46 protein-coding genes (2 of these 46 running past the window's edge) are annotated in these 57671 nt (G+C 70.8%); 30 read left to right on the top strand and 16 right to left on the bottom strand.

What is annotated here, in order from left to right; all coding sequences use genetic code 11:
• The 11 genes from ACFC06_RS27420 to ftsZ form a co-directional block, all read left to right on the top strand.
• On the top strand, positions 1-270 hold the 3' end of the coding sequence (locus ACFC06_RS27420) for a hypothetical protein (protein WP_375937753.1). Its footprint begins 669 nt before the window's first position; the window shows 270 of its 939 coding nt (coding positions 670-939); its start codon lies beyond the left edge, outside the window; the stop codon is at positions 268-270.
• On the top strand, positions 267-2150 hold the full coding sequence (locus ACFC06_RS27425) for a peptidoglycan D,D-transpeptidase FtsI family protein (protein WP_375937756.1): 1884 nt from the start codon (positions 267-269) through the stop codon (positions 2148-2150). Before ACFC06_RS27420 ends, ACFC06_RS27425 begins: the two co-directional genes overlap by 4 nt.
• 104 nt (positions 2151-2254) lie before the next feature.
• Positions 2255-3829, top strand: a complete 1575-nt coding sequence (locus ACFC06_RS27430; protein ID WP_375937759.1) for a UDP-N-acetylmuramoyl-L-alanyl-D-glutamate--2,6-diaminopimelate ligase — start codon at positions 2255-2257, stop codon at positions 3827-3829.
• Positions 3826-5319: a UDP-N-acetylmuramoyl-tripeptide--D-alanyl-D-alanine ligase gene (gene murF / locus ACFC06_RS27435; RefSeq protein ID WP_375937762.1), complete on the top strand. Its 1494-nt coding sequence runs from the start codon at positions 3826-3828 to the stop codon at positions 5317-5319. The genes ACFC06_RS27430 and murF overlap by 4 nt, the downstream gene beginning before the upstream one ends.
• Before the next feature lie 52 nt (positions 5320-5371).
• Positions 5372-6448 (top strand): phospho-N-acetylmuramoyl-pentapeptide-transferase, encoded by a 1077-nt coding sequence (gene mraY / locus ACFC06_RS27440; protein ID WP_336085999.1) that lies wholly within the window; start codon positions 5372-5374, stop codon positions 6446-6448.
• A gap of 50 nt (positions 6449-6498) precedes the next feature.
• Positions 6499-7935 carry a UDP-N-acetylmuramoyl-L-alanine--D-glutamate ligase gene (gene murD, locus ACFC06_RS27445; protein WP_375937963.1) on the top strand — a complete coding sequence of 479 codons (1437 nt, stop codon included), beginning with the start codon at positions 6499-6501 and terminating at the stop codon, positions 7933-7935.
• 43 nt (positions 7936-7978) lie between these two features.
• Complete coding sequence (ftsW, locus tag ACFC06_RS27450) at positions 7979-9433, top strand: putative lipid II flippase FtsW (protein ID WP_375937766.1); 1455 nt, start codon at positions 7979-7981, stop codon at positions 9431-9433.
• 55 nt (positions 9434-9488) lie between these two features.
• Complete coding sequence (murG, locus tag ACFC06_RS27455) at positions 9489-10604, top strand: undecaprenyldiphospho-muramoylpentapeptide beta-N-acetylglucosaminyltransferase (RefSeq protein WP_375937769.1); 1116 nt, start codon at positions 9489-9491, stop codon at positions 10602-10604.
• Positions 10601-12112 (top strand): UDP-N-acetylmuramate--L-alanine ligase, encoded by a 1512-nt coding sequence (gene murC / locus ACFC06_RS27460; RefSeq protein ID WP_375937772.1) that lies wholly within the window; start codon positions 10601-10603, stop codon positions 12110-12112. Before murG ends, murC begins: the two co-directional genes overlap by 4 nt.
• 8 nt (positions 12113-12120) lie before the next feature.
• Positions 12121-12798 carry a cell division protein FtsQ/DivIB gene (locus ACFC06_RS27465; protein WP_375937775.1) on the top strand — a complete coding sequence of 226 codons (678 nt, stop codon included), beginning with the start codon at positions 12121-12123 and terminating at the stop codon, positions 12796-12798.
• A 132-nt stretch (positions 12799-12930) separates the two neighbouring features.
• Positions 12931-14193: a cell division protein FtsZ gene (gene ftsZ / locus ACFC06_RS27470; RefSeq protein ID WP_375937778.1), complete on the top strand. Its 1263-nt coding sequence runs from the start codon at positions 12931-12933 to the stop codon at positions 14191-14193.
• Positions 14194-14262: 69 nt separating this feature from the next.
• Here ftsZ and ACFC06_RS27475 read toward each other — a convergent pair whose 3' ends face one another.
• A complete protein-coding gene (locus ACFC06_RS27475; protein ID WP_375937781.1) occupies positions 14263-14808 on the bottom strand; it encodes a hypothetical protein in 546 nt (181 codons plus the stop codon).
• 167 nt (positions 14809-14975) lie between these two features.
• Here ACFC06_RS27475 and ACFC06_RS27480 point away from each other — a divergent pair, with 167 nt between their 5' ends.
• The 9 genes from ACFC06_RS27480 (at position 14976) to ACFC06_RS27520 (ending at position 26560) form a co-directional block, all read left to right on the top strand.
• Positions 14976-18302: an AAA family ATPase gene (locus ACFC06_RS27480; protein ID WP_375937784.1), complete on the top strand. Its 3327-nt coding sequence runs from the start codon at positions 14976-14978 to the stop codon at positions 18300-18302.
• A 119-nt stretch (positions 18303-18421) separates the two neighbouring features.
• A complete protein-coding gene (pgeF, locus tag ACFC06_RS27485; RefSeq protein ID WP_375937787.1) occupies positions 18422-19153 on the top strand; it encodes a peptidoglycan editing factor PgeF in 732 nt (243 codons plus the stop codon).
• Complete coding sequence (locus tag ACFC06_RS27490) at positions 19150-19884, top strand: YggS family pyridoxal phosphate-dependent enzyme (protein ID WP_375937790.1); 735 nt, start codon at positions 19150-19152, stop codon at positions 19882-19884. The genes pgeF and ACFC06_RS27490 overlap by 4 nt, the downstream gene beginning before the upstream one ends.
• Before the next feature lie 107 nt (positions 19885-19991).
• Positions 19992-20747: a cell division protein SepF gene (locus ACFC06_RS27495; protein ID WP_375937793.1), complete on the top strand. Its 756-nt coding sequence runs from the start codon at positions 19992-19994 to the stop codon at positions 20745-20747.
• 89 nt (positions 20748-20836) lie between these two features.
• Positions 20837-21139, top strand: a complete 303-nt coding sequence (locus ACFC06_RS27500; RefSeq protein WP_278265563.1) for a YggT family protein — start codon at positions 20837-20839, stop codon at positions 21137-21139.
• 60 nt (positions 21140-21199) lie between these two features.
• Positions 21200-22054 (top strand): DivIVA domain-containing protein, encoded by an 855-nt coding sequence (locus ACFC06_RS27505; protein WP_375937796.1) that lies wholly within the window; start codon positions 21200-21202, stop codon positions 22052-22054.
• Positions 22055-22142: 88 nt separating this feature from the next.
• Entirely contained in the window at positions 22143-22343 is a 201-nt protein-coding gene (locus ACFC06_RS27510) for a hypothetical protein (protein ID WP_375937799.1), read from the top strand.
• Positions 22344-22615: 272 nt separating this feature from the next.
• The gene (ileS, locus tag ACFC06_RS27515) at positions 22616-25768 is read left to right on the top strand and encodes an isoleucine--tRNA ligase (protein WP_375937802.1); all 3153 of its coding nucleotides are present in this window, start codon (positions 22616-22618) and stop codon (positions 25766-25768) included.
• 276 nt (positions 25769-26044) lie between these two features.
• A complete protein-coding gene (locus tag ACFC06_RS27520; protein ID WP_375937805.1) occupies positions 26045-26560 on the top strand; it encodes an NlpC/P60 family protein in 516 nt (171 codons plus the stop codon).
• 47 nt (positions 26561-26607) lie between these two features.
• On the opposite strand, the gene ACFC06_RS27525 is transcribed toward ACFC06_RS27520, so the two are convergent.
• The gene (locus tag ACFC06_RS27525) at positions 26608-27483 is read right to left on the bottom strand and encodes a UTP--glucose-1-phosphate uridylyltransferase (protein ID WP_375937808.1); all 876 of its coding nucleotides are present in this window, start codon (positions 27481-27483) and stop codon (positions 26608-26610) included.
• Between the two features lie 158 nt (positions 27484-27641).
• On the opposite strand from ACFC06_RS27525, the gene ACFC06_RS27530 reads away from it, so the two are divergent.
• From ACFC06_RS27530 to ACFC06_RS27540, 3 genes are all read left to right on the top strand, one after another.
• A complete protein-coding gene (locus ACFC06_RS27530) occupies positions 27642-28940 on the top strand; it encodes a DNA polymerase IV (protein WP_375937966.1) in 1299 nt (432 codons plus the stop codon).
• A gap of 59 nt (positions 28941-28999) precedes the next feature.
• Positions 29000-29500: a hypothetical protein gene (locus tag ACFC06_RS27535; protein ID WP_375937811.1), complete on the top strand. Its 501-nt coding sequence runs from the start codon at positions 29000-29002 to the stop codon at positions 29498-29500.
• Positions 29501-29911: 411 nt separating this feature from the next.
• A complete protein-coding gene (locus ACFC06_RS27540) occupies positions 29912-33148 on the top strand; it encodes an arabinosyltransferase domain-containing protein (RefSeq protein WP_375937814.1) in 3237 nt (1078 codons plus the stop codon).
• Between the two features lie 16 nt (positions 33149-33164).
• Here ACFC06_RS27540 and ACFC06_RS27545 read toward each other — a convergent pair whose 3' ends face one another.
• Positions 33165-34085, bottom strand: coding sequence for an ADP-ribosylglycohydrolase family protein (locus ACFC06_RS27545; RefSeq protein ID WP_375937817.1), 921 nt, complete (start codon positions 34083-34085; stop codon positions 33165-33167).
• 63 nt (positions 34086-34148) lie between these two features.
• Between ACFC06_RS27545 and ACFC06_RS27550 the strand changes: the two genes are divergently transcribed.
• The gene (locus ACFC06_RS27550) at positions 34149-35549 is read left to right on the top strand and encodes an SMI1/KNR4 family protein (protein WP_375937820.1); all 1401 of its coding nucleotides are present in this window, start codon (positions 34149-34151) and stop codon (positions 35547-35549) included.
• 69 nt (positions 35550-35618) lie between these two features.
• Here the strand turns inward: ACFC06_RS27550 and rarD are convergent, their stop codons facing one another.
• Positions 35619-36539, bottom strand: a complete 921-nt coding sequence (rarD, locus tag ACFC06_RS27555; RefSeq protein WP_375937823.1) for an EamA family transporter RarD — start codon at positions 36537-36539, stop codon at positions 35619-35621.
• Between the two features lie 35 nt (positions 36540-36574).
• Here rarD and ACFC06_RS27560 point away from each other — a divergent pair, with 35 nt between their 5' ends.
• Together ACFC06_RS27560 and ACFC06_RS27565 are read left to right on the top strand one after the other, a co-directional pair.
• Positions 36575-38998 carry an HAD-IC family P-type ATPase gene (locus ACFC06_RS27560; protein ID WP_375937826.1) on the top strand — a complete coding sequence of 808 codons (2424 nt, stop codon included), beginning with the start codon at positions 36575-36577 and terminating at the stop codon, positions 38996-38998.
• A gap of 80 nt (positions 38999-39078) precedes the next feature.
• A complete protein-coding gene (locus ACFC06_RS27565; RefSeq protein ID WP_375937829.1) occupies positions 39079-39897 on the top strand; it encodes a PhzF family phenazine biosynthesis protein in 819 nt (272 codons plus the stop codon).
• 32 nt (positions 39898-39929) lie between these two features.
• Here the strand turns inward: ACFC06_RS27565 and ACFC06_RS27570 are convergent, their stop codons facing one another.
• From ACFC06_RS27570 to lspA, 3 genes are read right to left on the bottom strand one after another with little or no spacing between them, the layout of a single operon-like run.
• Positions 39930-40670 (bottom strand): hypothetical protein, encoded by a 741-nt coding sequence (locus ACFC06_RS27570; RefSeq protein ID WP_375937832.1) that lies wholly within the window; start codon positions 40668-40670, stop codon positions 39930-39932.
• Complete coding sequence (locus ACFC06_RS27575; RefSeq protein WP_375937835.1) at positions 40663-41589, bottom strand: RluA family pseudouridine synthase; 927 nt, start codon at positions 41587-41589, stop codon at positions 40663-40665. The genes ACFC06_RS27570 and ACFC06_RS27575 overlap by 8 nt, the downstream gene beginning before the upstream one ends.
• The gene (gene lspA, locus ACFC06_RS27580; RefSeq protein ID WP_375937838.1) at positions 41586-42209 is read right to left on the bottom strand and encodes a signal peptidase II; all 624 of its coding nucleotides are present in this window, start codon (positions 42207-42209) and stop codon (positions 41586-41588) included. The genes ACFC06_RS27575 and lspA overlap by 4 nt, the downstream gene beginning before the upstream one ends.
• 87 nt (positions 42210-42296) lie before the next feature.
• Here lspA and ACFC06_RS27585 point away from each other — a divergent pair, with 87 nt between their 5' ends.
• Together ACFC06_RS27585 and ACFC06_RS27590 are read left to right on the top strand one after the other, a co-directional pair.
• The gene (locus ACFC06_RS27585) at positions 42297-43253 is read left to right on the top strand and encodes a hypothetical protein (RefSeq protein ID WP_375937841.1); all 957 of its coding nucleotides are present in this window, start codon (positions 42297-42299) and stop codon (positions 43251-43253) included.
• A complete protein-coding gene (locus ACFC06_RS27590; RefSeq protein WP_375937844.1) occupies positions 43250-43951 on the top strand; it encodes a hypothetical protein in 702 nt (233 codons plus the stop codon). Before ACFC06_RS27585 ends, ACFC06_RS27590 begins: the two co-directional genes overlap by 4 nt.
• A 7-nt stretch (positions 43952-43958) precedes the next feature.
• Here ACFC06_RS27590 and ACFC06_RS27595 read toward each other — a convergent pair whose 3' ends face one another.
• Positions 43959-44813, bottom strand: a complete 855-nt coding sequence (locus ACFC06_RS27595) for a TIGR03619 family F420-dependent LLM class oxidoreductase (RefSeq protein WP_375937847.1) — start codon at positions 44811-44813, stop codon at positions 43959-43961.
• A 151-nt stretch (positions 44814-44964) separates the two neighbouring features.
• Between ACFC06_RS27595 and ACFC06_RS27600 the strand changes: the two genes are divergently transcribed.
• The gene (locus ACFC06_RS27600; protein WP_375937850.1) at positions 44965-45435 is read left to right on the top strand and encodes a VOC family protein; all 471 of its coding nucleotides are present in this window, start codon (positions 44965-44967) and stop codon (positions 45433-45435) included.
• A 3-nt stretch (positions 45436-45438) separates the two neighbouring features.
• Here ACFC06_RS27600 and ACFC06_RS27605 read toward each other — a convergent pair whose 3' ends face one another.
• The 8 genes from ACFC06_RS27605 to ACFC06_RS27640 all read right to left on the bottom strand — a co-directional run bounded on the left by ACFC06_RS27605 (position 45439) and on the right by ACFC06_RS27640 (position 54489).
• On the bottom strand, positions 45439-46065 hold the full coding sequence (locus ACFC06_RS27605; protein ID WP_375937969.1) for an LON peptidase substrate-binding domain-containing protein: 627 nt from the start codon (positions 46063-46065) through the stop codon (positions 45439-45441).
• A 41-nt stretch (positions 46066-46106) separates the two neighbouring features.
• A complete protein-coding gene (gene acs / locus ACFC06_RS27610) occupies positions 46107-48050 on the bottom strand; it encodes an acetate--CoA ligase (RefSeq protein ID WP_375937853.1) in 1944 nt (647 codons plus the stop codon).
• 75 nt (positions 48051-48125) lie between these two features.
• Complete coding sequence (locus ACFC06_RS27615; protein WP_375937856.1) at positions 48126-49760, bottom strand: cation acetate symporter; 1635 nt, start codon at positions 49758-49760, stop codon at positions 48126-48128.
• Complete coding sequence (locus ACFC06_RS27620; protein WP_375937859.1) at positions 49757-50113, bottom strand: DUF485 domain-containing protein; 357 nt, start codon at positions 50111-50113, stop codon at positions 49757-49759. Before ACFC06_RS27620 ends, ACFC06_RS27615 begins: the two co-directional genes overlap by 4 nt.
• A gap of 138 nt (positions 50114-50251) precedes the next feature.
• Positions 50252-51994 (bottom strand): cation acetate symporter, encoded by a 1743-nt coding sequence (locus ACFC06_RS27625; protein ID WP_375937862.1) that lies wholly within the window; start codon positions 51992-51994, stop codon positions 50252-50254.
• A gap of 3 nt (positions 51995-51997) precedes the next feature.
• Positions 51998-52363 (bottom strand): hypothetical protein, encoded by a 366-nt coding sequence (locus ACFC06_RS27630; RefSeq protein ID WP_375937865.1) that lies wholly within the window; start codon positions 52361-52363, stop codon positions 51998-52000.
• Positions 52364-52457: 94 nt separating this feature from the next.
• Positions 52458-53255: a LytR/AlgR family response regulator transcription factor gene (locus ACFC06_RS27635; protein WP_375937868.1), complete on the bottom strand. Its 798-nt coding sequence runs from the start codon at positions 53253-53255 to the stop codon at positions 52458-52460.
• Positions 53256-53307: 52 nt separating this feature from the next.
• A complete protein-coding gene (locus ACFC06_RS27640) occupies positions 53308-54489 on the bottom strand; it encodes a sensor histidine kinase (RefSeq protein WP_375937871.1) in 1182 nt (393 codons plus the stop codon).
• A gap of 256 nt (positions 54490-54745) precedes the next feature.
• Between ACFC06_RS27640 and dnaE the strand changes: the two genes are divergently transcribed.
• A protein-coding gene (dnaE, locus tag ACFC06_RS27645; RefSeq protein WP_375937874.1) for a DNA polymerase III subunit alpha crosses the window boundary here: on the top strand, positions 54746-57671 show its 5' portion. Its footprint extends 665 nt past the window's final position; only the first 2926 of its 3591 coding nucleotides appear in the window; the start codon lies at positions 54746-54748; the stop codon falls past the right edge of the window.

Consider the following 57671-nt stretch of genomic DNA (forward strand, 5'->3'; position numbering starts at 1 on the left):
GTGGGTGTGCCCGCCCCGCAGCCGACGACCCCCGCGGCGCCCGCGCCCGCCGAGGTGCCCGCGCCCGTGGAGGATCAGGCACCCGCCGCGGGCCAGAGCCCCGTCGAGCCCACGCTGGTGCCCGATCGGGTCGAGGTCGCCGTCACCCCCGAGGAATCGCCCCTGGTCCCCGCCGAGACCGCGCCGCCCGCACCGGGTGTCGTGGCCGGTGCGCCCGCCGCGCCGAGTGAGGCGCCGCAGCAGATCGGAACGGAGGGCGGCCCCCGATGAGGCGCAGCGGATCCGCGTCGCAGCCGCGACGCGGGCCGGTCTCGTCGCGGTCGCGCCGCTCCGGGCCGCTCTCGCCGGACCGGCCGGTCCGGCTGCGCCTGGGCATCGGCCGGGTCACCCTGCTGGCCACCCTCGCCGTGGTCGCCCTGCAACTGCTCTACATCCAGAGCCTGGCCGCGCCCGCGCTCTCGGCGCAGGCCGCTTCCCAGCGCACCCACAAGGAGACCGAGGCCGCCGTGCGCGGCCCGATCACCGACCGCCACGGCAACCGGCTCGCCTTCACCATCACGGCCAATGCGCTGACCTTCCAGCCGGTCCGGGTGCGCGAGCAGCTCGCCGACGCCAAGAAGACCAAGCCCAAAGCGCCCGATCCGGACCAGCGGCTGAAGGACATCGCGAAGTTCATCCACGACAAGCTCGGTGACAGCGGTCCCAAGGAAGCCGAGCTGCTCGACAAACTGCGCAGCGACAAGCCCTTCCACTACCTGGCCCGCAATGTCGACCCGCGCGTGGCCACCGAGATCAAGACCAAGTACCCCGAGGTCGGCACCGAACGCCAGGATCTGCGCGAATACCCCGGCGGCGCACTGGCCGCCAATGTGGTCGGCGCGACCGGCTGGGACGGGCACGGGCAGATCGGGCTGGAGTCCGCGCTGGACTCGGTGCTCGCCGGTACCGACGGATCACGCACCTACGACAAGGGTTCCGACGGCGCGGTGATCCCCGGCAGCTATCGCGATCAGCAGCCCGCCGTCAACGGATACGGCGTGGAACTGACTCTCGACGAGGACCTGCAGTACTACGTGCAGCAGCAGGTCCAGCAGGCCAAGCAGCTCTCCGGCGCGGCCTCGGCCTCGGCCGTGGTGCTCGACGCCAAGACCGGCCAGGTGCTGGCCATGGCCAACGACAACACCTTCAATCCCGCGCTGGGACCGCAGCACTGGGCCTCGGCGAACATGAGCAACCCCTCGGTCGCCGAGCCCTTCGAACCCGGTTCGGTGAACAAGATCGTCACCGCCGCCGCGGCCATCGAGTACGGGGTCACCAACCCGGACGAGGTCCTGCAGGTGCCCGGCTCGATCCGGATGTCCGGGGTCACCGTCAACGACGCCTGGCAGCACGATGTGGCGCCCTACACCACCACCGGCGTGTTCGGGAAGTCCTCGAATGTGGGCACTCTCATGCTCGCCCAGCGCGTCGGCGAGGACCGCTTCGCCGACATGCTCGACCGCTTCGGCCTGGGCAAGCGCACCGGCATCGGCCTGCCCGGCGAGAGCCCGGGGCTGCTGCCCGCGCGCGACCAGTGGTCCGGCGGCACCTTCGCCAATCTGCCCATCGGACAGGGCCTGTCGATGACGACCCTGCAGATGACCGGCATGTACCAGGCCATCGCCAACGACGGCCTGCGCATCCCGCCGCGCATCGTCAAGGCCAAGATCGCCCCCGACGGCACCCGCACCGACGAGCTGCAGCCCGACGGCGTGCGGGTGGTGAGCCCGCAGACCGCGCAGACCCTGCGGGAGATGTTCCAGGCGACTGTGCAGAAGGACCCGATGGGCGTGCAGATGGGCACCGGCGGGCAGGCCGCGATCGAGGGCTACCAGGTGGCGGGCAAGACCGGCACCGCGCAGAAGGTCGACCCGGCCTGCCGCTGCTATTCGACCTCGTCGTACTACATCACCTTCGCCGGGATGGCGCCCGCCGACAACCCGCGCTACGTGATCGGCATGATGCTCGACGCGCCGGTCCGCAGCTCCGACGGCAGCGGCGGCGGATCGGCCGCACCGCTGTTCCACAGCATCGCCTCCTGGGCTCTGCAGCGTGACCGGGTGCCGCCGTCGCCGGAGCCCAAGCGCCTCGTCCTGGAGGCCGGGCTCTGACCGCTCGGCTCATGCGCAACCCGCGTTGTCCGTCCGACTCCGCGCGTCGGTAACCTGACTGCTCGTCTCGCCCACGCGCTCGATCACTCTCAGAGAGGAGCCTTGTGCCCGCGCAGTCCAGCCCGCACGCGCTCCGGCCCACCACGCCGCCGTCGACGTCGCTGCAGGCCTTGCTGGACCTCACCGGCGCCACGGTCACCACCCCGGTGGCCGCGGTGACCGTCACCGGTATCGAGCAGCGGTCCAACGCGGTCCGCCCCGGCGACCTGTTCGCCGCCCTACCCGGCGCCAACGCCCACGGTGCCCGCTTCGCCGCCGACGCCGTCGCGCGCGGTGCGGTCGCGGTGTTCACCGATGCCGCCGGAGCCGAACAGCTCGGCGAACTCGGGGTGCCGATCCTGGTGCGCGAACAGCCGCGCGCCGTGCTCGGCGAACTCTCGGCCGAGATCTACGGTCACCCGAGCGATCGCCTGCGCATCATCGGCATCACCGGTACCTCCGGCAAGACCACCACCTCCTACCTGGTCGAGGCGGGTCTGGTCGCGGCCGGGCTGCGGACCGGGCTGATCGGCACCATCGAGACCCGCATCGGCGGGCAGCGGGTGCCCAGCGCGCTCACCACCCCCGAGGCACCCCAGCTGCACGCGATGTTCGCCGCGATGGTCGAGCAGGGCGTGCAGGCGGTCGTGATGGAGGTGTCCAGTCACGCGCTGGCCCTTGGCCGGGTCGACGGCGTGCGTTTCGCCGTGGGCGCCTTCACCAATCTGTCCCAGGACCACCTCGACTTCCACGCCGACTTCGAGGACTACTTCGGCGCCAAGCGCAAACTCTTCGCCGCCGACTCCCCGGTCGCCGCCCGCGTCCCGGTGATCTGCGTCGACGACCAGTGGGGCCGCAGGCTGGCCGGTGAGCTGGCCGCGCCGATCACCGTCTCGACCCGCGAGGCCGCCGACTGGCAGGTCGCGGGCGAGGTGAAGACCGGCGCCGGGGCACAGGAGTTCACCGCGGCGGGTCCGGCGGGCGAGCTGACCGTGCGGCTGCGCCTGCCCGGGCGCTACAACGTCGCCAACGCCCTGCTGGCCGTCGCGACCTGCGCGGCCGCCGGGGTGGACCCGGCCGTGGCCGCCCCCGCGCTGGCCGAGGTGGACGTGCCGGGCCGGATGCAGCGGGTGGACCGCGGCCAGGACTTTCTGGTCGTCGTCGACTACGCGCACAAGCCCGCCGCGGTCGAATCGGTGGTCACCACCCTGCGCGGCCATCTCGCCGAGGCCGGGCACGGCAGGCTGGCCGTGATCGTCGGCGCCGGTGGTGACCGCGATGTGGCCAAGCGCCCGCTGATGGGTGCCGCCGCCGCGCGCGCCGATCTGGTGATCGTCACCGACGACAATCCCCGCTCCGAGGACCCGGCGCTCATCCGCGCCGCGGTGCTCGGGGGCGCCGACGAAATCCCGGCCGCCGAACGCGGCGAGATCCGCGAGATCGGGGACCGGGCGGCGGCCATCGCCGCCGCCGTGGCCTGGGCGCGCCCGGGCGACGTGGTACTCATCGCGGGCAAGGGCCACGAGTCGGGGCAGGAGATCCAGGGCGTCAAATACGAATTCGACGACCGGGTCGTCGTCGCCGAGGCGCTGGACGCGCGGACACCCGGTTCGCACACGGAGGACTCGAGGGTTTCATGATCGAGATGACACTGCGCGAGATCGCGGACGTGGTCGGCGGCGAACTGCACGATGTGCCCGACCCGGACGCCCGGGTGACCGGTTCGGTGGAATTCGATTCGCGCCGCATCGGTTCCGGTGATCTGTTCCTCGCGCTGCCGGGCGCCCACTCCGACGGGCACGACTACGCGGCCGGTGCGGTCGCCGCGGGCGCGGTCGCCGTGCTGGCGGCCCGCCCGGTGGGGGTGCCCGCGATCGTGGTCGCCCCCGAACGCGGGTCGGTGCCGGCGACCTCGGTCGCGCTCAGCCACGACGGCGACGGTTCCGGCGCCGCGGTGCTCGCGGCGCTGGCCGAGCTGGCGCGGGTGAGCACCGAGCGCCTCGCCGAACGCACCGGGCTCACCGTCGTGGGCGTCACCGGGTCCTCCGGCAAGACCTCCACCAAGGACCTGTTGGCCGCCGTGCTGGCCCCGCTGGGCCCGGTCGTCGCGCCGCCCGGCTCGTTCAACAACGAACTCGGCCACCCCTGGACCACCCTGCGCGCCGGGCTCGACACCAAGTTCCTGGCGCTGGAGCTCTCGGCGCGCGGGCGCGGCCACATCGCGGAACTGGCGCGCATCGCGCCGCCGCGCATCGGTGTGGTGCTCAATGTCGGCACCGCCCACCTCGGCGAATTCGGCAGCCGCGAGGCCATCGCCGTCGCCAAGGGCGAGCTGGTCGAGGCACTGCCCGCCGAGGGGCTGGCCGTGCTCAACGCCGACGACCCGCACGTCTCGGCCATGGACTCGCGCACGAAGGCGCGCGTGGTCAAGGTCGGCCTGTCCGGTGACGCCGACATCCGCGCCACCGACGTGCGCACCGACGACCAGGCCAGGGCGAGCTTCGTGCTGCACGCCGGTGGCGAGTCGGTGCCGGTGACCCTGGCCGTGCACGGCGAACACCAGGTCGGCAACGCGCTGGCCGCGGCCGCCGTCGCGCTCGAGTGCGGCGCCGACCTGGCGACCGTCGCCCGGGCGCTGGGCGGGGCCACCGCGGCCTCGGCGCGCCGGATGGACGTGCGGACCACGCCCGAGGGCGTCACCGTCGTCAACGACTCCTACAACGCCAATCCCGACTCGGTCCGGGCCGCGCTCAAGGCGCTGGTCACCCTGGCCAAGGCGGGCGAGACGCCCCGGCGCAGCTGGGCGGTGCTCGGCGAGATGGGCGAGCTCGGCGACGACTCGGTGATCGAACACGACGCGATCGGACGGCTGGCGGTACGCCTGGATGTCGACCGGTTGATCGTGGTCGGCACCGGACGACCCTCCCGGGGCATGCACCAGGGTGCGGTGATGGAAGGCTCATGGGGCGAGGAGTCGGTCCTCGTTCCCGATATCGACGCGGCGATCGCGCTGCTCGACGACGAGATCGCCGCAGGCGATGTGGTACTGGTCAAGGCATCCAAGGCAGTCGGTCTCTGGGCCGTCGCCGAGCACCTGACCAGGGCAGGGGAAGGTAGTACGCAGGCATGAAAACAGCGGCCATCGGCAGCACGCCGGCGCCCGGCGTCAGTGAGGCGCGGGCGTGAGGCAGATTCTCTTCGCGGCGGGGATCGCCCTGGCGGTGTCGATCCTGTTGACGCCGTTGCTGATCCGGGTGTTCGCCAGGCAGGGCTTCGGGCAGGAGATCCGGGTCGACGGCCCGGCCAGCCACCAGGCCAAGCGCGGCACCCCGACCATGGGTGGCGTCGCCATCCTGATCGGCATGTGGGCCGGTTACCTCGGTTCGCACCTCATCGGCATCGGCTACGACGCCGAGGGCCCGACCGCCTCGGGTCTGCTGGTGCTCGGCCTGACCACCGCGCTGGGCGTGGTGGGCTTCCTCGACGACTTCATCAAGCTGCGCAAGCAGCGCAACCTCGGCCTCACCGCCGCGGGCAAGTACATCGGCCAGACGGCCGCCGCGGTCATCTTCGCGGTGCTGGCCCTGCAGTTCCGCAACGCCGACGGCCTGGCCCCGGCCAGCAAGCACCTGTCGTATGTGCGTGACTGGAGCACGGTGTCGATGGGCGCGCTGATCTTCGTGGTCTGGGTGCTGTTCCTGGTGATCGCCTGGTCCAACGCGGTCAACCTCACCGACGGTCTCGACGGCCTGGCCGCCGGGTCGATGAGCCTGCTGCTGGGCGCCTACGTGATCATCACCTTCTGGCAGTACCGCAACGCCTGCTCGACCAACCCGGGCCCCGGCTGCTACGACGTGCGCGACCCGCTGGACCTGGCGCTGGTGTGTGCCGCCGCGGCCGCCGCCTGCATCGGCTTCCTGTGGTGGAACGCGGCGCCGGCCAAGATCTTCATGGGTGACACCGGCTCGCTGGCCCTGGGCGGCCTGATCGCCGGGCTGTCCATCACCACCCGCACCGAACTGCTGATGGCCGTGATCGGCGCGCTGTTCGTCGCCGAGGCCGCCTCGGTGATGTTGCAGGTCGCGGTGTTCCGCACCACCCGCAACCGGTTGTTCAAGATGGCGCCGTTCCACCACCACTTCGAATTGAGCAAGTGGGCCGAGACGACGGTGATCATCCGGTTCTGGATCCTGGCGGGCATCTCCGCCGCCGTGGGTCTCGGGCTGTTCTACAGCGAATATCTGTCACAGGTCGGGTGAGCGCGGACATGGTCGAACACACTCCCCGTGCCCTGCGCTCGCCGGGCCCGATGCTGGAATTCCTGCGTGGCCGTGACGTGCTCGTCGCCGGCTGGGGCGTCTCCGGGCGCTCGCTGATCGAACCGCTGCGCGATATCGGCGCGCACCCCGTGGTCACCGACAACGGCGCCAAGGCGCTGGCCGAGGCCGCCGAACTCGGGCTCGAGGTCGCCACCGGCGTCGAGCTGGAGAACGCGGACCTGAGCCGGTTCGCGCTGGTCATCACCAGCCCCGGCTGGCGGCCGGACTCGCCGGTGCTGGTCTCGGCGGTCACCGAGGGCATCCCGGTCTGGGGTGACGTCGAATTCGCCTGGTGGGTCGACCAGGCCAGGATCTACGGTCCGGTCCGCAAGTGGCTGGTGATCACCGGCACCAACGGCAAGACCACCACCACCAACATGACCCACTCGATCCTGCGCGCCGCGGGCATCGCCAGTGTGGCCTGCGGCAATATCGGCCTGCCGATCCTGGACGCGCTGCGGCGCAACCCCGGCCCGCAGGTGCTGGCGGTCGAGCTGTCCTCGTTCCAGCTGCACTGGGCGCCCTCGGTGCGCCCGGAGGCGGGCGTGGTGCTCAATGTCGCCGAGGACCACCTGGACTGGCACGGCGGCCTGGACGCCTACGCCGCCGCCAAGGCCCGCGCGCTGACCGGCCGGGTCGGCGTAGTCGGCCTCGACGACCCGGTCGCGGGCTCGCTGGCCCGCAAGGCCAAGGCCCGGCGCACGGTCGGCTTCCGCATCGGCGTGCCCGCCGACGGCGAACTGGGCGTGGTCGACGGCAAACTGCTCGACCGCGCCTTCACCAAGGCCGCCATCCTGGCCGAGACCTCCGACATCAGCCCGCAGGGCCCCGCGGGCATCGCCGACGCGCTGGCCGCCTCCGCGCTGACCAGGGCCATCGACGTGGCACCGCAGTTCGTCAAGGAAGGGCTGGCCGAGCACAAGGTGGGCCCGCACCGCACCGCGTTCGTCCGCGAACTCGGTGGGGTGGAGTTCATCGACGACTCCAAGGCCACCAACCCGCACGCCGCGCGCGCCTCGATCCTGGCGCACCCGCAGGTGGTGTGGGTGGCCGGTGGACTGCTCAAGGGCGCCACCGTCGACGACCTCATCGAAGAGGTCGGCGACCGGCTCGTCGGCGCGGTCCTGTTCGGTGCCGACGCGCCGGTGATCGCCGCCGCATTGGCGCGACACGCACCCGAAGTCCCGGTCATCGCACTGGACGCGGGAGACGATGCAGACATGGAGTCGTCGAGAAAGCAGCGCGCCGAGGCGGTCATGGGCCGCGCGGTCCGCGCGGCGGCGGGGCTGGCCAGGGCGGGCGACACCGTCCTGCTCGCACCGGCGGCGGCCTCCCTGGACATGTACGACGACTACACCCACCGCGGACGCTGCTTCGTGGACGCGGTGACGGCTTTGGAAGACGGTGACATCGGGCGGGCGCTGTGACACCGACGCCCCGGCTCGACCGTCAGCGCCACGAGGAGGCAGCGTGCGCAACCAGGTAGGACGCCGGGGCGGTTCGGCCGCAGCGCGGCCGGGCTGGGCGGGGGAGCGTTTCGGCGCGTGGCTGGCCCGCCCGCTGGCCTCGTTCCACCTGGTGGTCACCATCGCCACCCTGCTGACCGTGCTCGGCCTGGTGATGGTGCTCTCGGCGTCGAGCGTGGAGGCCTACGCCGGTGGCGGGTCGGCCTATTCGCTGTTCATCCAGCAGGCCATGTTCGCCGGACTCGGCGCGGTCGCCTTCTACATCGCGCTGCGGCTGCCGCTGCGGCTGGTGCGGCAGTGGTCGTTCCCGATCTTCAGCATCTCGGTGCTCGCGCTGGTGCTGGTGCTCATCCCCGGCATCGGCTCGATCCACGGCGGCGCGCGGCGCTGGTTCGACATCGGCCCGCTGTCGATCCAGCCCTCCGAGGTCGTGAAGGTGACGCTGGTGGTGTGGGGCGCGCATCTGCTCGCCTCGCGGCGCGGCGGCCAGCTCAAGGACATCCTGGTGCCGCTGGTGCCCGCCGGTCTGCTGGTCTGCCTGCTGGTGGTGCTCGAGCCGAACCTGTCGACCACGATCGCGCTGGGCATCGTGCTGATGGCGCTGCTGTGGTTCGGTGGACTGCCGGTGCGGCTGTTCGTCGGGATCATGGTCACCGGCCTGGTCGCGGCCTCGATCCTGGCGCTGTCGGCGGGCTATCGCTCCGACCGGGTGCGCGCGTTCTTCAACCCCGGTGACGACCCGCAGGGCGTGAACTACCAGGCCCGCCAGGCCAAGTACTCGCTGGCCGACGGTGGCATCTGGGGTCGCGGTCTCGGGCAGAGCCGGGCCAAGTGGAGCTACCTGCCCAACTCGCACAACGACTTCATCTTCGCCATCATCGGCGAGGAACTCGGCTTCCTCGGCTGCATGCTGGTGCTGGCGCTGTTCGCGCTGTTCGTCTACGCGGGCATCCGTATCGCGCTGCGCTCGGTGGACCCGTTCCTGCGGTTGCTCACCGCCACCGCCACCACCTGGATCACCGTGCAGGCGCTGATCAACATCGGCTATGTCGTCGGGCTGCTGCCGGTGACCGGTCTGCAGTTGCCGCTGGTCTCGGCCGGTGGCTCCTCGCTGGCGATCACGCTGTTCATGTTCGGCATCATCGCCAGCGCCGCCCGGCACGAACCCGAGGCGGTCTCGGCGCTGCAGAACGGTCAGGACGGGCGCGTCAGCAGGCTGCTGCGGCTGCCGATTCCGGAGGTGTACTCCCCGGCCAGGGCCGACGCGCCACGCAAGCCCGCGCGCCCCAAGGCCGAACGCCCACGTCAGACCCCGCGCCGCCCGGCGCCCACCGAACGACGGCGACGTGCACCCGAGAGCCGCGGCACGAGTTCGCTACGGTCGACCAGAGCGTGGGAACCGACCTATCCGATGCCGCACCGCCCGGTGAAGCGGCGGACCGGCGGCGGCGGAGGGTGATCACGCGGTCTCGCCTGCCGGGCGAGTCGATACAGGAAGAACGAGGGAGATCCAGGTGAGTGACCCGCGACCCGGGTTGTCGGTGATCGTCGCAGGCGGCGGCACCGCAGGCCACATCGAACCCGCGCTGGCCGTGGCCGACGCGCTGCGCAGGCTCGACGAGGGGATCCGGGTGACCGCGCTGGGCACCGAGCGTGGCCTCGAGACCAAGCTGGTGCCCGACCGGGGCTACCCCCTCGAGCTGATCCCGCCGGTGCCGTTGCCGCGCAAACCCTCCGCCGACCTGCTGCGCCTGCCCGGGCGCATCCGGGCCTCGGTGCGGGCGACCAGGGCCGTCATCGACGACGTGCAGGCCGATGTGATCATCGGTTTCGGTGGCTACGTCTCGCTGCCCGCCTATCTCGCCGCGCGCGGCGGGCTGTTCGGGCGCAAGCGCAAGGTGCCGGTGATCGTGCACGAGGCCAACGCCAAGGCGGGCCTGGCCAACAAGGTGGGTGCCCGGGTGGCCGCCAAGGTGCTCGCCGCCGTACCCGATTCGGGACTGGCCGACGCCGAAGTCGTCGGAATCCCGGTGCGTGCCGCCATCACCGACCTCGACCGCGCCGCGCTGCGCGCACGGGCCCGCGAGAGCTTCGGGCTGCCCGCCGAGGGCCCGGTGCTGCTGGTGTTCGGTGGTTCCCAGGGCGCGCGCAGCCTCAACGACGCCGTCGCCGGTGCCGCGCCGCAGCTGGCCGCCGCCGGGATCTCGGTGCTGCACGCGCACGGACCCAAGAACAGTCTCGAGGTGAACACCGGCGAGACCACCGCGCCGTATGTCGCCGTGCCGTACCTGTCCCGGATGGACCTGGCCTACGCCGCCGCCGACGCGGTGGTGTGCCGCTCGGGCGCGATGACCGTGGCCGAGGTGTCGGCCGTCGGCCTGCCCGCGTTCTACGTGCCGCTGCCGCACGGCAACGGCGAACAGGAGTTCAACGCCCGCCCGGTTGTCGCTCAGGGTGGTGGCAGAATTGTCCCCGACGCCGAGCTGACCCCGAAATACGTGATCGATGAGGTGATTCCGCTGCTGCTCGACCCCGCTCGACTCGCCGAGATGAGCCGCGCCGCCGCCGGTGCGGGCCATCGCGACGCTGCCGACACGGTGGCCAGGATCGTCGTCGAGGTCGCCCGATGAGCGGCCCGGCCGAGATCGGCGAATCCACCGGCACGGCACTGCCCGCCGAGCTCGAGCGCGTGCACATGGTCGGCATCGGCGGTGCCGGGATGTCGGGCATCGCGCGCATCCTGCTCGCGCGCGGCGGCGCCGTCTCGGGCAGCGACGCCAAGGAGAGCCGCGGCGTGCTGTCGCTGCGGGCCCGCGGCGCGCAGGTGCGCATCGGCCACGACGCCGACGCCCTCGACCTGCTGCCCGGTGGCCCGACCGTCGTGGTCACCACCTACGCGGCCATCCCGAAGACCAATCCCGAACTGGTCGAGGCCAACCGGCGCAAGATCCCGGTGCTGCTGCGCCCGACCGTGCTCGCCGCGCTGATGCGCGGGCACAAGACCCTGCTGGTCTCGGGCACCCACGGCAAGACCTCCACCACCTCGATGCTCATCGTCTCGCTGCAGCACTGCGGCGCCGATCCGTCCTTCGCGGTCGGCGGCGAGCTCAACGAGGCGGGCACCAACGCCCACCACGGCAGCGGCGACATCTTCGTGGCCGAGGCCGACGAGTCCGACGGCTCACTGCTGCAATACGACCCGGACGTCGCGGTGGTGACCAACATCGAGTCCGACCACCTGGACTTCTTCGGCACCGACGAGGCCTACATCCAGGTCTTCGACGATTTCGCCGACCGGCTCGCCCCCGGCGGCCTGCTCGTGGTGTGCCTGGACGACCCCGGTTCGCTGGCCCTGGCCCACCGGGTCGCCCCCCGGCTGCGCGAGCGCGGCGTGGAGGTACTCGGCTACGGCTCCGGCGATCTGAGCGCGGCACCGGTGCCCGTCGGCGCGCGCCTGCTGGACTGGCAGCCGCGCGATGTCGGCGGCATCGTGGAATTCGAGCTGGCGGGGGAGAGCACCCCGCGCACCGTGCGCCTGGCGGTGCCGGGCAGGCACATGGCGCTCAACGCGCTGGCCGCGCTGCTGGCCGCCCGGGCCACCGGCGCCGACACCGACGAGATCGTGCAGGGCCTGGAGGGATTCGGCGGTGTGCACCGCCGGTTCCAGTTCACCGGCCGGGAGAACGGCGTGCGCGTCTTCGACGACTACGCCCACCATCCCACCGAGGTGCGCGCCGTGCTCGAGGCCGCGGCCCAGCTGGTCGCCCAGGAGGCCCGCGACGGCGCCCGCACCCGGCGCGGGCAGGTGATCGTGGTCTTCCAGCCGCATCTCTACAGCCGCACCGCCACCTTCGCCGCCGAGTTCGGCACCGCGCTGAGCCTGGCCGACGAGGTGGTCGTGCTCGATGTCTACGGTGCCAGGGAGGAACCGCTGCCCGGCGTCAACGGGGCACTGGTGGCCCAGTCGGTGACCAAACCCGTGCACTACCAGCCGGATATGTCCAAGGTGGGCAAGCAGGTGGCCGGGCTGGCCCAGCCCGGTGACGTGGTGATCACCATGGGCGCCGGCGATGTCACCATGCTCGGCGTGCAGATCCTCGACGCCCTGCGGGCCCGGCCGCAGCAGGGCGGCCGGTGAGATTGCCGATGCCCGCCGCGCGCGGGTGGCGCGGCTACCGGCTCTGGACCGCGCTCGGGCTGGTCGCGGTGACGGTGCTGGCGCTGCTCGCGTGGTTCACTCCGGCGCTGTCGGTGCGAACCGTGCGGATCGACGGTTTGTCCGCGGTAACCCAGGACGAAGTCCGTTCCCGGCTTGAAATCCCCGACGGGCGTTCGATGTTGCGCATCGATACCAATGCCATCGCCCAGCGGGTCGCGGCCATCCCGAAGGTGCGCTCGGTGCGGGTGCAGCGCAAGTTCCCGTCCACCGTGCTGGTCACGGTGGTGGAGCGAACCCCGGTGGTGTACGTGGAATCTCCGGACGGCGCGCACCTGATCGACGCCGAGAGCGTCGAATTCGCGATCGAACCGGCGACGCCGATCGGCGTGCCCAAGCTGCTCACCGAGGGATCCTTCACGGGTCCCGCGGCGACCAGGGCGGCGGTGGATGTGCTGGTCACGCTGCCGCCCGCGCTGTCGGTGCAGGTGGGTGAGGTTGTCGCACGGTCGATTTCGGATGTCTCGCTGAACCTGCGCGACGGGAGGAAGGTAGTGTGGGGCGGCACGGGCGACGGCGAGCGCAAAGCTGCCGTCGTGATGCCGCTGCTGACCCGTGAGGGGACCGTGTTCGACGTGTCGAGTCCGAATCTGGTCACGGTAAAGTGAGCGAAACGTCGGCGCGCCTGCGCCGGGATCGCAGTTGCTGCGAATAGCGTTCCGCAGCAGTCGGATACTTGACATAACGCCAACCCTATGGTTGAGGTTGAGGGTTTTAAGATCGAAGGAAGGCGAGAGCCCATGACGCCCCCGCACAACTACCTTGCCGTGATCAAGGTCGTCGGTATCGGCGGCGGCGGCGTGAACGCCGTCAACCGAATGATCGAACAGGGACTCAAGGGAGTCGAGTTCATCGCGGTCAACACCGACGCCCAAGCCCTGCTCATGAGTGATGCCGACGTCAAACTCGATGTCGGCCGCGAGCTCACCCGAGGACTCGGCGCCGGCGCCGATCCGGAAGTGGGCCGCAAGGCCGCCGAAGACCACAAGGACGAGATCGAAGAGGTGCTCAAGGGCGCCGACATGGTCTTCGTGACCGCGGGCGAGGGCGGTGGCACCGGCACCGGTGGCGCCCCCGTCGTCGCCAGCATCGCCCGGAAGCTGGGCGCGCTCACCATCGGTGTGGTCACCCGGCCGTTCTCCTTCGAGGGCAAGCGCCGTGGCAACCAGGCCGAGGTCGGCATCAACCTGCTGCGCGAGTCCTGCGACACCCTCATCGTCATCCCCAACGACCGGCTGCTGCAGCTCGGCGACGCGGCGGTGAGCCTGATGGACGCCTTCCGCTCCGCGGACGAGGTGCTGCTCAACGGTGTTCAGGGCATCACCGACCTGATCACCACCCCGGGCCTGATCAACGTCGACTTCGCCGACGTGAAATCCGTGATGTCGGGCGCCGGTTCGGCGCTCATGGGCATCGGCTCGGCGCGCGGCGAGGGCCGCTCGGTCAAGGCCGCCGAGACCGCGATCAACTCGCCGCTGCTCGAGGCGTCGATGGACGGCGCGCACGGCGTGCTGCTCTCGATCGCGGGCGGCTCGGATCTGGGCCTGTTCGAGATCAACGAGGCCGCCTCGCTGGTACAGGAAGCGGCGCACATCGAGGCCAACATCATCTTCGGTACCGTCATCGACGATTCGCTGGGCGACGAGGTGCGCGTCACCGTCATCGCCGCGGGCTTCGACGGCGGCGGACCGGCGCGGCGCAGCTTCGAGAACACCACCACCTCGTCCTCGCGCACCGGCACCAACCCGATCGGCTCCGGCCGCGCGGGCGAGATCGGGCAGAGCCGTCCCACCGAGGCGCCGGTGCGGCCCACCGAGCCCGCGACCGCCGGGGTCTCCGGTGGCCGGGCGGCCGCGCCGAACTACCGCGACACCGAGCGCTACCGAGAGTCCGAGCGTCAGCGGGTCACCGAGGCCGCGATGAACCGGGTCAACAACCCCGATCAGCGCGACGACGGCGACGATGACGACGACATCGAGGTGCCGATCTTCATGCGCCGGTAGTCGTACCCGCAACAACCGGAAGGGCCCGAACTCCCTGGAGTTCGGGCCCTTCCGCGTCTCGCGAGGGGCTCAGGCCGCGACCGGGCCCAGACAGTAGGTGGTCTTCGGCTCGTTGACGACCAGCACCTGATCGGCCTCCTCGGTGCACAGGGTCTCGTCGACCTGGCCGTCGATGCGGCTGACCACCTTGAAGTCGGCGTCGGCGGCGGTGCACGGCACGTACTTGTAGCCGGTCATCATGCCCTCGTTGTAACAGCTGCCCTCTTTGAAGTTCGGGGCCAGGCACAGGAAGGCCAGGGTGCCGCCGCTGCCGTAGGTCTCCTCGTAGGAGGTGTAGTCCTCGTGGCACTCGACCTTCTGGTCGTGCACCTGCACCACCTGGTAGACCGCGTTGTCGGCCGAGCAGGCCACCGGCTCGGTCTCGGAGTCGACCACCGACGCCGAGATGACGTTGATGCAGTCACCGACCTTCGCGCGGGCGGTGTCGGACTTGCCCGCGTCCTTGGCCACCTCGGTGACCTTGTCCACCGCCTCGCAACCGGTGACACCGAGTGCCGTGACCGCGAGCAGTGCGAGCGAGAACCGCGAAACCATTCCCTTGCCGGTGAACGTCATGCGAACCTTCTTTCTGGAATACCTCACCGCGCCTCGGCGGCGATCGGCCCCGATCACCCAACCGCACCCTCCGCGAGCGAGCATCCGGGAAACCACGGGATTCACAGACCTGCGGTCCGGGTTAGGCTCTGATCCGCCGGGACAGCGGCGCGGATGACGGAGGCACCATGATCGAGCGCGATTTCGTGGGCCGCGTCCCCGAACTCGCCGCGCTCGAATCCACCTTCACCGCCCCCGACGCCCCCTGGTTACTGCTGGTCGAGGGCCCCGCGGGCATCGGCAAGTCCCGCCTGCTCGCCCACTTCGCCCACACCGCCCCCTGCCGCGTCCTCGTGGTCACCGGCACCGAGGACGCCCACACCCACTCCCGCTACCTGGCCGACGACATCACCGACCAGCTCGGTCGGGTCACCGCACCGGATGGACCGGCTCTCGCTGCCGGTGGGATCGTCGTCGGTGGCGCGGGCCGGATCGCCGCACCCGGTGGGCCGCCCACCGACCCCGTGCGGTGGATGCGATGGGCGTTGGGTGCGGTCGAGACCTTGCTCGTGGTCGATGACGTGCAGTGGGCGGATTCCGAATCGCTGCGGGTGCTGGCCGCGCTGATCCGCAACCGGCCGCGGGGTTTGCGGGTGTTGCTAGCGTGCCGGAGCGGGAGCTGTCCGGCGCCGATCTCGCGGCTGTGGCGGGCGCCGCATGTGCGGGCGGTGCATGTCCCGGTGCCGCCGTTCACCGAAGCCGATGTCGCCGGGCTGCTGCCGGAACAGGATGCGCGCAGGCGGGAGCGGTTGCTGGCCGCCTCGCGCGGGAATCCGCTGTACCTGTCGCTGCTGGCAGGGCTGCCCGAGCGGGAGCTGGAACGCGCGTTGAGCGGGGGAGACCCCGATCCGTCCTCGGGCGACTACGCGGCGCTGGACCGGACGATCCGCGCCGAGCTGGCCGAGCTGCCCGCCGTCGAACGGCTGGTCGCCCAGGCCGTCGCGGTGTGCGGCGTGCCACCCGATCTCGAACTGGTGTGCGCGACCGCCGATCTGGCCACCGAGATGGTCGTCGCGGGTCTGGACGGCCTGGTCACCCGGGGCGTGGCCGGGATGACCGACGGCGCGGTCGCCTTCACCCACCCGCTGATCCGGACCGCCGCCTACCGCCTGGCCCCACCCGCCTGGCGGGCCACGGCCCACCGCCGCGCCGCACTCACCCTGCGCACACGCGAGGCCCCGATGCCCGCCCGGGCCCGGCACCTCGAACACGCGCTGCTCGGCCCCGACGACCTCGCGGGCACGGAACTACGGCTGGCCGCCGACCAGGTGCTCGCCGACGCCCCCGAGGCGAGCGCCCGCTGGCTCGCCCTCGCCCAGCGCATCGCCCCCGACGTCACCGACCCGCTCGCCGACGCGCTGGCCCTGGGCTGGGCCCTGCTGCTGTCGGGCGCGGCCGCACGGGCGGGCGAGGAACTCGCACCGGTCGCGGGCGCACCGGGCCCACACCAACTCGAAGCCCTCCTGCTGTCGGCCCGATGCGCGCGCATGCTGGGCCGCGTCGAGCAGGCCCGAGCACTGCTCGCCACCGCCGCGACTCTGCCACGCCGCCCCGGCGACGGCCCGATCCAGCTCGAACTCGCAATCCTCGAAATGCAGGACCACCAGGACACCGACGGCCGAGCCAGACTGTCCACCCTGTTCGCCACGCCCCTCAACCCGGACCCGCCCGTCGCCGCCGCAGCCATGATCAGGGCTCCGGCTGTCGCCGCCGCGACCGGGAACCCGGACCGGGCCGTTGTCGCGGCGGCAACCGCGCTGCGCTGTCTGAGCCTGCTCGCCGAGGCCCGCTTCGCCGAGGCCGCGGTCCACTACGACGGGTGCGCTGCGGCCTTCGCGACGCTGGACGACGCGGAGCTGCGCGAAATCGTCCACGCCGTGCCCGCCTTCGGCTGGTGTGCCTACTTCCTCGACCGCGATGTGGCCGGTCTGCACGTCCTCGACCGCGCCATCACCGTGAGCCGCCGCTTCGGCCGCAGCTACGCACTCGCCGAACTGCACACCGTGCGCGCCTACTCGCTGGCCAAACTCGGCCGCCTCACCGAGGCCATCGCCGCCGCCGACGACGCCACGGACTCCGCGACCACCTTCCACTACCCCGACCTGCTCGCCTTCGCCGGCGCGGTCAAACTCCGCACCCTGCAGTTCACCGCGCCCGCCGACCTCGCCACCACCCAGTGGCACACCGTCGCCGCCCTACCCCGCCCCGCCGTCCGCTGGTGGCGCCGCGTAGTCGAGAACATCCTCACCGAAACCGCCCACACCCTGGCCATCCCCACCCCGCCCGCCACCCCCGACGACCACCCCGGCCCCCTCCGCCCCACCCTCCTGGCCCGCGCCGCCCACCTCACCCTCACGACCGGCGACCTCCCCACCGCCGAATCCCTCGTCACCCGCGCCGAACAAGCCGCCGGCCTCACCCCACCCACCCCGGATCGGCCCGCCGCCCCCGCATCGCCGGACGGCCCCAACGTCGACCCCGGCTCTCGTCCGGCGTCGTCGGTCACCGCGAGCTTCGACTCACCCACCGCCCCCGCATCGCCGGACGGCCCCAACGTCGACCTCGATTCCCGCCCGGAGTCGGCCGTCGCCGCCAGCTCCGACCCGCCCAACGTCCCCGCATCGTCGGCCGATGCCAGCGTCGACCCGGACTCCCGCCCAGTGCCGACGATCGCTGCGGGCTTCGGCCCGCACTCCGGTCCGGCGTCGACAGCTGGTGCGGCTGTCGACCCGCCCACCGCCTCCTCACCGGCCGCGAGTCCGGAGATCGAGCCCCACTGCGCGGGTGTGCAGGCAGGCGATCCGAGCATCGCGTCCTGCACGATCCGGGCGTCACCAGCCAATTCGGCGATCGCCGCGAGCTTCGACCCGCACTCCGGTCCGGCATCACCAGCTGATCCGGCAGTCGACCGCACGGTCATCGGCACCTGTTCCAGCAGGCTCGCGCCGGAGAGCCAGGTGGGGGCGGCGCTGCTCGCCAGGGCCGATTACGACGCCGCGGTCGGCGCGTGGGAATCAGCTGCCGTGGCGGCGACGGCTGCGGCTACCGCCTTCGGGAAGGCGGGCATGGTGGTGAATCGGGCGCAGGCCGATCTGCTGGCCGGGATCATCGCCGGGCGTCGGGGTGATTTCGGCGCGGCGACCAGCCATTTCGCCGCCGCCCGCGTGGTATTCGCCGAGGCAGGGGCGCAGCGGCTGCTCACCGAGACGATCACCGCCCAGCGCCGTCTGGCCGGGAGCAGGCGACCGGGTACCGCGTCCACCCTCACCCGCCGTGAACGCGAAGTCGCCGAGCTGGCGGCCCACGGCCACTCCACCAAGGACATCGCCGCCCATCTCTATCTGAGCCCCCGCACCGTCGAGGACCACCTCGGCCGCGTCCTGCGCAAGCTGGGCCTCACCCGTCGAGCAGGCATCGCCCGCAAGCTCGACGAACTCGACTCTCCCATCCCCTGACCCGGCGGTCCCCGACCGCCGCCTGCCGGAACCGGCCGCCTGACCGAGCCCAGCGCTGCCTCCCAGCGCGACCGACCTCACCGGGCGGCACCACCCCCACCCGCACTACCCTCGACCCCATGACTTCCGCGCCTCCCACCGTGACCGTGCGCCGGGTGACGACCACCCGCGCCGGTGGCTTCTCCGTCGCCCCGTACGACTCGTTCAACCTGGGCGATCACGTCGGTGACGATCCGGAAGCCGTGCGCCGCAACCGGGTTCGGCTGGCCGAGGGCATCGGGCTCACCCCGGACCGGCTGGTGTGGATGGAACAGGTGCACGGGCGCGCGGTGGAGATCGTCGACGGGCCGCGCGCCGAGCCGGTGCCGGTGACCGACGCGCTGGTCACCACCGTGCCGAACCTGGCGCTGGTGGTGCTCAGCGCCGACTGCGTGCCGATCCTGCTCTCCGACGACGAGGCCGGGGTGATCGCGGCCGTGCACGCGGGCCGTGTCGGCGCCCGCATCGGGATCGTGCCCCGGGTGCTCGAGGCGATGGTCTCGGTCGGCGCCCGGGTGGACCGGATCGGCGCCTTCCTCGGCCCCGCCGCCTCCGGCCGCCAGTACGAGGTGCCCGCCGCCATGCGCGCCGATGTCGAAGCCCACCTGCCCGGCAGCGCCACCACCACCGTCCGCAAGACCCCCGGCCTCGACCTGCGCGCGGGCATCCGCCGCCAGCTCACCGAGGCGGGCGTCGCCGGTGTGGCGGTGGACCCGCGCTGCACCATCGAGGACAAGACCCTGTTCAGCCACCGCCGCGGTGCCCCGACCGGCCGCATCGCCGGCGTGATCTGGATGGACCCCACGGCATGAGCGGGCAGGGGCACGATCCCGCCCGGGTCACCGAACTCTCGACGGCCCTCAACGGGCTGCTCGCCCGGATCGACACCGCCGTCGCGGTGGCGGGCCGACCGGCCGGTTCGGTCCGCCTGCTCCCGGTGACGAAGTTCTTCCCCGCCACCGACGTCGACATCCTGTATCACCTCGGCCGCCGCGAGTTCGGCGAATCGCGCGAGCAGGAGGCCTCGGCCAAGGTCGCCGACCTCGCCTACACCGACGCCGAATGGCACATGATCGGCCGTCTGCAACGCAACAAGGCGCGCGCGGTGGCCCGCTGGGCGCACACCGTGCACTCGGTCGACAGCGAACGTCTGGCTACCGCCCTGGATCGCGCCGCGCAGGAGGCGCTCGACGCGGGGGAGCGCGCGGAACCCCTGCGTGTGCTGCTGCAGGTGAGCCTGGACGACGACCCCGGACGCGGGGGTGTCGCACCGGCCGATCTGCCCGCCCTGGCCGACCTCGTCGCGAAGGCCCCGGGCCTGCATCTGGCCGGTCTGATGGCGATTCCGCCCCTTGACGCCCCGACTCATGCGTCCTTTGCGAAGCTTGCGACTTTGCACACTTCGCTGCTCATCCAACACGCCGACGCCACCGAACTTTCTGCAGGTATGTCGGGTGATTTGGAGAAAGCGGTCGAACACGGTTCGACGTGTGTGCGTGTCGGAACCGCCTTGATGGGCATACGACCGATAACCTCGGCGTAGCAAAGAAACCTCATCAGTCACATTCGACACATACGATTGGGCCGAAGAGGCGCTGAGCAAGAACTTCAACACCCGGCCGCCACCGGGGCCGAAGGAAGGTCGACCAGATGAGCACGCTGCACAAGTTCAAGGCGTACTTCGGCATGGTTCCGCTCGACGAGTACGAAGACGATTACGTCGACGATCACGCCCCCCGCGGCGCCGAGGAGCGCGCAGGCCGCATCCGCCCGCGCAGCTACGACCGATACGCCGAAGACCGCTACGGCCCCGACCGTTTCGAGGACGAGGCAGACGACTACCCGCAGCCGGCCTACAAGTCGGCCTACCAGGCGCGTCGCGACGACTACGTCGCCGACACCTACGCCGACGATCGCTACGACACGCCACGGCGCCCGACCAGGATCGATGCGGCCCCGTCGTCGGGCCGGTCGTTCCGGGCCGGCGGTGTCGCACCCGGTATGCGCGGCTCCACTCGTGGTGCGCTCGCGGTCGATCCCGACGCCGAGGAGCGCAGGCTGGAGGAGCGCTTGCGCCCCGAGCCCGCGCCCGCGCGGCGGCCTGGGATCTTCGAGGACGGAGGTCCCTTGTCCAAGATCACCACGCTGCGCCCGCGCGATTACAGCGAGGCCAGGATCATCGGTGAGCGTTTCCGCGAGGGCAACCCGGTCATCATGGACCTGGTCGATCTGAGCAACGCCGACGCGAAACGCCTGGTCGATTTCGCCGCGGGCCTGGCCTTCGCGTTGCGCGGGTCGTTCGACAAGGTCGCCACGAAGGTGTTCCTGCTCTCACCGGCCGATGTCGACGTATCGGCGGAAGAACGCCGCCGTATCGCGGAAAACGGCTTCTACAACCAGAAATAGTGAGCGTCCGCGTCACTGGCTGATGGCCGCCCGCGCCCCGCGCGGCGCGGCCATTTTGCACACTGCCGATTTTGCGGCAGAGTGAAGCCGTGGCCCTGTTCGCGGTTCTGTACCTCGTGCTTTTCGTCTTCTGGCTGTTGTTGATCGGCCGGGTGATCGTCGAGTTCATTCGCAGTTTCGCGCGTGACTGGCGCCCGACCGGTGTGGTGGTGATCATCCTGGAGGTCATCTTCACCATCACCGACCCACCGGTGAAACTCCTGAGGCGGTTGATACCTCCTGTGAATCTCGGGGGTATCCGGCTCGATCTGTCGATAATGGTCCTGCTCTTCGTGGTCTTCATCCTGATGTCCATCGTGGGTAGGCTCGGGCAGCCCGTGACCTCCGTGTGACATACTGAATCGAGAAGACCGCTTGCTAGTTCTCCAAAAGACGCGTGAAGGGATCCTTCGATGCCGCTGACTCCCGCCGATGTGCATAACGTCGCGTTCAGCAAACCGCCGATCGGTAAGCGCGGCTACAACGAGGACGAGGTCGATGCCTTCCTGGATCTCGTCGAGCAGGAGCTGTCGCGCCTGATCGAGGAGAACGCCGACCTGCGTCAGCGGGTCGCCGAACTCGACACCGAGCTGGCCGACGCGAAGAAGAACCGGGGCTCGGCCCCGGTCGCCGCCGTGAAGGCCCCGGTCCAACAGGCCCCGCCGCCCGCACCGGAACCCGTTCCGGCGCCCGCGCCGGCTCCGCCGCCCGCGCCGATGCCGGTCGCCGCGCCCGCCGCCGCGGGTCCCGACGCGAACATGCAGGCCGCGAAGGTGCTCACCCTGGCGCAGGAGATGGCCGACCGCCTCACCACCGACGCCAAGACCGAGGCCGAGGGACTGCTCTCGAACGCGCGGGCAAACTCCGAGCGACTCGTCGGCGACGCCCGCACCCGCTCCGAGGCGATGATCTCCGACGCGCGCCAGAAGTCCGACGCGATGCTGACCGACGCGCAGAATCGCTCCGACACCCAGATCCGGCAGGCCAAGGACAAGGCCGAGGCGCTCACCGCCGACGCCGAGCGTCAGCACGCCGAGATCATGGCGACCATCACCCAGCAGCGCACGGTGCTGGAGAGCCGCATCGAACAGCTCAAGACCTTCGAGCGCGAGTACCGCGTGCGCCTGAAGTCCTACCTGGAGTCGCAGCTCGAGGAACTGGAGAACCGTGGTTCGGCCGTCCCGGTCGACGGTGGCGAATTCGCCGGCGAAACCAACGGTTCGGCCAACACCCTCGCTCCGGCCTCCTTCGCCAAGGGCGCCAAGTAAACTGGACCCGGGTCGCGCGGCAGTACACGCCGCGTGACCCGGGAACGCCCAGTTATCGTCGGGCTGCTCGGTTGGCTTGGGAGTCAGCATGCTCGTCTTGACGCTTGTCCTCGCGGCGATCGGTTTCGGACTGCTCGTCGCGGCGCTCGCCACCGGTTCGGTGCTGTGGGCCTGGGGGTGCATTCTGCTCTGCCTCCTGGGTGCCGCGACTTTACTCGTGAGCGCCCTGGCCACCCGCAAACCCGACAGCGACGCGGTCCCACCCGGACGCCACGCCCGGCGTGACTGATCCCGGGGGCGAAATATTCGCTGGACGGGCCCGGTTAGAATCGAACGACACACGGCAGTGATCCGGCCATCACCGGGGAGTCTTCGGAAGAACGGCGCCGACGCGCTCAGTAGAACCGAACGGGCGAGCCCGTCACAGCTCACCACGAGAGGCGCGTTCCCCCGCGGAACGCGCAAGCGGGGTGGTACCGCGGTCTCGGCGCACCGGCGCCGGCGTCGTCCCCGTGCCCACGCACGCGCCGACGGCGCGACGGCACGAGGAGTACTTCCGCGATGGCGGACGAGACAACCACCGGCGGCGCGTACCCCCGGGTCGATTTCGGCGCGAAGTCCGGTGCGACATTCCCGGAACTCGAACAGCAGGTTCTCGCCTACTGGGCCGCCGACGACACCTTCCGCGCCAGCCTGGCCAACCGCGCGGGCGCCGACGAATTCGTCTTCTACGACGGCCCGCCCTTCGCCAACGGCCTGCCGCACTACGGCCACCTGCTCACCGGCTACGTCAAGGACCTGATCCCGCGCTTCCAGACCATGCGCGGCAAGCTGGTCGACCGCCGCTTCGGCTGGGACACCCACGGCCTGCCCGCCGAGATCGAGGCCGAGAAGCAGCTCGGCATCACCGACAAGTCGCAGATCGACGCGATGGGGCTGGCCGAGTTCAACGCCGCCTGTAAGGCCTCGGTGCTGCGCTACACCGGCGAGTGGCGCGACTACGTCACCCGCCAGGCGCGCTGGGTCGACTTCGACAACGACTACAAGACCCTCGACCCCGACTTCATGGAGTCGGTCATGTGGGCCTTCAAGGCGCTCTACGACAAGGGCCTGATCTACCAGGGCTTCCGGGTGCTGCCCTACAGCTGGTACGAGCAGACGCCGCTGTCGAACCAGGAGGCGCGCCTCGACGACGCCTACCGCATGCGCCAGGACCCGGCCGTCACCGTCGACATGGTCCTCGGTGTCGACGCCGAGCACCCGCTCGCCGCGCTCGACGGCGCCAACGCGCTGATCTGGACCACCACCCCGTGGACGCTGCCGTCCAACCTCGCCATCGCGGTGCATCCCGACGTGCGCTACGTGCACCTGCGCGGCGCCGACGGCAAGCGCTACGTGCTCGCCGCCGAGCGGGTCGGGCACTACACCCGTGAGTTCGGCGAGGAGCCGGAGGTGCTCGGCGAGTACGACGGCGCGGCGCTGGCCGGGCTGTCCTACCGGCCGCCGTTCGACTTCTTCCTCGGTCACCCGAACGCGCACCGCGTGCTCACCGCCGACTACGTCACCACCGATTCCGGTACCGGCATCGTCCACCTCGCACCCGCCTTCGGTGAAGAGGACATGGATGTCGCCACGGCCAACGGCATCGAGATCGTGCAGCCGCTGGACCCGGCGGGCAAGTTCACCTCGATGGTGCCGCCGTACGAGGGCCTGATGGTCTTCGACGCCAACCCGGTGATCATCAAGGATCTCAAGGCCGCCGGAAAACTGCTGCGGCACGAGACGATCGAGCACTCCTACCCGCACAGCTGGCGCTCGGGCCAGCCGCTGATCTACATGGCGGTGCCGTCCTGGTTCGTCGCGGTGACCAAGTTCCGCGACCGGATGGTCGAGCTCAACAAGCAGATCACCTGGGAGCCCGAGCACATCCGCGACGGCCAGTTCGGCAAGTGGCTCGAGAACGCGCGCGACTGGAACATCAGCCGCAACCGCTACTGGGGCGCGCCGATCCCGGTGTGGGTCTCCGACGACCCGGCCTACCCGCGCGTGGACGTCTACGGCTCGCTCGACCAGCTCGAGCAGGACTTCGGCGTGCGCCCGGCCGACCTGCACCGCCCGCACATCGACGAGCTGGTGCGCCCGAACCCCGACGACCCCACCGGCAAGTCCATGATGCGCCGGGTTCCCGAGGTGCTGGACTGCTGGTTCGAGTCCGGCTCGATGCCCTACGCCCAGGTGCACTACCCGTTCGAGAACAAGGAGTGGTTCGAGGGCACCGCCGACCAGGCGCCGCACAGCCCCGGCGATTTCATCGTCGAGTACAACGGGCAGACCCGCGGCTGGTTCTACAACCTGCACGTGCTGTCCACCGCGCTGTTCGACCGCCCGGCGTTCAAGTCGGTGATCGCGCACGGCATCGTGCTCGGTGACGACGGCCTGAAGATGAGCAAGTCCAAGGGCAACTACCCCGACGTCAACCAGGTGTTCGACCGCGACGGCTCCGATGCCATGCGGTGGTTCCTGATGGCCTCGCCGGTACTGCGCGGCGGCAATCTCATCGTCACCGAGCGCGGCATCCGCGAAGGTGTCAGCCACGCGCTGCGCCCGCTGTGGAACGCGTGGACCTTCCTGCAGCTCTACGCCTCGAAGCCGGGTGTGTGGCGCACGGATTCGGCGAACGTGCTCGATCGCTACATCCTGGCCAAGCTCGCGGTGACCCGCGACGTGATGACCGAGGCGCTCGAGTCCTACGACATCGCCGGTGCCGCCGAGGAACTGCGTGCCTTCGCCGACGCGCTCACCAACTGGTATGTGCGCCGGTCGCGTTCGCGGTTCTGGTCCGAGGACCGCGACGCGGTGGACACGCTGCACACGGTGCTCGAGGTGGTCACCCGCCTGGCCGCGCCGCTGCTGCCGCTGATCAGCGAGGTCGTCTGGCGCGGGCTCACCGGCGAGCGTTCGGTGCACCTGGCCGACTGGCCCGCCGAGGGCGAACTGCCGCACGACGCCGAGCTCGTCGACGCGATGGACGAGGTGCGCACGGTCTGCTCGACGGTGCTGAGCCTGCGCAAGGCCAAGAACCTGCGGGTGCGGCTGCCACTGGCCGAGACCACCATCGCCGCCTCCGACGCGGCGCGGCTGGCACCGTTCACCGAGCTCATCGCCGACGAGGTGAACGTCAAGAAGGTCGACCTGACCACCGACGTGGACGCGCACGGCCGTTTCGAGCTGGTCGTCAACGCGCGCGCCGCGGGTCCGCGTCTGGGGAAGCAGGTGCAGACGGTGATCAAGGCGGTCAAGGCCGGACAGTGGAGCGAGTCCGCCGACGGTGTGGTCAGCGCGGCCGGGATCACCCTGCTGCCCGAGGAGTACACCCAGCGGCTGGTCGCGGCCGAGCCCGAGTCCACCGCCGCGCTGCCCGGCAATGCCGGTCTGGTGGTGCTGAACTCGGTGGTCACCGAGGAGCTGGAGGCCGAGGGCTGGGCCCGCGACCTCATCCGCGATCTGCAGGAGACCCGCAAGGCCCGCGGCCTCGAGGTCTCCGACCGGATCTCGGTGCTGCTCGAGGTCCCGGCCGAACGCCTGGCCTGGGCACGGACCCACCGCGACCTGATCGCCGGCGAGATCCTGGCCACCAGCCTGGAGTTCGGCCCGGCCTCCGGCGCGGCGGCCGAGCTCACCGGCGGCGTCCGCGCCGACGTCACCAAGGCCTGACCCCGGTCGTCGCACCGATCGCCCCCACGTCGTCCGCGGCGTGGGGGCGTTGTCTTTTCCACCGCGGCTCGCGGAAGGTGCTGGGAGTTTGCTGATGTAGCTGACAGGGGCGGAGTGATCGCGCAGAATCGTCAGCGTTACTGCTGATGCGCATGGAACCCGCTGAGGCGGCAGTGACTGTTCGTGACGATTGTCCTGTGGAAACGGTGCCGCGCCGAGGGTAGCGACACGCTCGGCGCGACACCGGTCCCCGTGGGTAACCGGAAGGGCGCTCCTGTGCGACGAAAAGTATTGCGGCGGTTGGCCTTCGGCTTCGCGGCCACGCTCGTCACCACGCTCGTGCTCGCCGGACCCGCCTGGTCGCAGACCGGCAGCTCCTCGGGCTCGGGCGAATCGGGCTCCTCCACCGGCAGTTCCAGCGGCTCGGGCATGATCCCGTTCCCCAGCGCCACCGGGATCGGCGCGCTCACCGCCGCCGCCACCCAGATCGGCAAACCCTACGAGTGGGGCGCGATGGGCCCGCACGCCTGGGACTGCTCGGCGCTGGTGCAGTGGGCCTTCCGCCAGGTCGGCGTCACCCTGCCGCGCACCACCTGGGAACAGGCCGAGGTCGGGCTGCCGGTGACCTACGGTGGCCTGGCACCCGGTGACGTCGTCATCCTCAACGGCGACGGCTCACACGTCGGCATCTACGCGGGGATGGGCCAGATCCTCGACGCCCACGACTGGGGCGTCCCGGTCGGCCTGCATCCCCTGCGCGAATTCGACATCTTCGCGATCCGGAGATTTTAGAGCGCGGGCGCTCGAGTTCGCGGCCCTGACGGGCCTCCGGTGATCGGTCAGTCGACGAGCTGGCGCAGCAGCGGCCCGTACTCGGGATGGGCCAGCGCCGAGGCGAACTGGGCGACCAGGTAGTCGGCCGGGTTGCCGGTGTCGTACCAGCGACCCTGGATGACCTGCCCGTACACCGCGTGGTTGGCGGCGTAGTTGTTGATCGCGTCGGTCAGGTAGACCTCGCCGCTCTGGTGGGTGTACCAGTTGTCGGTCTGCTGCTGCAGTTCCTCGATGATGCCCGGGGTCACCACGTATCCGCCGATCGCCGCGAACGCCGACGGGGCGTCCTCGGGCTTGGGCTTCTCCATCAGGCCGGAGATGCGCAGCAGGCCGTCGTCGAGGTCCTCGCGGACCACCGGCACGCCGTAGCGCTGCGATTCGCCCGGCTCCATCGGCAGCAGCGCGAGCACCGGGCAGCCGGTGGACTCGTAGGCGGTGATGAGCTGCTGGGCGCGCGGCACCTCGGCGACGAACACGTCGTCGGGCCACAGCACCAGCATCGGCTCGTCGCCGAGATGCCGGGCGGCGTTGAGCACCGGGGTGCCGTTGCCGTAGGGGCCGTGCTGGTCGAGATAGGTGATGTGCCCGGCGCGGGAGAGCTCGCCGACCTCCTCCACCGCGTCGGCGAAGGCGGCCTTGCCGTCGGCGCGTAGCTGTGCGACCAGCGCCGGGTTGGGCCGGAAATGGTCCTGGATCAGCGACTTGCCACCGCTGACCACGATGGTGATGTCGGTGATGCCCGAGGAGACCAGCTCGCGGACCGTGTGCTCGATGACCGGCTTGTCGCCGACCGGCAGCATCTCCTTCGGCGTCGCCTTGGTCAGCGGAAGCAGCCGGGAGCCGATTCCCGCCGCCGGAATGACAGCCTTGCGGATCTTCATCCTCCGATCATCACACACCCACCTGTGTCCTGGCTGTGGCATGGCTGTCAACCGGTCTGGCGTGGCTGTCGGTGCCCCCGCGTAGATTGCGGCTGGTGAGCACCGACACCAGGGCCGACGCCGCGGTCACCGGACGCCGCTGGGTGCTGCACATCGACATGGACGCCTTCTTCGCCTCGGCCGAACAGCTCACCCGCCCGACCCTGCGCGGCAGGCCGGTACTGGTGGGCGGAGTGGGGCAGCGTGGCGTGGTGGCCGGGGCCAGCTACGAGGCCCGCGTCTACGGCGCCCGTTCGGCCATGCCCATGCATCAGGCGCGGCGCCTGATCGGGGCTTCGGCGGTGGTCGTCCCGCCGCGCGGAGCCGTGTACTCGGTCCTGAGCGCCCAGGTGTTCGACACCCTGCGCAGCCGGATCCCGGTGCTGGAGACCCTGTCCTTCGACGAGGCCTTCGGTGAGCCCGCCGAACTGGCCGGTGCCACCGTGGCCGAGGTCGAGCGGTACTGCACGCGGCTGCGCGCGCTGGTGCACGCGCGCACCGGGCTCACCGCCTCGATCGGCGCGGGCACCGGCAAACAGCTGGCCAAGATCGGGTCCGGCCTGGCCAAACCGGACGGACTGCGCGTCATCTCGCCCACCGAACAGGGCGCGCTGCTGGCCGCGCTGCCGGTGCGCAAGCTGTGGGGGATCGGGCCGGTCGCCGAGAGCAGGCTGCGCGGGCTCGGCATCGAGACCGTCGGCGCGTTCGCCGCGCTGCCGGAATCGGAGGCGGCCTCGATCCTGGGCGGCAGCGTCGGCGCCGCCCTGCACCGGCTGGCCCGTGGCATCGACGACCGCCCGGTCACCGAACGCGCCGAGGCCAAACAGATCAGCGCCGAGAACACCTACGAACGCGACATCGTCACCCTGGCCGACCTGCGCGTCGCCGTCACCGCCATGGCCGCCGCCGCGCACCGCAGGCTCGAACGCGACGGACGGGCCGCGCGCACCGTCGTCCTCAAGCTCAAGAAATCCGATATGGGCATCGTGACCAGATCGTTCACCCTGCCCTACGCCACCACCGACCCGGCCACGCTCACCGCCGCCGCGCAACGCTCGGCCATCGACCCGGCCGAGCTGGGGCCGATCCGGCTGGTCGGGGTCGGCTACGGCGGCCTGTCGCTGGTCCGTCAGGAATCGCTGTTCCCCGAACTCGACCAGGCGGTCCCCGACGACGTGGTCACCGTCGACGAACCCGCCCCGGAACCCGATGAACCCCGGAATCCGCCTGCCGGGCAGTGGTTTCCCGGCATGGACGTGCGGCATCCGGAACACGGGCACGGCTGGGTGCAGGGCGCCGGCTACGGGGTGGTGACGGTACGGTTCGAGACGAGCTCGACAGGCCCGGGTCCGGCGCGTACCTTTCCAGCCGACGACACCGGGCTGTGCCGGGCGGATCCGCTCGACAGCCTCGCCTGAGGAGTAGCCTCGGCAACCGCGATGGAATCTCTGCCACCTCGAACGCAAAGGACGAGAAGTTGAAGCTTCGTACGACCGGACGTGTCGCGATCGCCGGCCTGGCGGTGGTCGCCGCCCTGGGGCTGAGCGCGTGCAGCGACGACAAGGGCGACAAGCCCGCCGCCAAGTCCACCACCAGCACCATGACCACCACCGCCAACGCGGCCGCCGACCTCCCGCCGGTACCCACCGTCGAGGAACTCAACGAGCAGCTCAACACGGCGCTGGACCCGTCGATCCCCAACGACCAGAAACTGGACTTCGTCCAGGGCGGCTCCGCCGACCCCGAACTGCCCAACCGCCTCGCCCAGGCCGCGCAGGACGCCGGGGTGCAGGTGCAGGTCACCGAGGTCACCTCCTTCGGTGACAGCGTCAACGCCAAGGCGAACTTCACGGTCAACGGGCAGACCAATGTGGTCGACGTGCCGTTCGTGGCCGAGGACGGGAAGTGGAAGGTGCAGAAGGCCTGGGCGTGCCAGATGCTGACCAACTTCGGCCAGCAGTCCGTCGCCTGTGCTTGATATCTGGAGCGCTGGCGCGCTCGAGTTCGCGGCCTGAGGGGCCGCCGGTCAGGCACCGCGGCTTGCTCCTTCGTCGCGTACGCCGCGGCGCCTGACCGGCGACCCGCCGCGAACCGCCGCTGCGCGGCGGCCCCTCCTCAGGGTCGGGGCGTGCGGGGTCGGTAGTGCGGTCATGGCGGTTTGGCTCCGGCCGGAGCGCCGTGGTCGGCCGGAGCGCGGGGTTGTTGCGGTGGTTCGGCTCCGGCCGGGACCCGTGGTCGGCCGGAGCGCGGGGCGGTCATGCGGTTCGGCTCGGCCTGAATTCCGTGGTCGGCCGGAGTGCAGTGCGGTCGTGGCGGTTCGGCTGCGGCCGGAAGGCCGGTGTTCGGCCGGAGGGGGAGGGAGTTCGGGGCGCGGCTACTATCGGGCCCCGTGGTAGAGACGATCGTGCGGCAGGGGCATCCGCCCAGGGATGCTTCGGCGGCGGACGGCGGGGGAGTTCGCGGGGTATGGGCGCGGATCGTCGCGATCGTCGCGGGGCTGATCGCGGTGCTGGCGGCGGTGGCCATTCCGTTCCTGCCGGTGCGGGTGGACGCGGCGACCGTGTCCTGGCCGCAGCAGGGGGCGGTCGCGGGAGTGGAGGCGCCGCTGGTGGCCTACGCGCCTGCCGCGCTGTCGGCGACCGTGCCGTGTAGCGCGCTGAGTTCGCTGGCCGCCGAGGGCGGTGTCGCCGTCTCCACCGTGCCGCGGCAGTCGGCCGATATGGAACGCTACGGGTTCGTGGTGAAGGTCGTCGCCGACACCGACGAGCGGCCGGGGCGGGTGGATGTGGTCTCGCGCTCGACGCTGCTGTGGACCGCGCCGCTGGCCGAGACCATCGATCGTTCCTGCGCCCTGTCCGTCTCGCTCACACCGGACGAATCCGTGGTCACCACCACCGGTTTCGGCGCGTCCGGTGCGACGGTGCCGGGGGACCGGCGGCCGCAGGTCGTCGGTGTGTTCAGCGAGCTGACCGGTGCCGCTCCGGCCGACCTGGCGGTGCGCGTCGACGTCGACGCCCGCTACACCACCTCGCCCACCTGGCCCAAGCTGGCCGTCATCGCGCTGTGCCTGCTGGCCACGGCGCTGTCGCTCTACGCCCTGCACCGCCTCGACGCGCTCGACGGCCGCTCGGCGCGCCGCTTCCTGCCGCAGCGCTGGTGGCGGCTGCGCCCGGTCGACTGGCTGGTCTTCGCGACCCTGGTCGTCTGGCACTTCATCGGCGCCAACACCTCCGACGACGGCTACATCCTCGGCATGGCCAGGGGCGCGCGCAGTTCGGGCAACATGTCCAACTACTACCGCTGGTTCAGCGTCGACGAGGGACCCTTCTACACCCCCTACACCGACATCATCGGCTGGCTCACCCATATCTCCGCGGTGAGCCCGCTGGTGCGCCTGCCCGCACTCGGCGCGGGCATCCTCACCTGGTGGCTGATCAGCCGCGAGGTGCTGCCCCGCCTCGGGGTGGCGATGCGGCACCGGAAGGTGGTCACCTGGACCGCGGCACTGGTGTTCCTGGCCTTCTGGCTGCCCTACAACAACGGCCTGCGCGCGGAATTCGTGGTCGCGCTGGGTGTCCTGGTCACCTGGGTGTCGGTCGAGCGGGCCATCGCGACCCGGCGGGTGCTGCCGTTCGCGGTCGCGGTGATCGTGGCGGCGTTCACCCTCACCGGCGCGCCCTCGGGCCTGATCTGCCTGGGCGCCCTGGTCGCCGGTGCCCGCGTGGTGACCGCCGTGATCGTGCGCCGCGCGCAGACCGTGGGCTACCTCGCCCAGCTGCTGCCGATCCTGGCCGCGGGCACCATGGTGCTCACCGTCGTGTTCGCCGACCGGACCCTGGCCGGGGTGCGCGAGATGTTCGCCGTGCACAGCGGAATCGGGCCGGGCGAGTCCTGGTTCTTCGAATTCCTGCGCTACCAGTACCTGTTGCAGCTCAATGCCGACGGCTGGCTGACCCGCCGCTTCGGTGTGTTCGTCATGCTGCTGGGTCTGCTGGTCTGCACCGTCACCCTGCTGCGCCGCGGCGGGCGCATCCCCGGCATCGCGGTCGGCCCGACCCGGCGCATGCTCGGCATCACCGTGGCCGCCATGGCGTTGATGATGTTCTCGCCCACCAAGTGGACCCACCAGTTCGGTGTGTTCGCCGGGCTGGCCACCTGTGTCGCCGCGGTGACCGCGGTCGCGGTGAGCTCGGAAGTGCTGCGGCCGCTGCGCAATCGCGCGCTGTTCGCGGCGGCGGTGTTCTTCGCCCTGGCCATGACCTTCGTCGGCGCCAACGGCTACTGGTATGTGTCCTCGTGGGGCATCCCGTGGTGGGACAAGCCGCCGACGGTCGCCGGCTACGGGCTGTCGACCGCGTTCGTCGCGCTGACCGTGCTCGCCCTGGCCGTCGCCGCCTGGTACCACATCCACCCGAACCCCAAGCCGCGCGCGACCCGGCTCGCCGGACTGCCCGTGCTGGCCGTCGCCGCGGCCATGATGGTGCTGTTCGAACTGGCCTCCTTCGCGAAAGCGAGTGTCGCGCAGTATCCGGCGTATTCGCTGGCGAGCTCCAACTTCCGGGCCGCCTTCGCCGGCGGCTGCGGAATGGCCGACGAGGTGCTGGTCGAAACCGACCCGAACGCCTCGATGCTCTCGCCGCTGCGCGGTGACGTCACCACCGCGCTCACCGGTGAGTCGACCGGTTTCCGCGCCGACGGCGTCGCCCCGGTGCTCACCTCCGACGAGGTGGAATCGACCACCGGCCAAGCCAATTCGGTCTCCGACGACCCCGATACCCTGCGCGACGCCTCCACCTCGGCGGGCTCGGAATCGCGTCAGGGCTCGCTGCAGCTCCCGTTCGGTCTCGACCCGGCGAGCACCCCGGTGCTCGGCAGCTACCGGGCCGGCGACCAGGAACCCGCGTCGCTGACCACCGGCTGGTTCCGCCTGCCCGAGGGCCCGCGCGGGCCGTTGCTGGCGATCGCGGTGGCGGGCCGGATCCGCTCGGTCGACGCCGACGGCATCGTCCATCCCGGCCAGGACCTGGCCGTCGAATACGGCACCGCCGGACCCGGCGACGAGGTCACCGTGGCGGGCCGGGTCGACCCGATCGACATCGGCCCCGCGCCCATCTGGCGCAATCTGCGCGTGCCGCTCGACCAGCTCCCCCCCGACGCGAACGTGGTGCGCCTGGTCGCCGCCGACAAGGACCTCGGCGCCGACCAGTGGCTGGCGGTGACCCCGCCGCGCATGCCGCGGACCACGACGCTCAACGCCCTCGTCGGCCGCGAGTCCCCGGTCCTGCTGGATTGGGCGGTGGGCCTGCACTTCCCGTGCCAGAACCACCTGCCCACCTACAACGGCATCGCCGAGCTGCCCGAATACCGCATCCTGCCCGACCGCAACGGCGCCACCATCACCAACCTGTGGCAGGGCCACGACGGTGGCGGCCCGCTCGGCTGGACCCAGCTCCTGTTCACCGCCCGCACCCTGCCGACCTACCTGAACAACGACTGGGACCGCGACTGGGGCTCCCTCGAGCGCTACCTCCCGCTCGACCCCACCGCCGGACCGGCCGCTGTCGATGTCCGCTCCGACAACCGCTGGGGCACCTGGACTCCCGGCCCGACCATCACCGTCTGGTAGTGCCTGTGCGCCCGTGTCAGCGGGAGCTGGTGGCGATGCGCAGGGCGAGGTCGGGGAGGTCGGCGCCGGTGAGGCCGGGGTAGCCGTGCAGCATCGCGCGCCACTCGGACGGGACCGCCGAGGCGCCCCAGCGGGCGCCGAGCAGACCGCCCGCGATGGCGGCGGTGGTGTCGGTGTCGTTGCCCGCGCGCACACACGCCCGGAGGGCCAGCGGCAGGTGCTCGGGGGTGGACTGGTCGGTGGTGGTGATGGCCCACCAGGCCGTCTGCAAGGCGTGCACGACCCAGCCGTTGTTCGGGAAGTCGGCGGGGGTGCCGTGCTCGGCTTCGTCGAGGCGTTCGGTCCAGTACGCGGATTGTGGTGAGCGGGCCACGTATTCGCGTACCCCACCGAAATCGGCCGACAGCACCGCGTGCCGGATCGCGTAGGTCCACATCTTGCACGCCTCGACCGCGTGCTCGTCGGCGTGGGTGAGCAGCCCCACCCGCCCGGCCGCCGCTATACAGCCCTCGGCGTCGTCGAGATAGGCCAGCGCGACCGGCGCGGTCCGCATGAGCGAGCCGTTGCCGCCGGTGCGCCCGGTCAGCGACAGCGCCACCGTCTGCATGGCCAGCGCCGACGGCGACCGCGCCGAGAGCACCTGATGCGTCTGGTTCCCGATGTCCGGCGGTTTGGAATCGAACCACGCCACGAATCCGGCCGCCACCGCGTCGAGGTCGAGACCGGGCCCGTGTACCGAGGCCAGGGCGACCGCCAGGGCCATGGAGGTGTCGTCGGTCCACTCCCCGGGCGCCCAGTCGAACGGCCCGCCCCCGATCATCCCGATCTCGGCGTCCGGCCCCGGCCGCGTGAACTCGTAGCCCGCCCCCAGCGCATCCCCGGCCGCGCCACCCACCAGCACCCCGGCCACCCGATCAGAGAACCCCGAACCCTGCACAGACCTGCTCCTCCCGGGCGACAACACGCCGATTGTCCGACCCGCAAGCCTACCGGTCGGCATGTGCCCGCCCGCGATTTCCCACCCACGCCCGACGACGCGTCGCCGCCCGGCGCGTCGTGGCGGGTCGGCGCGCCGCGACCCGCCACAGTGGGGGTATCCGATCAGCCGAAGGAGGACGTCACCGTGGCGCAGCGCAGCAGGCACATCATCGAACTGAGCCATCCGGAGCTCTACCTCGCGCCCGCCGCCTACCCCTACGCACCCGTCGTCGACACCGGCGGACCCGGCACCCTGCTGGCCGTGTACCGCGACCACCTCGGCAACGAGAACGGGTGCCTGTGGATCGGCTGGACCTACGGGGTCATCGACCTCGACCTCGAGATCCGCGACACCGCACCGGATCTCACCGACCTCGACGACTGGGAGACGGTCGAGACCGGCACGATCGACCTGCCGCCCGAGGCCACCCTCACCCGCACCACGCTGTCCTCCGTGCGCCCACCGGAGATCGACCACCTCCTCTCCCTCCCGACGGGCCCGCACGGCATCGCGGTCAGCGCCCGCGGTCGAGACCGCGCCCGCGCCGACGTCCACATCCGGCTCCAGCTCTGGCCCACGACCGCCGACGAACCGGTTCGCACCCGCAAACACGACGACACCTTCGACCTGCGCGTCTACTCCGGCGGCCGCACCGTCATCGGACGCCACCCCGACCCCACCCCGGCGCCGAGCACGGCACCCCGGCACCCACCGGCCGCGGGTACGGCACCGCAACACGAACCTGCCTCGGACACAGTTCCGGTGCACGACCAGGTCTCGGACGCGGCTCCGCAGCGCGATCCGGTCTCGGAGACGCCCGCCGTCCCCGTCACCGGCCAGTGGGAACGGCTGTGGCGAGTCGTCATGAACCGCTGCGACCGCGAGGTCTGGCCGAGCCTGGCCAGAACCGGCGCGGGCACGCTCGCCGTGGACCGTGCCGAAGCGGGCACCGGCGTGCGCTGGCCCGCGGAGCTGCGCGAATGGTTCACCCTGCACAACGGCGGCGGCCCCGCCGACCTGCTACCCGGCATGACCCTGCTGAGCCTGGAGCAGATGCTCGAGCTGCACGACCTGCAGTGCGCGATCTGGTGCGAGCTCACCGCCGGGGAACCCGGCACGACCACCGCGGGCGGCAACGCTGCGGCGAGTTCGGAAGCGGGCCGGTTCGTCCCGGAGTTCGTGCCGATCGCCGAACGCGACGGCACCATGCTGGTCTGCGACACCCGGCCCGGCCCGCTGCGCGGCTGCGTCACCGAGTTCGGCAAGGACACCGCCGACATGGCCCCACCCGGCTGGCGCTCGCTCGGCGCCCTGCTCGCCGATCTGGCGCACAGCATCGAACGCAGCACCCCGTTCGACAGCAACTTCCTGCCCACCCTCACCGAACAGGGCCTGATCTGGGAATATTCACCGCTGGGTTGAGCGCCCGAAGGCGATCCGGCTGTGCACCTCAGCCCTTCGCCGACACCGTGCCGACCGGCGCAACGCGCGTCACCCCTTCGGCACGGCCGTGCCGATCTGCTCGGCGGTCGTCCGCCGACGCTCCCGCGAGCGCACCACGGCATCGGTGGTGAACACCGCCAGCCCGGCCCAGATGAGCGCGAACCCGATCCACCGCGAGGTCGGCATGGGTTCGTGCATCACCGCCACGCCCCAGGCCATCTGCAAGGCGGGCGTGAGGTACTGCAGGATGCCCATGGTCGACAGCGGCACCCGCTGAGCCGCGACGGCGAACAGCAGCAGCGGGACCAGCGTCACCGGGCCGGTCGCCATCATCAGGGCCGAATGTCCCGCACCGGAGGCGAATTCGCTGCGCCCGGTCGCCACCAGCACGATCACGAAGGCCAGTGCGAACGGCGCCGCGACGATGCCCTCGGCGGCGATCCCGCGCAGCGCGTCGAGCCGGATCACCTTCTTCACCAGCCCGTAGACGGCGAACGAACACGCCAGCACCAGCGCGATCACCGGCGGCCTGCCGTAGTCGACGGTCAGCACCACCACCGCCAGCGCGCCCAGCCCCAGCGCCACCCACTGCGCCCTGGTCAGCCGCTCCCGGAACAGCACCACCCCGAACGCCACGGTGACCAGCGGATTGATGAAATACCCCAGCGCGCACTCCACCACGTGCCCGCTGATCACGCCGTACACGTAGGTGCCCCAGTTGATCGAGATCGCCGCCGACGCGGCCACGGCCAGCCGCCAGGTCCGCGCGTCGATCCGCGCCAGCTCGCGCAGCCGCCCGCTCAGCGCGAGCACCAGCAGCACCACCACCAGCGTCCAGATGATCCGCTGCGCCACCACTTCGGCCGCCGAGGCGAACGCGAGCAGTCCGAAGAACGCCGGGAACAGGCCCCAGATCAGGTAGGCACCGGCACCGAAGACGACACCGGGCGGAGAGGCGCTGCGCTGCATTCGTCCTACGTTACGTCTGCCGTAGCCTGACGAGCATGTCCATTTCCGTGCAGGAGCCTGCCGCCACCGGGCTCACGGCAGCACAGGTCGAACAGCGCCGTCGCGACGGTCAGACCAATGATGTCCCGGCCAGAGCGAGCCGGTCGGTGCGCGAGATCGTCCGCGCCAATGTGTTCACCCGCATCAACGCCATCCTCGGGGTGCTGTTCGTGCTGGTGCTGTCCACCGGTTCGATCATCGACGGCATGTTCGGCCTGCTCATCGTGGCCAACAGCGCGGTCGGCATCATCCAGGAGGTCAGGGCCAAGCGCACCCTCGACCAGCTGGCCATCGTCAGCCAGGCCAAGCCGACGGTGCGCCGCGACGGGGTGGCCCAGCAGGTGAGTCCGGGCGAGGTGGTCCTCGACGACCTGATCGAGCTCGGCCCCGGCGACCAGATCGTCGTCGACGGCGAGATCGAGGAGGCCTCCGCGCTCGAGGTCGACGAATCGCTGCTCACCGGCGAGGCCGACCCGATCGACAAGGGCATCGGCGCGCCGGTCATGTCGGGCAGCTTCGTGGTGGCCGGTTCGGGTGCCTACCGCGCGACCAAGGTCGGCAAGGACGCCTACGCCGCGAAACTGGCCGAGGAGGCCAGCAAGTTCACCCTGGTGCACTCGGAACTGCGCTCGGGTATCGACAAGATCCTGAAATTCATCACCTACCTGCTCATTCCGGCCGGTGCGCTGAGCATCTACAACCAGCTGGTGTCCAGTGGGGAGTCGTGGCGCCCGGCCGTCACCGGCATGGTCGCGGCCCTGGTGCCGATGGTGCCCGAGGGCCTGGTGCTGATGACCTCCATCGCCTTCGCGGTCGGTGTGGTGCGGCTGGGCAAGCGCAACTGCCTGGTGCAGGAACTGCCCGCCATCGAGGGCCTGGCCCGCGTGGACGTGGTGTGCGCGGACAAGACCGGCACCCTCACCGAGAACGGCATGCGCCTGTCGCAGGTGGAACCGCTCGGTGACTTCGGCGCCGACGAGGTGAAGCGGGCCCTGGCCGCGCTGGCGGGCGACGACCCGCGCCCCAACGCGAGCGTCCAGGCCATCGGCGAAGCCCTGCCTGACACCCCCGGCTGGACCCAGACCGCCGTCGCGCCGTTCTCCTCGGCCAAGAAGTGGAGCGGCATCTCCTACGGCGACCACGGCGACTGGCTGCTCGGCGCCCCCGACGTGCTGCTCGACCCGGCCTCCGCCGACGCCGCCCACGCCGAGGAACTCGGTTCCTCGGGCCTGCGCGTGCTGCTGCTGGCGCGCAGCGACCGCCCGGTCGACGCCGCCGACGCCCCCGGCGCCGTCTCACCCGCCGCGCTGGTGGTGCTCGAGCAGAAGGTGCGCCCCGACGCCAAGGGCACCCTCGAGTACTTCGCGAGCCAGCACGTCTCGATCAAGGTCATCTCCGGCGACAACGCCGTCTCGGTGGGCGCGGTGGCCTCCTCGCTGGACCTGCCCGGCGGCGACCACGCCGTCGACGCGCGCAAGCTCCCCGAGGACCAGGCCGCCCTGGCCGACGTGCTCGACCACGAGACCACCTTCGGCCGCGTGCGCCCCGACCAGAAGCGCGCCATGGTCGGCGCCCTGCAGTCGCGCGGGCACACCGTCGCCATGACCGGTGACGGCGTCAACGACGTACTGGCCCTCAAGGACGCCGACATCGGCGTCGCCATGGGCGCGGGTAGCCCGGCCACCCGCGCGGTGGCCCAGATCGTGCTGCTGGACAACAAGTTCGCCACCCTGCCGTACGTGGTGGGGGAGGGCCGCCGGGTGATCGGCAATATCGAGCGCGTCTCGAACCTGTTCCTCACCAAGACCGTGTACTCGGTGCTGCTGGCGTTCCTGGTGGGCCTGGCCGGGGTGGGCTCGCAGATCTTCGGTTACGACCCGATCGGCTATCCGTTCCTGCCGCGCCACGTCACCATCGCGGCCTGGTTCACCATCGGCATCCCCGCGTTCATCCTGTCGCTGGCGCCCAACAACGAGCGCGCCCGCTCCGGGTTCGTCGGCCGGGTGATGCGCCTGGCGGTGCCCTCGGGCATCGTCATCGGCGTGGCGACCTTCGTGGCCTACCTCATCGCCTACGCCGGTCCCGAGGCGTCGGAGACCCAGAAGGTGCAGGCGGGCACCACCGCGCTCATCACGCTGATCATGATCGCGGTGTGGGTGCTGGCCCTGGTGGCCCGGCCGTACGTGTGGTGGAAGGTCGTGCTGATCGCGGCCTCGGTGCTGGCCTACCTCGCGCTGTTCACCATCCCGTTCACCCGCGAGTTCTTCAAGCTCGACCCGTCGAACCCGCGGCTCACCCTGGCCGCGTTCGCCTGCGGCGCGGTCGGCATCGTGCTGGTGGAACTGGCGTGGTGGGTGCAGGCGCGGCTGTCCGGCAACCGCGGCAAGTTCGTCCCCGCGGTCGGCGCGCAGGGCGCGTGAGGCCCGGCTGACCTGGCCGGGTTCGCCTCGAGAACCCTTGCGCCGTACCGTCATTCGGTGTTGGAGTACCTTTGCGCACTATGGAGGTTCTGCTGCACCAGATCGACGCGTTCACCGACGCACCGTTCTCGGGCAACCCGGCCGCGGTCATGCCGCTGCCCACCTGGCTGCCGGACACGCTGCTGCAACACCTGGCCGAGGAGAACAACCTCGCCGAGACCGCGTTCTACACCTCCGAGTTACCCCCCGCCGCGGGCGGCCCGCCCGGTGACTGGCCCGCCTTCCACCTGCGCTGGTTCACCCCCGCCGTCGAGGTCGACATGTGCGGCCACGCCACCCTCGCCTCGGCCACCCAGATCATCGAGGACCTGCACCCCGAGCACGACCGGGTCAGCTTCTACACCCGCTCCGGCTGGCTGCACGTCGACCGCACCGACGACGACGAATACGTGCTGAACCTGCCCGCCCTCGCCTCGATCCAGGTCGACCCCGATCCGGCGCTCGTCGCGGCACTCGGGGTCACCCCCGTCCGCGCCCACACCGGCCAGGACGAGGTGATCGTGGTCGCGACCGAGGACGAAGTCCGTTCGGCGACACCGGATCTCGGTGCCTTCCCAGCGCTGGCTCGCGGCGTGGTCCTCACCGCGCCCGGCGACACGGTGGACGTGGTGTCGCGCTTCTTCGCTCCCGGCGTCGGTGTCCCCGAGGACCCGGTCACCGGTTCCGCGCACGCCCAGCTCGTCCCGCTGTGGAGCCGCGAACTGGGCCGCACCACCCTCACCGCCCGCCAGCTCTCCCGCCGCGGCGGCACCCTGCGCGCCGAACTCGCCGAGGACCGGGTGCTGCTGCTCGGCCGCTGCCGCCGTTATCTCGACGGGGTCGTCACACTGCCGGATTGAACGGTAAGCGGGTCCGCGTCGCGCCCGACCGCCTATTCCGTCGGCACCGGCCCGTCGTCGGGTATGGGCGTGACGGTGCCGGTGGTGCCAGGCAGGAGCGGGCTCACCGCGAACCGCCCGGCGAGCGCGTCGGCGGGCAGCGCCTGCACCGACCGGACCCCCGGTTGCGCCGCCAGCTCGCGCAATTCGGGCAGCGTGCCGCGCACGATCAAGCCCGCCGTGCACGCGCACCCCGCGCGCAGCCGGGCCTCGGTGACGCGGGCGATATCGGCACTGCGCTGGTCGTGGAACTGCTGCGCGGCGAGCAGTCCCGCCGCCGCCTCGGCGGACTTCACCGCGGGCTCGTCGCCGGCCGGGGTGGCGACGGTGATCACCGGGGTCTGCACCCGGTCGATCGGCACGTACTGGATCACCCCGGCCACCCGCAGGCCGTTGGCCGCATCCGGGATCTGCTGGGGCGTCAGGTAGTCGGTGGGCGTGAGCAGGGCCCAGTGCAGGTCGGTATCGGTGCCGTCGAGGGAGGCACGCGCCTGGTTCAGGTATTCGGCGACCTGTTCGCCCGGTGCGGGACCGAGGCGGTCGGTGGCCACCCCCGAGGTCGCGCGCGGGGCGGTGAAGGCGAACACCAGCAGCACCACCGCACCCACCACCGCGGCACCGAGGATCACGGCCTTGGCGATCCGGTGCCGGTCGCCGCTCCAGGCGGCGGAGGACCCGCGGTCGTCCGCCGCCGCTGCCGGCGCCGGATCGGACGACCGCGGGTCGTCAGGCATTGCGTAGCACGTCCAGGGCGCCGGCCAGATCGGCGGGGTACTCGCTGGTGATCTCCAGCCAGCGGCCGTCGGCGGGATGATGGAATCCGAGCTGACGCGCGTGCAGCCACTGCCGTTCCAGGCCGAGGCGTTTGGCCAGCGTGGGATCGGCACCGTAGGTCAGGTCACCGGCGCAGGGGTGGCGGACCGCGGAGAAGTGCACCCGGATCTGGTGGGTACGGCCGGTCTCGAGATGCACGTCGAGCAGGCTGGCCGCCTGAAAAGCCTCGATCGTGTCGTAGTGGGTGATGCTGGGCCTGCCGTCACCGGTGACGGTGAACTTCCAGTCGTTGCCGCGCGCCCGCCCGATCGGCGCGTCGATGGTGCCGCTGCTCGGATCCGGGTGTCCCTGCACGAGAGCATGGTATTGCTTGTCGACCGTGCGTTCCTTGAAGGCGCGCTTGAGCATCGTGTAGGCGTGTTCGGATTGGGCGACCACCATCACCCCGGAGGTGCCCACGTCCAGGCGGTGCACGATGCCCTGGCGTTCGTGCGCGCCGGAGGTGGAGATGCGGTAGCCCATCGCCGCCAGCCCGCCGACCACGGTCGGCCCGGTCCAGCCGACACCGGGATGCGCGGCCACGCCGATCGGCTTGTCCACCGCGACGATGTCGTCGTCGGCGTAGAGGATGTTCAGCCCGTCCACCGGGGTGGCCTCGACGGTCACCTCCCGCTTGGGTTCGGGGAAGATCACCTCCAGCCAGGCGCCCGCGGTCAGCCGGTCGGACTTGCCCGCGGCGACACCGTCGAGCTGCACCGAGCCCTCCTCGGCCAGCGCCGCCACCGCGGTCCGCGAGAGCCCGAGCAGCCGCGACAGGCCCGCGTCCACGCGCATCCCGTCCAGCCCGTCGGGCACAGGCATGGTCCTGGTCTCTCTCACGCGGTCTCCTCGCCATCGGTGTGCTTGCGGCCACTACGGGTGCCGTCCGGTTCGAACCCGAACACGGTGAGCGCGACCAGCAGGATCGCGCCGCACACGATGGCCGAGTCGGCCACATTGAACACCGGCCACCAGCCCACGGCGACGAAGTCGACCACATGGCCCTGCAGTGGGCCGGGGTAGCGGAACAGCCGGTCGACCAGATTGCCCAGCGCGCCGCCGAGCACCATGCCCAGGCCGATCGCCCACCACAGCGAGCGCAGCGTGGACCCGATGCGGATCACGCCGATCACCACCGCGGCGGCGATCAGGGTGAGCAGCCAGGTCATGCCGGTCGCCATCGAGAACGCCGCGCCCGGGTTGCGGACCAGGGTGAGGCGGGCGAAATCACCGATGATCGGCACCGATTCGCCGGGGTCGATGAAGGCCACGGCCAGGCACTTGGTCAGCAGGTCGAGGCCGAACAGTACGACGGCGATGGCCAGCAGCGTCGTCAACCGGCGGCGACCTGCGGGTTTGGTGGTCTCGGCGGCGTCGGGGGCGGGGTCGTCCGCCGGAGCCGCTGCGTCCGCGCCCGTCTCGGGGTCGGCAGCGTTGTCGGTGGGCCGGTCTTCACTCACGCGTCCATCATTCCCTAGCCGGGATTCGGGCCCGCGTCTCGGTGGGTGACCGGTCCCAGGTGTTACTCAGGAACCGGTCGTACGCTGATGGCTGTGACGGTGTTGTCTGGTCCTCGCTCACCCCGCATCGCGCGGCCCGGGGTGTTGCTCGTAGCGCTCGTACTCGGGTTCGCGACCTTCGGTGCCGGGTGTGCCGACCGGTCCTCCGCGCCCGCCGAGGCCGAGGGCACCGAGCCGCTGGGGATGCTCGGCAAGGAAGTGACGGTGCCGATCTCGGCGCCGGTCACCTCGCTGGTCTCGCCGGGTGAGGAACCGCGGGCGCAGCTGCGGCCGAGCTACGCGCGCGGCACCACCCAGCAGGTGACGCTGTGCACCGACTATCAGATCCAGCAGCAGGTCAACGATCAGCCGACGCGCGATTTCTCGCCCGCCGCGCTGACCATCCCGATGACCGCGGTGGCCGGACCCGACGGCGTCGACCTGACCGTCGGCACGGTCACCACCCCCGACCCGGCACTGAACAAGGCGTTCACCGCGGCCGACGGTTCGCACGCCGGGCTGGCGATGAGCGATCTGGGCGCCATCACCGAACTGCGCATGGCCCCCTCCCCGGAGACCCCCAACTCCGCGCGTGCCGCCCTGGAACAGGCCTTCTACCAGGCGGTCTACCGCTCGATCGCGTTCCCGGACGAGCCGGTGGGCGTGGGCGCGGTGTGGACCGTGCACCAGGAGATCACCGGCGGGGTGACCCTCGACCAGATCACCACCGCCACCCTGGTGGCCCGCGAGGGCGACCGGCTCACCATCGACCTGCAGGTGAGCCAGACCCCCACCGACACGGTCTGGATGCTGCCCAACGACGCGGGCGCCCTCGACATCGCCGGTTACGTGATGGAGGGCACGGGCACCATCACGGTGGATCTGGGCCTGCCGCTGCCGGTGTCGGGCGCGATCGAGGTCGGCGGTCAGCAGACCTACCGCGACGAGCGCAGTGTCAGCACGCTGGTGCAGACGCAGTCCACGCGCGTCTCCTGGACCGAATGATGCGGTCGGCTCTGCTGCGCGCGAGCGCGGCCGCGTCGGCGTGCGCCGCGCTGACCGGCGTGGCCGCCTGCGGCGCCGACGACGAACCCGCCGAGTTCCCGGCGGCCGTGTCGGCCGCGCCGGGTTCGGGCACCCCGATCACGGACCCGGCGCGGTTGTCGGCCGCGCTGCTCGCGGCGACCGATCTGCCCGGCTCCTTCGCGGTGGTCCCGCCGCGCGACAACCGCGACGAGGCCGCCGTGCCCCCGGCCGCCCTCACCGATCCGGCCGACTGCGCCCGCCTGCTCACCCCGATCGCCACCCAGTGGCCCGGTTCCTCGGCCGACGCCTCGGTGCAGTTCGCGGGCCCGAGCTTCGCGACCATCGACGTCGACGCCGCGAGCTACCCCGACACCGCCCTCACCCCGGCCTTCGAGGCCCTGCAGGCACAATTCCGCCGCTGCGCCACCTACACCGGTGACGACGCGGGCGTGCGGATCGACTACCGCACCGCCCCGCTCACCCAGCCGTCCGCGGGCGACGCGAGTTCGGCCTTCACCCTGACCGCCACCAGCGACGGCCTCACCCTCACCTCGGCGACCTCACTGGTGCAGGTGGGCAACACCCTGGTTCAGCTCGTGGTCACCGCCCCGGAAGAGGTCGACCCGGGTGTCCTGGCCGACCTCACCGCCGCTCAGGTGCGCAAACTCCGCGCCTGAGAGCGACCTAGCGCGCGGCGGCCGGAACCAGCTTGCTGCCGAGATGACCGATGTAGCCGCGCACCTCGTCGGCGGCCTTGTCGGGCAACCCGAACACCGTCTCGGTGACTCCGGCCGCCGCCCACTGCTCGAGCTGTTCGGCATTGTGCCGTCCGGCCAGCGCGATCACCCGCGGGGTGCCCTCGCGGCCCGCCTCGGCCCAGACACGGTGCAGCAGGGCGATCTTCTCGCCCAGCTCGCCCTCGGTCGGGGTGGTGATCCAGCCGTCGGCGTGCTGGGCCAGCCAGCCGAAGCTCTTCTCGGTACCGCCCGCGCCCAGCAGCACCGGCACCCCGGCGCGCACCGGCTTGGGCCACGACCAGCTCGGCCCGAACCGCACGAACTCCCCGTCGTATTCGGCCTCTTCCCGCGACCACAGCGCGCGCATGGCGGCCAGGTTCTCGGCGAGTACCGTGCGCCGCTTCTTCGGCGGCACGCCGTGGTGGGTGAGTTCGTCGGTGTTCCAGCCGAATCCGACCCCCAGCTCCACCCGGCCGCCGGAGAGGTGGTCGAGGGAGGCGATGGTCTTGGCCAGGGTGATCGGGTGGTGCTCGGCGGGCAGCGCGACCGCCGTCGACAGCGTGATCCGCTCGGTCACCGCGGCCGCGGTCGCCAGTGCCACCCAGGGGTCGAGGGTGCGCAGGTAGCGGTCGTCGGGGAGCGAGGAATCGCCGGTCTGGGGATGCGCGGCCGCGCGCACCACGGGGATGTGGGTGTGCTCGGGCACATAGAACGAATCGAAACCGGCGTTCTCCGCGGCCACCGCGGCGTCGGCGGGCGTGATGCCCCGGTCACTGGTGAACAACACGAGCCCGTAGCGCATGTCCCGCCCTCCGTCAGACAATGAAACTGAAACAAGTTCTACCAGTGTTCGCGGCCCGCCGGAAGACCTCGGGCCGCGAGGGCTTTCCCCGGCGATGGCGGGGGAATAGGCTCGAACGGTCCGAGCATCACCCTCGACCCGGAGGTACCCGATGTCTGACGTCGACCCCATTCCCGCTGGTTATCCGCGAATCTGTCCCGGTCTCTCGTGCGCGGGCGCCGCGGCCGCGATCGATTTCTACACCGCGATATTCGGCGCCACCGAGCGCATGCGCATGCCCGGTCCCGGCGGCACCGTCGCGCACTGCGAACTGCTCGTCGGCGACTCGGTGCTCATGGTCGGCGACCCGGCACCCGACATCGGCTTCCCCGATCCGAAACAGGTCGGCGGTTCACCGGTGAACCTGATGGTCTACGTCCCCGATGCCGACGCCGCCTTCGCCGCGGCACTCCAGGCGGGCGCCACCGAGATCAATCCCATGACCGACCAGTTCTACGGCGACCGCAGCGGTGCCTTCGAGGACCCGTGGGGTCATCGCTGGACGGTGGCCACCCACATCGAGGACGTCTCGCCGGAGGAGATGGACCGGCGCATGGCGCAGATGATGGACGCCGCGGGCTGAGCCTCAGAGCAGCCGGAACTCCATGACGGCGATGGCGTCGTCCATCGCGGTGATCAGGGTGTCCAGCCGGGCTCGCGGGTCCGGTGCGGCCAGGGCCGCCTGCCGGTCGGTCTGGCCGATCGGCAGGCGCGCGGCCAGTTCGAAGGAACGCGCGCTCGGGTCGGCGGACAGGCCGTCGAGCGAGGCCGAGGGCGGTGGCCTGCGGATGCCGGACTTGCGGGCCAGGCGGGCGGTGAGCTCGTGCAGCCGGTCGGCGCGTTCGCGCACTCCCGCGAGCAGGTCGGCGTCGTCGGTGACGGCACCGTCGGGCCACCGTTCGACCTCCGCGCGGGGGTAGGGCGCGTCGGTCAGCCAGTCGGTGACCCGGATGCGGTCGGCACCCTGGCAGCGCAGCCGGAACCGCGAACCCGGGAGCTGCACCACGTCGGTGATCTGGGCCAGCACGCCCACATCGGTGCGCACGTCACCGCCGCCGACCTCGTGCCCGCGGGCGATGAGGACCACCCCGAATTCCGGTTCCCGGCGTCCGTCGAGGCAGTCCTCGATGAGTGCCACATAGCGCGGCTCGAAGATCTGCAGGGACAACGGCTCGCCGGGCAGCAGGACCGCGCCGAGCGGGAACATTGGCATTTCCACCGTCACAGCATGCCCGGTGTCGGCGGCCGGGTCGGTCATGCCTTGGCGATCGCCTCGAAAACGGTCGGGTCGACCAGGGTCGAGGTGTCGCCGAGTTCGCGTCCCTCGGCCACATCGCGCAGCAGGCGGCGCATGATCTTGCCGCTGCGCGTCTTGGGTAGTTCCGGCACGAGATGGATCTCACGGGGCTTGGCGATCGGGCTGATCTCCAGTGAGACGGCGGCTTTGAGCTCGGCCACCAGATCGTCGCCGGGGGTGCCCGTTCCGGTGAGGATGACGAAGGCGACGATGCCCTGCCCGGTCGTGTCATCGGCGGCGCCGACCACCGCGGCCTCGGCCACGGCCGGATGGCCCACGAGCGCCGATTCGACTTCGGCGGTGGAGATGCGGTGCCCGGAGACGTTCATGACGTCGTCGACCCGGCCGAGCACCCACAGGTCACCGTCGGCGTCGAGTTTGGCGCCGTCACCGGCGAAGTACCAGCCCGCGGAAGCGAAGCGCTGCCAATAGGTTTCGCGGTAGCGGTCCCTGTCGTTCCAGATGCCGCGCAGCATCGACGGCCACGGTTCGGTCAGCACGAGCAGCCCGGATTCGTCGTTGCCCAGGGGTGTGCCGTCGTCGTCGACGACCTTCGCCGAGATCCCGGGCAGGGGGCGCATGGCCGCGCCGGGCTTGGTGGCGGTGACACCGGGTAGTGGGGAGATCATGATGGCGCCGGTCTCGGTCTGCCACCAGGTGTCCACGATCGGGGTTTCGTTCGCGCCGATCACGTCGCGGTACCAGCGCCAAGCCTCTGGGTTGATGGGTTCGCCGACCGAGCCGAGCACGCGCAGGCTGGTGAGGTCGTGGGCGTCGGGGATCTCGCGCCCCCACTTCATGAAGGTGCGGATCAGCGTGGGCGCTGTGTAGTAGATGGTGACGCCGTATTTTTCGATGATCTCGAAGTGGCGGTGTTCGTTGGGGGAGTTGGGGGTGCCTTCGTAGACGACCTGGGTGGTGCGGTTGGCCAGTGGTCCGTAGACGATGTAGCTGTGTCCGGTGACCCAGCCGATGTCGGCGGTGCACCAGTAGACGTCGGTGCCTGGTTTGTGGTCGAAGACGTTGTGGTGGGTGTAGGCGGTTTGGGTGAGGTAGCCGCCGGTGGTGTGCAGGATGCCTTTGGGTTTTCCGGTGGTGCCGGAGGTGTAGAGGATGAACAGGGGGTGTTCGGCGGGGAAGGCTTGTGCTTCGTGGAGAGGTGAAGCGACGGAGACGGTTTCGTCCCACCAGAGGTCACGGACCTCGGTCCACGGCACCTCCAGACCCGTGCGGCGCACCACGAGCACGTGCTCGACACTCGTCGGATCGGTGCCGAGGGCTTCGTCCACGGCATCCTTGAGCGGGGCGGGCCTGCCGCGCCGCCACTGTCCGTCGGTGGTGATGATCAGCCGCGCCTGCGCATCGTCGACCCGCTGACGCAGCGCGCTGGGGGAGAACCCGGCGAACACCACCGAGTGGGTGAGCCCGAGCCGTGCGCAGGCCAGCATCGACACGATGGCCTCGGGCACCATCGGCATGTAGATGGCGACCCGATCACCCGCGACCAGTCCGAGCGCCGCGAAAGTGTTGGCCGCGCGGCACACTTCGTCGAGCAGCTCGCGATAGGTGATCGCCCGCGAATCGCCCGGTTCGCCCTCCCAGTGGATGGCGACCTGGTCGCCGTGCCCGTCGATGACGTGGCGGTCCACGCAGTTGTAGGCGACATTGAGCTCGCCGTCGGCGAACCAGCGGGCGACGGGGGCGTCGCTCCAGTCGAGCACCTGGGTGAAGGGCTTGTGCCAGTGCAGCCGACCTGCCTGCTCGGCCCAGAAGCCGTCACGGTCGGTCTCGGCCCGCTCGTACAGTGCGGCATCGGCATTGGCCCGCGCGGTGAAGTCCGCGGTGGGCGGATAGCTGGTCGCGTGGTCGGGCCGGATCGGATCGGTTACTGCGCCGGACACGAGAAACTCCTTCGGGGAAGAGAACGACAGAACAGGGCCCGTGCCGGTGGCGCGCCACCGGCACGGGCGCGGGAGCTAGTGCGAGATCGCCTTCTCCGCACCGACTCCGGTGAGCGCGCGGACCTCCATCTCCGCCGCCTTGACCGGATCCTCCGGCGCGCCACGACCACCCACGAAGGTGCCGGCGATGCCGAGCGCGAACGCCAGCGGAATGGACACGATGCCCGGGTTCGACAGCGGGAACCAGTCGAAATCGGCCCCGGAGATCATCGCGGTCTTGCTGCCCGACACCGCGGGCGAGAACACGATGAGCACGATGGTCGAGATCAGGCCGCCGTACATCGACCACAGCGCGCCGGTGGTGTTGAACCGCTTCCAGAACAGCGAGTACAGGATGGTCGGCAGGTTCGCCGCGGCCGCCACCGCGAACGCCAGCGCCACCAGGAACGCGATGTTCTGGCCGTTGGCCAGGATGCCCAGCCCGATCGCGAGCACTCCGATCACCACGGCGGTGATCCGCGAGACCCGCACCTGCTTGCGCTCGTCGACCTCGCCCTTCTTGATGACACTGGCGTAGATGTCGTGGGCGAAGGACGCCGAGGCGGTGATGGTCAGGCCCGCCACCACCGCGAGGATCGTGGCGAAGGCGACCGCGGAGATCACGCCCAGCAGGATCACCCCGCCGAGCTCGAAGGCCAGCAGCGGCGCCGCCGAGTTCTGCCCGCCCGCCGCGGCGAGGATCTTGTCCGGGCCGACGATGGCCGCCGCGCCGTACCCGAGCACCAGGGTGAACAGGTAGAACGCGCCGATCAGGCTGATCGCCCACACCACCGAGCGCCGCGCCTCCTTCGCCGTCGGGACGGTGTAGAAGCGCATCAGCACATGCGGCAGACCCGCCGTACCCAGCACCAGCGCCAGGCCCAGCGACAGGAAGTTCAGCTTGGAGGTGTCGCTGCCGCCGTACTGCGCGCCGGGCGCGAGCACATCGCGCGCGGCGACGGCCTTGGTGGCCGACTCGCTCACCGACTCCTGGGCGGCGCCGAGGATGTCGGAGAAGTTGAAGCCGAACTTCGCCAGCACCAGCACCGTCATCAGCGCGGCGCCCGCGATGAGCAGCACCGCCTTGATGATCTGCACCCAGGTGGTGCCCTTCATCCCGCCGACGAGCACATAGACGATCATCAGCACACCGACGATCGCGATCACCACCGACTGCCCCGCCCGCGAGGACACATCGAGCAGCAGCGCCACCAGGCCACCCGCGCCCGCCATCTGCGCCAGCAGATAGAACAGCGACACGGTGAGCGTGGTCAGCGCGGCCGCGGTGCGCACCGGGCCTTCCTTCAGCCGGAAGCTGAGCACGTCGGCCATGGTGAATTTGCCGGTGTTGCGCAGCATCTCGGCCACCAGCAGCAGCGCCACCAGCCAGGCCACCAGGAACCCGATCGAGTACAGGAACCCGTCGTAGCCGTAGACGGCGATGGCGCCCGCGATACCGAGGAAGCTGGCCGCCGACAGGTAGTCACCGGCGATGGCGATGCCGTTCTGTGGGCCGGAGAAGCCGCGTCCACCGGTGAAATAGTCGGCGGCACTGGCGTTGTTGCGGCTGGCCCGGATCACCACGACCATGGTGATCGCGACGAACAGCCCGAAAATGGCGATATTGGCGACGGGGCTGCCCACCGTCGTCTCCGCGGCGAGGATGTTCACGCGCGGCCCTCCTCGAGGTACTCGCGGATGGCCGCGGCGCGCGGATCCAGCTCACGATTGGCGAAACGGACGTAGAGCCCGGTGATCAGGAAGGTGGAGACGAACTGCCCGAGGCCGAGCAGCAGTCCCACATTGATGTTGCCGAAGACCTCGGTGGCCATGAAGTCGTGCGCGTAGGCACCGAGCAGCACATAGCTCAGGTACCACAGCAGGAACAGGGCGGTCATCGGGAAGACGAAGCGGCGCAGCCGGTTCCGCAGATCCTGGAACTGGGGGCTGGCCTGGACTTCGAGCCATTCGTCGGCACTCGGCGTGCGCCGGTCGGGCGCTTCTTCGGTGTCGGTGTCGGTCATGCCGGGGTCCTAGCGTGAGGGGGGTCGTGCGTGTCACGACGGTAGGACGACGGGTGTGACCGCGTCTCGATGTGGCGTGGGTCACTCGGTGAAGGTGGGTGCCGGTGCGGTGAACGGTCGTCGCGGCGCGACGAACGGTCAGCGGCGCGGGCCGGTGCGCGGCTCCCGGTCGGCGCTCACGCCGAGCCGTTCCGGGGCGTGCATGCGGACGAAGACGCCGGCGACGGTGCGCGGGTCCTGCCGCCTGGTCGCCAGGCTCACCAGCACGGTCACCGCGAACGCCAACGGTACGCTCACCGCCCCCGGGTAGTCGACGATCGCGGCCGCCCAGCCGTCGGCCAGCGTGGGGGAGACCCCGCCCAGCACCGCGAGCACGGTCGCCCCGCCCGCCGTGACGCCACCGGCGAGCATCCCGCACGCCGCGCCGGCCGCGGTCAGCCCACGCCACCAGATGCCGAGCACCAGCAGCGGACACAGCGTGGAGGCGGCCACCGAGAAGGCCAGCGCGACCGTGCGGGACAGGTCGAGGGAGGCGACGGTGAGCGCCAGTGTCAGCGGTACCAATCCGGCGACCAGCGCGGCCGCGCGGAAATCACGGATCCGCCCGCGCAGCACATCGGTGCTGAGCACCCCGGCCAGGCTCACCAGCAGCCCCGACGAGGTCGACAGGAAGGCCGCGATCGCCCCGGCGGCGGCCAGCGCGGCCACCAACTGCCCGCCGAGTCCGCCGAGCACCGCGCCCGGCAGCAGCACCACCGCGGCATCGGAGGCGCCGGTGATCAGCAGTTGCGGCACATACAGCCGCGCGAAAACGCCCAGCAGCACCGGGAACAGATAGAACACGCCGACCAGCCCGATCACCGCCAGCGCCGTCCGCCGCGCCGAGGGCCCGTCCCGATTGGTGTAGAAGCGCACCAGCACGTGCGGCAGGCCCATGGTGCCGAGGAAGGTCGCCACGATCAGCGAGAACACCTGGTACCGCGGATGTTCACCGCCGAAACCGCCGCCCGGCGCCACCCAGCTCGCCCCGTCGGCGGGCGCGCCGGCGACCACCGGCACCGCCGCGCCCGCGTCCAGGATCAGTTCGGTGCCCGCGGCGAGGGTGTGGTCGCCGGGAGTGAGCACGACGGGCCCGTCGGCGGTGCGGCCGTCCACCGTGCCGGTGACGGTGACCTGCTGCGCGATATCCAGATGCACCACGACATCGGTGGAGATGTCGACGGTGGTGCGCGTGTCCACCGTCGGCGGGGCCGGGGTGCCGACCGGTCGTTCGTCGGCGAGGAAATGCAGACCGAGCACCAGCGCGGGCACCGCCACCGCGGTCAGTTTCAGCCAGTACTGGAACGCCTGCACCAGCGTCACCGAGCGCATCCCGCCGCCGATCACATTCACCAGCACGATCGCCCCGACCGCCACCGCCCCGACCCAGGCGGGCACCCCGAGCAGGATGTGCAGGGTGAGCCCCGCGCCCTGGAACTGCGGGATGAGATACACCGCGCAGACCACGACGACGAGCCCGGCGGCCATGCGCCGCAACCGGATCGAGCCCAGCCGGAACTCCGCGAAATCGGGCACGGTGTAGGCGCCGGAGCGACGCAGGGGAGCGGCGACGAACATCAGCAGGCCGAGGTATCCGGCGGTGAACCCCACCGGGTACCACAGCGCGTCGGCACCGTATTTGGCGATCAGCCCGGCGACGCCGAGAAACGACGCGGCGGACAGGTATTCACCGGAGATCGCCGCGGCATTCCACCGCGACCCGACCGTGCGGGACGCGACCAGGAAATCGGAGGTGGTGCGCGACAGGCGAACTCCGTACACCCCGATCGCGACGGTGGCGACCGCGGCCAGCAGCAGGGCCGCAAGGGTGAGCGCGTCCACGCGTCAGTCTCCGGCCAGTTCGAGGAAGTCGTCTTCATTGCGCTGCGCCAGGCGCACATACAGGCGGCCCACCGCGTACAGCGCGGGGAACGCGAGCGCGCCGAGCACGATCCAGGGCAGCCGGATACCGACGACGGTCGCCGCGGCGATCGCGTCGATCCCGAACAGCAGCGGCAGCGATCCGAACACCGCGACCACCACCAGGCTCAGGCGCAGCGCCAATCCCAGTTGCGCCCGGATCAGCCCGCCGATCAGCGCCGCGCCGAGATCGGTCTGCTCCACCACTTCGGTCCGGGTCCTGACCTGCCGCGCGCCCCGCCGCTGGGCCAGCACCACCCGTTCGCGCGGTGGCCGTTGCGGGCCGGTCACCGTCGTGCCCGCTGCCGGCCCGTCGCGGGCGCTGCCGTCGCTGCCGATCGGACGCGGGCTCGCGCACCAGCCGTGCCCCGGCGTGCCGGGCCCGTCACCGTTGCGTCCAGTTCTGCCGTGGACCGTGCACCAGCCGCTGCTTGAGTTCGCGCACCTGCCGTCGGCTCACCGGCAACTCCACCGCACCGGCCGTGCCCTCGGCGCGCAGGCACACCACGGTGCCGGTCCCCGCGCTGCGCAACCCGGTGACCAGGCGCAACGCCACCAGATAGGACCGGTGCACGCGCAGGAATCCGGCGTCCTCCCAACGTGATTCGAGCGCCGAGAGCGGAATCCGCACCAGATGCGAGCCCGTTCCGGTGTGCAACCGCGCGTAGTCGCCGTCGGCCTCCACCCACGCGACATCGGCCCGGTGGACCAGCGTGGTCACCCCGCCGAGCTCCACCGGGATGACCTCGCTCGGGTGGGCCGCGGGCGGTGGCGCGGCGGCGGGCGGGGCGACCCGAGCGGCCAGAATCCGGCGCACCGCCGCACCCAGTCGCGCCTCCCGCAGCGGCTTGAGCAGATAGTCCACCGCCCCCAGATCGAACGCCGCCACCGCATGATCGTCGTGGGCGGTCACGAACACCACCGCGGGCGGCTCGGCGAACTCCGACAGGATTCCCGCCAGCTCCATCCCGGTCAGCCCCGGCATATCGATGTCGAGGAACACCGCGTCGATCGGGTGCGCTCGCAACAACCGCAACGCCCCCGTCGCCTCACCCGCCCGATGGATCTCCCCGACCCCGGCCTGGGTACTCAGCAGATACACCAGCTCGTCGAGCGCAGGCTTCTCGTCGTCGACAGCGAGCACCCGCAGTGCGGTCGGGGGTTCAGTGGTGTTCCAGGTCACAGCCTGTCCATGGTAACCGGTGGGTCCGTGGTCGAGGCGATCCGCGGGCGGCTCAGGCGCGGATGCCCGGACGGAACTTGGGAACCCGCATGCTGACCTTCGTGCCCGCTCCGGGGGCGGTCTCCACGACCAGGCCGTAGTCGTTGCCGAACGCCGCGCGCAGGCGGTCGTCGACATTGGCCAGGCCGACGTGGGCCGCCTCGCCGGTGCGGGCGGGTCCGGTGCCGGTGTCGACGGCGTCCAGGGCGCCCGAGCGCAGCAGATCGGGGTCCATGCCGATGCCGTCGTCCTCGACGCTGATCAGGCAGTCGGTGCCCGCGTCGCTCGCCACGATGCTGAGCTGCCCGCCCCGGCCGCCACCGGCCAGACCGTGCCGCACCGCGTTCTCGACCAGCGGTTGCAGCGCCAGGAACGGCAGGACGACACCGAGCACTTCCGGGGCGATGCGCAGGCGCACGTCCAGCGCGTCACCGAAACGGGCCTGTTCGAGCGCGAGGTATCGCTCGATATTGCGCAGTTCGTCGGCGAGCACCGTGAATTCGCCCGTCGCGCGGAAGGAATAGCGGGTGAAGTCGGCGAATTCGAGAATCAGCTCCCTGGCCCGGTCGGGATCGGTCCGCACGAACGAGGCGATCGTGTTGAGCGCGTTGTAGATGAAATGCGGACTGATCTGCGCCCGCAACGCCCGCAGCTCGGCCCGGTCCACCCGGGCGCGCGAGGCGTCCAGCTCCGCCAGCTCCAACTGCCCACACGCGTAGCGCGCCACCTCGCCCGCCGCCCCCAGCATCCCCGGCCCCGGCTTTCCGGCGGTCACCATCCCCAGCGCCCCCACCGCCGCGCCCGCGTCGATCAGCAGCGGTTGCGCGATCAGGCAGTGTTCGTCACCGGTGATCAGCACCGCCCGCTGCTCCGCCATCGCCCGCCGGGCCGCCTCCCCGAACGCGGCCGCCATCGCCGTGCCTGGCCCGTCCCACGCCAGCAATGCACCCTCCGCATCGGCCACCCCCAGCGCCTCGGCCCCCGCCAGCACCCGCAGATGCGGCGCCGCCGCCTCCGCCGCCTCCCCGGTCAACCCCCGCCGCAACGGCACCGCCGCCAGCGACGCGGTATGCAACGCCTGATGCACCGCCCGCTGCGCGGGCGTGGTCACCACCCGCTGCGTGCGCCGCCAGAGCGTCCACGCCGCGCCGGCCACGAGCGCCACGCACACCAGCACCACCAGCGTCGTCGTCATCGCGCGTTCCCGGTGGCCGTCGTCGCGTGACAGCGCACGCCCGTCGTAGACCCTGCGGGGCGAACCCGTTCGTGCTGCGCGGACATCCGCCGATTATCGCCGCTCGCCACTCGTGGGTGGACGCCCGACCGATAGCGGAAATCAGACGACGCCGAGGACTCGCCGGTGATGTTCACCACGACACGCCGGACCACGCCGAGGCGGCAGTCGAGGCCGACGCGTGGCTGGCGGAACCTGTCGGACCCCCATGCCTAGAATGCCAAGGCCAACCCCCGTCGACACCCTGGGAGGAAGGACCGTCTTGGCTCCGTCCGGATCGTTCGTTCACCTGCACAACCACACCGAGTACTCCATGCTCGATGGGGCGGCGAAGATCACGCCGTTGTTCGCGGAGGCGGAGCGGTTGGGGATGACCGCCGTCGGCATGACCGACCACGGCAACATGTACGGCGCCAGCGAGTTCTACAACTCGGCGAAGAAGGCCGGGATCAAGCCGATCATCGGGATCGAGGCCTACATCGCGCCCGAGTCGCGGTTCAACACCAAGCGCGTGCAGTGGGGCGATCCCGGTCAGAAGAGCGACGACGTGTCGGGTTCGGGTGCCTACACCCACATGACCATGGTCGCCGAGAACGCGACCGGTCTGCGCAACCTGTTCAAGCTGTCGAGCCTGGCCTCCATCGAGGGTCAGCTGGGCAAGTGGGCACGCATGGACGAGGAGATCATCGCCCAGCACGCCGAGGGCATCATCGCCACCACCGGCTGCCCTTCAGGCGAGGTGCAGACGCGGCTGCGCCTGGGCCACGAACGCGAAGCCCTCGAGGCCGCCGCGAAGTGGCAGGAGATCTTCGGCAAGGAGAACTTCTTCCTCGAGGTGATGGACCACGGTCTGTCCATCGAGCGCCGGGTCCGCGAGGGCCTGATCTCGATCAGCAACCAGCTCGACATCCCGCCGATCGCCACCAACGACTGCCATTACGTCACCAAGGACCAGTCGACCAATCACGAAGCGCTGCTGTGCATCCAGACCGGCAAGACGCTCTCGGACCCCACCCGTTTCAAGTTCGACGGTGACGGCTACTACCTCAAGTCCGCCGCGGAGATGCGCGCCATCTGGGACGCCGAGGTCCCCGGCGCGTGCGACAACACCGAGCGCATCGGCGAGCGCGTGCAGTCCTACGACGACGTGTGGGCCCACCGCGACCGGATGCCGGTCTTCCCCGTGCCCGAGGGCCACACCCAGGCCACCTGGCTGCGCAAGGAAGTCCTCGACGGTCTGGACCGCCGTTTCCCCGACGGCCCGCCCCAGGAGTACCTCGCCCGCGCCGACTACGAACTCGGCGTCATCTGCGAGATGGGTTTCCCCGCCTACTTCCTCGTCGTCGGTGACCTGATCCGCCATGCCCTCGACGTCGGCATCCGGGTGGGTCCCGGCCGTGGTTCGGCCGCCGGTTCGCTGGTCGCCTACGCCATGGGTATCACCAATATCGACCCGATCCCGCACGGTCTGCTCTTCGAGCGGTTCCTCAACCCCGAGCGCGTGTCGATGCCCGATATCGATATCGACTTCGACGATCGCCGCCGCGGTGAGATGGTCCGCTACGCCACCGACAAGTGGGGCAGCGACCGGGTCGCGCAGGTGATCACCTTCGGCACCATCAAGACCAAGGCCGCGATCAAGGACTCCGCGCGAGTGCTGTTCGGCCAGCCCGGTTTCGCCATCGCCGACCAGATCTCCAAGGCGCTGCCGCCGCCGATCATGGCCAAGGACATCTCGGTCTCGGGCATCACCGATCCCGAGCACGAGCGGTACAAGGAAGCCGCCGAGGTCCGTGAGCTGATCGGCTCCAATCCCGACATCGCCAAGATCTACGAGACGGCCAAGGGCCTGGAAGGGCTGATCCGCAACGCGGGCGTGCACGCCTGCGCGGTCATCATGTCCTCGGAGCCGCTCACCGACGCGATCCCGGTGTGGAAGCGCGCGCAGGACGGCGCGATCATCACCGGCTGGGACTACCCGTCGTGCGAGGCCATCGGCCTGCTGAAGATGGACTTCCTGGGTCTGCGCAACCTCACCGTCATCGGTGACGCGCTGGAGAACATCAAGGCCAACCGCGGCATCGATCTGGACATGGATCATCTGCCGCTCAACGATCCGGCCACCTACGAACTGCTCGCCCGCGGCGACACCCTGGGCGTGTTCCAGCTCGACGGCAGCGCCATGCGCGACCTGCTGCGGCGCATGCAGCCCACCGGCTTCGAGGACATCGTCGCCGTGCTCGCGCTGTATCGGCCCGGCCCGATGGGCATGAACGCCCACAACGACTACGCCGACCGCAAGAACGGGCGCCAAGAAGTCAAACCGATCCACCCCGAACTCGAAGAGCCACTGAAAGAGATCCTCGCCGACACCTTCGGCCTGATCGTCTATCAGGAACAGATCATGCAGATCGCGCAGAAGGTCGCCGGGTACTCCCTCGGCCAGGCCGACATCCTGCGCCGCGCCATGGGTAAGAAGAAGCTCTCGGTGCTGGAGGAGGCCTACGCGGGCTTCCGCGAAGGCATGCTGAAGAACGATTTCTCCGAGCCCGCCATCAAGGCGCTGTGGGACACGATCCTCCCGTTCGCCGGCTACGCGTTCAACAAATCGCACGCCGCCGGCTACGGCCTCGTCTCCTTCTGGACCGCCTATCTCAAGGCCAACTATCCCGCCGAGTACATGGCCGGTCTGCTCACCTCCGTCGGTGACGACAAGGACAAGGCCGCCATCTACCTGTCGGACTGCCGCAAGATGGGCATCACGGTGCTGCCGCCGGATGTCAACGAGTCCGAGCAGAACTTCGCCTCGGTCGGCACCGACATCCGCTTCGGTCTGGGCGCGGTGCGCAATGTCGGCGCGAACGTGGTGTCCTCGATCATCGCCGCGCGCAAGGAGAAGTCGAAGTTCACCGATTTCTCCGACTACCTGAACAAGATCGACGCGATCGCCTGCTCCAAGAAGGTCACCGAATCGCTCATCAAGGCAGGCGGTTTCGACTCCCTCGGGCACCCGCGCAAGGGCCTGCTGCTGATCCACTCCGATGCGATCGACGCGGTGATGTCGACCAAGAAGGCCGAGGCGATCGGCCAGTTCGACCTGTTCGGTGGCCTGGACGACGGCGACGACTCGGTGGCCTCGGTCT

The sequence above is a fragment of the Nocardia sp. NPDC056064 genome (assembly GCF_042266925.1).
Lineage (GTDB): Bacteria > Actinomycetota > Actinomycetes > Mycobacteriales > Mycobacteriaceae > Nocardia.

Coding starts and splice junctions, on each gene's coding strand:
- pgeF (WP_375937787.1), top strand. CDS start 18,422: ATGACTTCCGCGCCTCCCACCGTGACCGTGCGCCGGGTGACGACCACC.
- murF (WP_375937762.1), top strand. CDS start 3,826: ATGATCGAGATGACACTGCGCGAGATCGCGGACGTGGTCGGCGGCGAA.
- ACFC06_RS27510 (WP_375937799.1), top strand. CDS start 22,143: ATGCTCGTCTTGACGCTTGTCCTCGCGGCGATCGGTTTCGGACTGCTC.
- ACFC06_RS27585 (WP_375937841.1), top strand. CDS start 42,297: ATGGCTGTGACGGTGTTGTCTGGTCCTCGCTCACCCCGCATCGCGCGG.
- ACFC06_RS27640 (WP_375937871.1), bottom strand. CDS start 54,489: ATGACGACGACGCTGGTGGTGCTGGTGTGCGTGGCGCTCGTGGCCGGC.
- ACFC06_RS27530 (WP_375937966.1), top strand. CDS start 27,642: ATGGACGCCTTCTTCGCCTCGGCCGAACAGCTCACCCGCCCGACCCTG.
- murD (WP_375937963.1), top strand. CDS start 6,499: ATGCTGGAATTCCTGCGTGGCCGTGACGTGCTCGTCGCCGGCTGGGGC.
- ACFC06_RS27620 (WP_375937859.1), bottom strand. CDS start 50,113: ATGACCGACACCGACACCGAAGAAGCGCCCGACCGGCGCACGCCGAGT.
- ACFC06_RS27505 (WP_375937796.1), top strand. CDS start 21,200: ATGCCGCTGACTCCCGCCGATGTGCATAACGTCGCGTTCAGCAAACCG.
- ACFC06_RS27465 (WP_375937775.1), top strand. CDS start 12,121: ATGCCCGCCGCGCGCGGGTGGCGCGGCTACCGGCTCTGGACCGCGCTC.
- ACFC06_RS27495 (WP_375937793.1), top strand. CDS start 19,992: ATGAGCACGCTGCACAAGTTCAAGGCGTACTTCGGCATGGTTCCGCTC.
- ACFC06_RS27475 (WP_375937781.1), bottom strand. CDS start 14,808: ATGACGTTCACCGGCAAGGGAATGGTTTCGCGGTTCTCGCTCGCACTG.
- ACFC06_RS27600 (WP_375937850.1), top strand. CDS start 44,965: ATGTCTGACGTCGACCCCATTCCCGCTGGTTATCCGCGAATCTGTCCC.
- ACFC06_RS27525 (WP_375937808.1), bottom strand. CDS start 27,483: ATGAAGATCCGCAAGGCTGTCATTCCGGCGGCGGGAATCGGCTCCCGG.
- ACFC06_RS27565 (WP_375937829.1), top strand. CDS start 39,079: ATGGAGGTTCTGCTGCACCAGATCGACGCGTTCACCGACGCACCGTTC.
- ACFC06_RS27595 (WP_375937847.1), bottom strand. CDS start 44,813: ATGCGCTACGGGCTCGTGTTGTTCACCAGTGACCGGGGCATCACGCCC.
- ftsZ (WP_375937778.1), top strand. CDS start 12,931: ATGACGCCCCCGCACAACTACCTTGCCGTGATCAAGGTCGTCGGTATC.
- ACFC06_RS27590 (WP_375937844.1), top strand. CDS start 43,250: ATGATGCGGTCGGCTCTGCTGCGCGCGAGCGCGGCCGCGTCGGCGTGC.
- ACFC06_RS27570 (WP_375937832.1), bottom strand. CDS start 40,670: ATGCCTGACGACCCGCGGTCGTCCGATCCGGCGCCGGCAGCGGCGGCG.
- ACFC06_RS27490 (WP_375937790.1), top strand. CDS start 19,150: ATGAGCGGGCAGGGGCACGATCCCGCCCGGGTCACCGAACTCTCGACG.
- ACFC06_RS27425 (WP_375937756.1), top strand. CDS start 267: ATGAGGCGCAGCGGATCCGCGTCGCAGCCGCGACGCGGGCCGGTCTCG.
- ACFC06_RS27480 (WP_375937784.1), top strand. CDS start 14,976: ATGATCGAGCGCGATTTCGTGGGCCGCGTCCCCGAACTCGCCGCGCTC.
- rarD (WP_375937823.1), bottom strand. CDS start 36,539: ATGCAGCGCAGCGCCTCTCCGCCCGGTGTCGTCTTCGGTGCCGGTGCC.
- ileS (WP_375937802.1), top strand. CDS start 22,616: ATGGCGGACGAGACAACCACCGGCGGCGCGTACCCCCGGGTCGATTTC.
- ACFC06_RS27605 (WP_375937969.1), bottom strand. CDS start 46,065: ATGCCAATGTTCCCGCTCGGCGCGGTCCTGCTGCCCGGCGAGCCGTTG.
- murC (WP_375937772.1), top strand. CDS start 10,601: ATGAGCGGCCCGGCCGAGATCGGCGAATCCACCGGCACGGCACTGCCC.
- ACFC06_RS27560 (WP_375937826.1), top strand. CDS start 36,575: ATGTCCATTTCCGTGCAGGAGCCTGCCGCCACCGGGCTCACGGCAGCA.